The sequence below is a fragment of the Thiocapsa roseopersicina genome (assembly GCF_900106925.1).
Taxonomy (GTDB): Bacteria; Pseudomonadota; Gammaproteobacteria; order Chromatiales; family Chromatiaceae; genus Thiocapsa; species Thiocapsa roseopersicina.
This window is the reverse complement of record NZ_FNNZ01000001.1, coordinates 344834-400516: the sequence shown is the minus strand read 5'-3', so window position 1 is coordinate 400516 and position 55683 is coordinate 344834. Positions and strand designations below refer to the sequence as shown.

At 63.2% G+C, this 55683-nt stretch carries 60 protein-coding genes and 5 tRNA genes (2 of these 65 only partly in view); 6 read left to right on the top strand and 59 right to left on the bottom strand.

Features of this window, described 5'->3' with window-relative positions; genetic code table 11:
- The 4 genes from pheA to gyrA form a co-directional block, all read right to left on the bottom strand.
- Positions 1-410: the 5' portion of a prephenate dehydratase gene (gene pheA / locus BLV04_RS01910; protein ID WP_093027535.1), read on the bottom strand. It extends 697 nt beyond the left edge of the window; only the first 410 of its 1107 coding nucleotides appear in the window; its start codon is at positions 408-410; the stop codon falls past the left edge of the window.
- Positions 410-1594, bottom strand: coding sequence for a phosphoglycerate dehydrogenase (locus BLV04_RS01905; protein WP_093027533.1), 1185 nt, complete (start codon positions 1592-1594; stop codon positions 410-412). Before BLV04_RS01905 ends, pheA begins: the two co-directional genes overlap by 1 nt.
- Before the next feature lie 194 nt (positions 1595-1788).
- Complete coding sequence (serC, locus tag BLV04_RS01900; RefSeq protein WP_093027531.1) at positions 1789-2871, bottom strand: 3-phosphoserine/phosphohydroxythreonine transaminase; 1083 nt, start codon at positions 2869-2871, stop codon at positions 1789-1791.
- A 390-nt stretch (positions 2872-3261) separates the two neighbouring features.
- Positions 3262-5913, bottom strand: coding sequence for a DNA gyrase subunit A (gene gyrA / locus BLV04_RS01895; RefSeq protein ID WP_093027529.1), 2652 nt, complete (start codon positions 5911-5913; stop codon positions 3262-3264).
- 345 nt (positions 5914-6258) lie between these two features.
- Here gyrA and BLV04_RS01890 point away from each other — a divergent pair, with 345 nt between their 5' ends.
- Positions 6259-7614: a DEAD/DEAH box helicase gene (locus tag BLV04_RS01890; RefSeq protein ID WP_342721882.1), complete on the top strand. Its 1356-nt coding sequence runs from the start codon at positions 6259-6261 to the stop codon at positions 7612-7614.
- 138 nt (positions 7615-7752) lie between these two features.
- Here BLV04_RS01890 and BLV04_RS01885 read toward each other — a convergent pair whose 3' ends face one another.
- From BLV04_RS01885 to BLV04_RS01655, 47 genes are all read right to left on the bottom strand, one after another.
- The gene (locus BLV04_RS01885) at positions 7753-8550 is read right to left on the bottom strand and encodes a tellurite resistance TerB family protein (protein ID WP_093027863.1); all 798 of its coding nucleotides are present in this window, start codon (positions 8548-8550) and stop codon (positions 7753-7755) included.
- Positions 8551-8837: 287 nt separating this feature from the next.
- Entirely contained in the window at positions 8838-9590 is a 753-nt protein-coding gene (locus BLV04_RS01880; RefSeq protein WP_093027525.1) for an SAM hydrolase/SAM-dependent halogenase family protein, read from the bottom strand.
- Between the two features lie 57 nt (positions 9591-9647).
- On the bottom strand, positions 9648-10040 hold the full coding sequence (rplQ, locus tag BLV04_RS01875) for a 50S ribosomal protein L17 (protein ID WP_093027523.1): 393 nt from the start codon (positions 10038-10040) through the stop codon (positions 9648-9650).
- Positions 10041-10076: 36 nt separating this feature from the next.
- Complete coding sequence (locus tag BLV04_RS01870) at positions 10077-11087, bottom strand: DNA-directed RNA polymerase subunit alpha (protein WP_093027521.1); 1011 nt, start codon at positions 11085-11087, stop codon at positions 10077-10079.
- A 22-nt stretch (positions 11088-11109) separates the two neighbouring features.
- A complete protein-coding gene (gene rpsD / locus BLV04_RS01865; RefSeq protein ID WP_093027519.1) occupies positions 11110-11730 on the bottom strand; it encodes a 30S ribosomal protein S4 in 621 nt (206 codons plus the stop codon).
- A gap of 19 nt (positions 11731-11749) precedes the next feature.
- The gene (gene rpsK, locus BLV04_RS01860; RefSeq protein WP_007191136.1) at positions 11750-12139 is read right to left on the bottom strand and encodes a 30S ribosomal protein S11; all 390 of its coding nucleotides are present in this window, start codon (positions 12137-12139) and stop codon (positions 11750-11752) included.
- 38 nt (positions 12140-12177) lie between these two features.
- On the bottom strand, positions 12178-12534 hold the full coding sequence (gene rpsM, locus BLV04_RS01855; RefSeq protein WP_093027517.1) for a 30S ribosomal protein S13: 357 nt from the start codon (positions 12532-12534) through the stop codon (positions 12178-12180).
- 85 nt (positions 12535-12619) lie between these two features.
- Positions 12620-12733, bottom strand: a complete 114-nt coding sequence (rpmJ, locus tag BLV04_RS01850) for a 50S ribosomal protein L36 (protein WP_083829165.1) — start codon at positions 12731-12733, stop codon at positions 12620-12622.
- Between the two features lie 29 nt (positions 12734-12762).
- Positions 12763-14115, bottom strand: a complete 1353-nt coding sequence (secY, locus tag BLV04_RS01845) for a preprotein translocase subunit SecY (RefSeq protein WP_093027515.1) — start codon at positions 14113-14115, stop codon at positions 12763-12765.
- A gap of 18 nt (positions 14116-14133) precedes the next feature.
- Positions 14134-14568 carry a 50S ribosomal protein L15 gene (gene rplO, locus BLV04_RS01840; RefSeq protein WP_093027513.1) on the bottom strand — a complete coding sequence of 145 codons (435 nt, stop codon included), beginning with the start codon at positions 14566-14568 and terminating at the stop codon, positions 14134-14136.
- Positions 14555-14761: a 50S ribosomal protein L30 gene (gene rpmD / locus BLV04_RS01835; protein WP_093027511.1), complete on the bottom strand. Its 207-nt coding sequence runs from the start codon at positions 14759-14761 to the stop codon at positions 14555-14557. The genes rplO and rpmD overlap by 14 nt, the downstream gene beginning before the upstream one ends.
- Before the next feature lie 3 nt (positions 14762-14764).
- On the bottom strand, positions 14765-15271 hold the full coding sequence (rpsE, locus tag BLV04_RS01830) for a 30S ribosomal protein S5 (RefSeq protein WP_093027509.1): 507 nt from the start codon (positions 15269-15271) through the stop codon (positions 14765-14767).
- 10 nt (positions 15272-15281) lie between these two features.
- Positions 15282-15638: a 50S ribosomal protein L18 gene (gene rplR / locus BLV04_RS01825; RefSeq protein WP_093027506.1), complete on the bottom strand. Its 357-nt coding sequence runs from the start codon at positions 15636-15638 to the stop codon at positions 15282-15284.
- Positions 15639-15652: 14 nt separating this feature from the next.
- Positions 15653-16186 (bottom strand): 50S ribosomal protein L6, encoded by a 534-nt coding sequence (gene rplF, locus BLV04_RS01820; protein WP_093027504.1) that lies wholly within the window; start codon positions 16184-16186, stop codon positions 15653-15655.
- 12 nt (positions 16187-16198) lie between these two features.
- The gene (gene rpsH / locus BLV04_RS01815) at positions 16199-16594 is read right to left on the bottom strand and encodes a 30S ribosomal protein S8 (protein WP_093027502.1); all 396 of its coding nucleotides are present in this window, start codon (positions 16592-16594) and stop codon (positions 16199-16201) included.
- Between the two features lie 105 nt (positions 16595-16699).
- Positions 16700-17005 (bottom strand): 30S ribosomal protein S14, encoded by a 306-nt coding sequence (gene rpsN, locus BLV04_RS01810; RefSeq protein ID WP_093027500.1) that lies wholly within the window; start codon positions 17003-17005, stop codon positions 16700-16702.
- 10 nt (positions 17006-17015) lie between these two features.
- Entirely contained in the window at positions 17016-17555 is a 540-nt protein-coding gene (gene rplE, locus BLV04_RS01805) for a 50S ribosomal protein L5 (protein ID WP_093027498.1), read from the bottom strand.
- Between the two features lie 14 nt (positions 17556-17569).
- Positions 17570-17887 (bottom strand): 50S ribosomal protein L24, encoded by a 318-nt coding sequence (rplX, locus tag BLV04_RS01800; protein ID WP_093027496.1) that lies wholly within the window; start codon positions 17885-17887, stop codon positions 17570-17572.
- A gap of 13 nt (positions 17888-17900) precedes the next feature.
- Positions 17901-18269 (bottom strand): 50S ribosomal protein L14, encoded by a 369-nt coding sequence (gene rplN / locus BLV04_RS01795; RefSeq protein WP_007191148.1) that lies wholly within the window; start codon positions 18267-18269, stop codon positions 17901-17903.
- A 93-nt stretch (positions 18270-18362) separates the two neighbouring features.
- Positions 18363-18623, bottom strand: coding sequence for a 30S ribosomal protein S17 (gene rpsQ / locus BLV04_RS01790; protein WP_093027494.1), 261 nt, complete (start codon positions 18621-18623; stop codon positions 18363-18365).
- On the bottom strand, positions 18620-18820 hold the full coding sequence (gene rpmC, locus BLV04_RS01785) for a 50S ribosomal protein L29 (RefSeq protein ID WP_093027492.1): 201 nt from the start codon (positions 18818-18820) through the stop codon (positions 18620-18622). Before rpmC ends, rpsQ begins: the two co-directional genes overlap by 4 nt.
- The gene (gene rplP, locus BLV04_RS01780) at positions 18820-19233 is read right to left on the bottom strand and encodes a 50S ribosomal protein L16 (protein ID WP_093027490.1); all 414 of its coding nucleotides are present in this window, start codon (positions 19231-19233) and stop codon (positions 18820-18822) included. The genes rpmC and rplP overlap by 1 nt, the downstream gene beginning before the upstream one ends.
- Before the next feature lie 3 nt (positions 19234-19236).
- A complete protein-coding gene (rpsC, locus tag BLV04_RS01775) occupies positions 19237-19914 on the bottom strand; it encodes a 30S ribosomal protein S3 (RefSeq protein ID WP_093027488.1) in 678 nt (225 codons plus the stop codon).
- 10 nt (positions 19915-19924) lie between these two features.
- Positions 19925-20257: a 50S ribosomal protein L22 gene (rplV, locus tag BLV04_RS01770; RefSeq protein WP_093027486.1), complete on the bottom strand. Its 333-nt coding sequence runs from the start codon at positions 20255-20257 to the stop codon at positions 19925-19927.
- Positions 20258-20269: 12 nt separating this feature from the next.
- Positions 20270-20548, bottom strand: coding sequence for a 30S ribosomal protein S19 (gene rpsS / locus BLV04_RS01765; protein ID WP_007191154.1), 279 nt, complete (start codon positions 20546-20548; stop codon positions 20270-20272).
- A gap of 19 nt (positions 20549-20567) precedes the next feature.
- On the bottom strand, positions 20568-21395 hold the full coding sequence (gene rplB, locus BLV04_RS01760; protein ID WP_093027484.1) for a 50S ribosomal protein L2: 828 nt from the start codon (positions 21393-21395) through the stop codon (positions 20568-20570).
- A gap of 32 nt (positions 21396-21427) precedes the next feature.
- The gene (gene rplW, locus BLV04_RS01755; protein WP_093027482.1) at positions 21428-21724 is read right to left on the bottom strand and encodes a 50S ribosomal protein L23; all 297 of its coding nucleotides are present in this window, start codon (positions 21722-21724) and stop codon (positions 21428-21430) included.
- The gene (gene rplD, locus BLV04_RS01750; protein WP_093027480.1) at positions 21721-22332 is read right to left on the bottom strand and encodes a 50S ribosomal protein L4; all 612 of its coding nucleotides are present in this window, start codon (positions 22330-22332) and stop codon (positions 21721-21723) included. Before rplD ends, rplW begins: the two co-directional genes overlap by 4 nt.
- A gap of 6 nt (positions 22333-22338) precedes the next feature.
- Positions 22339-22989: a 50S ribosomal protein L3 gene (rplC, locus tag BLV04_RS01745; protein WP_093027478.1), complete on the bottom strand. Its 651-nt coding sequence runs from the start codon at positions 22987-22989 to the stop codon at positions 22339-22341.
- Between the two features lie 10 nt (positions 22990-22999).
- Positions 23000-23311, bottom strand: a complete 312-nt coding sequence (gene rpsJ / locus BLV04_RS01740; RefSeq protein ID WP_007191159.1) for a 30S ribosomal protein S10 — start codon at positions 23309-23311, stop codon at positions 23000-23002.
- Positions 23312-23315: 4 nt separating this feature from the next.
- Positions 23316-24506 carry an elongation factor Tu gene (gene tuf, locus BLV04_RS01735; RefSeq protein ID WP_093027476.1) on the bottom strand — a complete coding sequence of 397 codons (1191 nt, stop codon included), beginning with the start codon at positions 24504-24506 and terminating at the stop codon, positions 23316-23318.
- A gap of 22 nt (positions 24507-24528) precedes the next feature.
- The gene (gene fusA / locus BLV04_RS01730; protein ID WP_093027474.1) at positions 24529-26625 is read right to left on the bottom strand and encodes an elongation factor G; all 2097 of its coding nucleotides are present in this window, start codon (positions 26623-26625) and stop codon (positions 24529-24531) included.
- Between the two features lie 41 nt (positions 26626-26666).
- Entirely contained in the window at positions 26667-27137 is a 471-nt protein-coding gene (gene rpsG, locus BLV04_RS01725) for a 30S ribosomal protein S7 (RefSeq protein ID WP_007195683.1), read from the bottom strand.
- Between the two features lie 53 nt (positions 27138-27190).
- Positions 27191-27565: a 30S ribosomal protein S12 gene (gene rpsL, locus BLV04_RS01720; protein ID WP_007195682.1), complete on the bottom strand. Its 375-nt coding sequence runs from the start codon at positions 27563-27565 to the stop codon at positions 27191-27193.
- A gap of 345 nt (positions 27566-27910) precedes the next feature.
- Positions 27911-32128 (bottom strand): DNA-directed RNA polymerase subunit beta', encoded by a 4218-nt coding sequence (gene rpoC, locus BLV04_RS01715; protein WP_093027472.1) that lies wholly within the window; start codon positions 32126-32128, stop codon positions 27911-27913.
- 287 nt (positions 32129-32415) lie between these two features.
- Complete coding sequence (gene rpoB, locus BLV04_RS01710) at positions 32416-36588, bottom strand: DNA-directed RNA polymerase subunit beta (RefSeq protein WP_093027470.1); 4173 nt, start codon at positions 36586-36588, stop codon at positions 32416-32418.
- A 241-nt stretch (positions 36589-36829) separates the two neighbouring features.
- Positions 36830-37207, bottom strand: a complete 378-nt coding sequence (gene rplL / locus BLV04_RS01705) for a 50S ribosomal protein L7/L12 (protein ID WP_093027468.1) — start codon at positions 37205-37207, stop codon at positions 36830-36832.
- Positions 37208-37258: 51 nt separating this feature from the next.
- On the bottom strand, positions 37259-37786 hold the full coding sequence (gene rplJ / locus BLV04_RS01700; RefSeq protein WP_093027466.1) for a 50S ribosomal protein L10: 528 nt from the start codon (positions 37784-37786) through the stop codon (positions 37259-37261).
- Positions 37787-38052: 266 nt separating this feature from the next.
- Positions 38053-38748 (bottom strand): 50S ribosomal protein L1, encoded by a 696-nt coding sequence (gene rplA / locus BLV04_RS01695; protein WP_093027464.1) that lies wholly within the window; start codon positions 38746-38748, stop codon positions 38053-38055.
- On the bottom strand, positions 38748-39182 hold the full coding sequence (gene rplK / locus BLV04_RS01690) for a 50S ribosomal protein L11 (protein ID WP_007195676.1): 435 nt from the start codon (positions 39180-39182) through the stop codon (positions 38748-38750). The genes rplA and rplK overlap by 1 nt, the downstream gene beginning before the upstream one ends.
- A 155-nt stretch (positions 39183-39337) precedes the next feature.
- The gene (gene nusG / locus BLV04_RS01685; protein ID WP_093027462.1) at positions 39338-39871 is read right to left on the bottom strand and encodes a transcription termination/antitermination protein NusG; all 534 of its coding nucleotides are present in this window, start codon (positions 39869-39871) and stop codon (positions 39338-39340) included.
- 2 nt (positions 39872-39873) lie between these two features.
- A complete protein-coding gene (secE, locus tag BLV04_RS01680; protein ID WP_093027460.1) occupies positions 39874-40251 on the bottom strand; it encodes a preprotein translocase subunit SecE in 378 nt (125 codons plus the stop codon).
- A 49-nt stretch (positions 40252-40300) separates the two neighbouring features.
- Positions 40301-40376 (bottom strand) — tRNA-Trp (locus BLV04_RS01675).
- A gap of 75 nt (positions 40377-40451) precedes the next feature.
- Positions 40452-41642, bottom strand: a complete 1191-nt coding sequence (gene tuf / locus BLV04_RS01670) for an elongation factor Tu (protein ID WP_093027476.1) — start codon at positions 41640-41642, stop codon at positions 40452-40454.
- A 95-nt stretch (positions 41643-41737) separates the two neighbouring features.
- Positions 41738-41813 (bottom strand) — tRNA-Thr (locus tag BLV04_RS01665).
- A 22-nt stretch (positions 41814-41835) separates the two neighbouring features.
- A tRNA-Gly gene (locus BLV04_RS01660) sits at positions 41836-41909 on the bottom strand.
- A 145-nt stretch (positions 41910-42054) separates the two neighbouring features.
- Positions 42055-42139, bottom strand: a tRNA-Tyr gene (locus BLV04_RS01655).
- Between the two features lie 244 nt (positions 42140-42383).
- On the opposite strand from BLV04_RS01655, the gene BLV04_RS01650 reads away from it, so the two are divergent.
- Positions 42384-43721, top strand: a complete 1338-nt coding sequence (locus tag BLV04_RS01650) for a UDP-glucose dehydrogenase family protein (RefSeq protein WP_093027456.1) — start codon at positions 42384-42386, stop codon at positions 43719-43721.
- Positions 43722-43839: 118 nt separating this feature from the next.
- Here the strand turns inward: BLV04_RS01650 and BLV04_RS01645 are convergent, their stop codons facing one another.
- From BLV04_RS01645 to BLV04_RS01615, 7 genes are all read right to left on the bottom strand, one after another.
- Positions 43840-45333: an OmpP1/FadL family transporter gene (locus BLV04_RS01645; protein WP_093027454.1), complete on the bottom strand. Its 1494-nt coding sequence runs from the start codon at positions 45331-45333 to the stop codon at positions 43840-43842.
- 530 nt (positions 45334-45863) lie between these two features.
- Positions 45864-46460 carry an aminoacyl-tRNA hydrolase gene (gene pth / locus BLV04_RS01640; protein ID WP_093027861.1) on the bottom strand — a complete coding sequence of 199 codons (597 nt, stop codon included), beginning with the start codon at positions 46458-46460 and terminating at the stop codon, positions 45864-45866.
- 138 nt (positions 46461-46598) lie between these two features.
- Positions 46599-47210 (bottom strand): 50S ribosomal protein L25/general stress protein Ctc, encoded by a 612-nt coding sequence (locus tag BLV04_RS01635; protein WP_093027452.1) that lies wholly within the window; start codon positions 47208-47210, stop codon positions 46599-46601.
- Between the two features lie 79 nt (positions 47211-47289).
- Positions 47290-48243, bottom strand: a complete 954-nt coding sequence (locus BLV04_RS01630) for a ribose-phosphate diphosphokinase (RefSeq protein WP_093027450.1) — start codon at positions 48241-48243, stop codon at positions 47290-47292.
- A 219-nt stretch (positions 48244-48462) separates the two neighbouring features.
- Positions 48463-48537: transfer RNA gene (locus BLV04_RS01625), tRNA-Gln, on the bottom strand.
- Between the two features lie 46 nt (positions 48538-48583).
- Positions 48584-49456 carry a 4-(cytidine 5'-diphospho)-2-C-methyl-D-erythritol kinase gene (gene ispE / locus BLV04_RS01620; RefSeq protein WP_245731657.1) on the bottom strand — a complete coding sequence of 291 codons (873 nt, stop codon included), beginning with the start codon at positions 49454-49456 and terminating at the stop codon, positions 48584-48586.
- 11 nt (positions 49457-49467) lie between these two features.
- Positions 49468-51270 (bottom strand): tetratricopeptide repeat protein, encoded by a 1803-nt coding sequence (locus BLV04_RS01615; protein WP_093027446.1) that lies wholly within the window; start codon positions 51268-51270, stop codon positions 49468-49470.
- 174 nt (positions 51271-51444) lie between these two features.
- Here BLV04_RS01615 and hemA point away from each other — a divergent pair, with 174 nt between their 5' ends.
- From hemA to BLV04_RS01595, 4 genes are all read left to right on the top strand, one after another.
- Entirely contained in the window at positions 51445-52719 is a 1275-nt protein-coding gene (hemA, locus tag BLV04_RS01610; RefSeq protein WP_093027444.1) for a glutamyl-tRNA reductase, read from the top strand.
- Entirely contained in the window at positions 52716-53795 is a 1080-nt protein-coding gene (gene prfA, locus BLV04_RS01605) for a peptide chain release factor 1 (RefSeq protein ID WP_093027442.1), read from the top strand. The genes hemA and prfA overlap by 4 nt, the downstream gene beginning before the upstream one ends.
- The gene (prmC, locus tag BLV04_RS01600; protein ID WP_093027440.1) at positions 53788-54714 is read left to right on the top strand and encodes a peptide chain release factor N(5)-glutamine methyltransferase; all 927 of its coding nucleotides are present in this window, start codon (positions 53788-53790) and stop codon (positions 54712-54714) included. Before prfA ends, prmC begins: the two co-directional genes overlap by 8 nt.
- A gap of 92 nt (positions 54715-54806) precedes the next feature.
- Positions 54807-55196 carry a hypothetical protein gene (locus BLV04_RS01595; protein WP_093027438.1) on the top strand — a complete coding sequence of 130 codons (390 nt, stop codon included), beginning with the start codon at positions 54807-54809 and terminating at the stop codon, positions 55194-55196.
- Positions 55197-55278: 82 nt separating this feature from the next.
- On the opposite strand, the gene BLV04_RS01590 is transcribed toward BLV04_RS01595, so the two are convergent.
- Positions 55279-55683, bottom strand: the 3' portion of a protein-coding gene (locus BLV04_RS01590; RefSeq protein ID WP_245731654.1) for a lysophospholipid acyltransferase family protein. The gene runs 414 nt beyond the window's last position; the window shows 405 of its 819 coding nt (coding positions 415-819); its start codon lies off the right edge, out of view; it ends in the stop codon at positions 55279-55281.

The window sequence follows — 55683 nt, the reverse complement described above, 5'->3', positions numbered from 1 at the left end:
TCGACCTCGCGGAAGATCTCCCCGATGGTGGCCAAGGCCAAGGTCTTCACCGAATGGCCGAAGTGCTTGATGGCCGCGGCCTGAGTGAATGTCCCGGCCGGGCCGAGATAGGCAACGTTGAGCGGACGTTCCAGCGCCAGGCAGGCGGACATGATCTCGCGAAAGAGTCTGGCGACCTCTTCGCCGTCGAGCGGCCCGGGATTGGCGGCCTTGATGCGACGCAGAACCGCGACCTCGCGCTCGGGCCGGTAGAACTGCACCTGGCTGCCGTCGGCCGCCGTCTTGATATGGGCGACCTGTTGGGCGCAACGGGCGCGCTCGCTGATCAGACCGAGCAGCTCCGAATCGATCGCGTCGATCCGGTTCCGCACGTCCTCCAGGGCGTCGCCCTTTGCGCTGTCTTGTCCCATCAGTCGTTCCGTTCCCGCGTCCCGAGACACCGCACCGAGAGGACGCCGTCGATGGAGCGCAGCTGCTGCACCGTGTCTTCCGGACAGCGTTGGTCGATATCGATCAGGGTCACCGCGACGTTGCCGCGCGAGCGATTGAGCATATCCAGGATATTCAGACCGGCCGCCGCCAGGTCGGTCGAGATCTGGCCGACCATGTTGGGCACGTTGCTGTTGACGATCGCCATGCGATAACCGCCGTTGCGCGGGAGATTGATCTCGGGGAAGTTGACCGAGTTGGTCACGTTGCCGTTCTCCAGATAATCGCGGACCTCTTCGGCGACCATGACCGCACAGTTCTCCTCGGCCTCTTTGGTCGAGGCACCGAGATGCGGCAGGGTGATTACCCGCGGGTGGTCCTTCAACAGGTTGCTCGGAAAATCGCAACAATAGGCGTAGAGGTGGCCCTGGTCCAGCGCGGTGATGACGGCGTCGTCGTCGATGATTCCGTCGCGCGAGAAGTTCAGCAGCACGGCGCCCTTGCGCAGGGTGCGCAGACGCTCGGCGTTGATCATGCGCCGGGTGTCGTCGGTGAGCGGGACGTGGAAGGTGACGAAGTCCGAGCGCGAGAGCAGATCATCGATACTCAATGCCGGCTGCACGTCGCTCTCGAGCTGCCAGGCGCGCTGGACCGTGATGGTCGGGTCGTAGCCGACGACGCGCATCCCGAGCGAGCGTGCCGCATTGGCGACCTTCACCCCGATCGCGCCGAGACCGATGACGCCCAGGGTGCGGCCCGGCAGCTCGAAGCCCACGAACTGCTTCTTGCCCGCCTCGACCGCCTGGTGGATAGACGTATCGTCGCCTTCGAGCTCACGCGCAAAACGCCAAGCCTGACCAATATTGCGCGCCGCGATCAACATACCGGCGATCACCAGCTCCTTGACGGCATTGGCGTTGGCACCGGGCGCATTGAAGACCGCCACACCGCGCGCCGTCATGGCCTCGACCGGGACATTGTTGGTGCCGGCGCCGGCGCGCCCGATCGCCTGGACACTCGGCGGGATATCCCCCGCCTGCATCTTGGCCGAGCGCACCAGAATGGCATCCGGATGCGCAATCTCCGAGGCGACCTCGTAGCGATCCCGCGGCAACCGATCGAGCCCGGCAACCGCGATGTTATTAAGCGTCTGAATTTTGAACACTGAATCGCGTCCTGAGTGATAAGCGGATGTTGGAGTGGAGGATCGAACGTCGCGCGCGTCAACTAGCCTTTGAGCCGACGCGATTCAGAATAATGAATCTTAAAATCTGAACCGCGTCGGTGCCGAGGGCCGAAGTGACATGCGGGGCCTAGCCGATACGCCGACCGTGCATATCACATCGGGGACGCGGTTCATCAGCCGTGTTTGCGCTCGAACTCCTGCATGAAGCCGACCAGCGCCTCGACGCCCTCTATCGGCATTGCATTGTAGATGCTGGCGCGCATGCCGCCGACCGAGCGATGACCCTTGAGCGTGGTCAGGTTGGCGGCCTTGGCCTCCTTGATGAAGGTGTCGTCCAGCTCCGGGTTGGCCAGCGTGAAAGGCACATTCATCCAGGAGCGCGACGCCGGCTCGACCGGGTTCTTGAAGAAGCCCGAATCGTCGATCGTCTTGTAGAGGAGCTCCGCCTTGCGCGCGTTGATCTTGCCCATCGCCTGCAGCCCGCCGATGCCCTTGAGCCATTCGAACACCAGGCCGGCAAGATACCAGGCGTAGGTCGGCGGGGTGTTGTACATGGAGTCGTTGTCGGCCTGCACCTTGTAGTCGAGCATGGTCGGGGTCGCGGGCAGAGTCTGACCGAGCAGATCCTCGCGGACGATCACGATGACGAGGCCGGCCGGGCCGATGTTCTTCTGGGCACCGGCGTAGATAAGCCCGAAGCGCGAGACATCGATCGGACGCGACAGGATGGTCGAGGACATATCCGCGACCAGGGGCTTGTCGCCGACATCCGGGACATAGGGAAACTCGACGCCCTCGATGGTCTCGTTGGGGGTGTAGTGAACGTAGGCGGCATCGTCGCTCAGGGTCAGCTCGTCCTGACCCGGCGCGCGGGTGAAGCGTTCGGCCTCGGTACTGGCGGCGACGTGGACCTGACCATAGCGGCGCGCCTCGGAGATGGCCTTCTTCGACCAGGAGCCGGTGTTCAGATAGTCTGCGCTCGCCGCTCCGCGCAGCAGATTCATCGGGATGGCGGCAAACTGGGTAGATGCGCCGCCTTGCAGGAACAGGACCTTGTAGTTGCTCGGGACCGCCAGGAGCTCGCGCAGATCGGCCTCGGCTTGGGCCGCGATCGACATGAACTCCTTGCCGCGATGACTCATCTCGGCGACACACATGCCGCTGCCCCGCCACTCGAGCATCTCGTCGCGCGCCCTGCTCAGGACAGGCTCAGGAAGCATTGCAGGGCCGGCACTGAAGTTGTAAACCCGAGCCATTCGTTGATCTCCGTTAAACCGCGCCCGGCGCGGTATGCGATGTTATTGGATGGGATCAGCCCCGGCAGCCTTGACGACCGTTGGAGCCGGCGCGGTTTAAAATACTAAAAAATATATCACTCTAAACCGCGCCCCCGCTAAAGGCTGTGGATGCGCCAAACGGCGAACTCACTCGAAAATCAGCATCTCGCTCCGGACGCGGTTGAGTCTCGACAAAACGTTTGAGATTCAAACCGCGAAGGCGCAAAGGGCGCGACGCGATTCAGGTTCCGATCTGTTGCGTCATCATGCCGATGGATCGCACAGTTGTCGATTTGCCCGTGTCATGCATCAGTCTGCATCGCCGGAGGCGCGCAGCCGAAGAATTGCGCACATCGACAACCGGGGTTGCTATGCCTCCGGATCGCTGTCGGGATCAGCATCGGGAGACTGATCATCATCGATCGGCTCGTCGGTCGGCTCGTCCGGATCCTGATGCTCGGCGAGGTCCCCGTTGTCATCTTTATCGCCTTCGAGCGCTACGATCCGCTCGAGATACACAAGCCGCTCGCCCTCGCCAAGATTGATCAGCTTCACGCCTTGGGCACTGCGACCCACGACCGGGATCTGATCGATCGGGGTGCGGATCAGGGTGCCGCCCTCGGTGATCAGCATGATCTCGTCGCCGGGACGCACCAGCACGGCACCGACCTGGGCGCCGTTGCGCTCGGAGGTGCTGATGCCGATCACGCCCTTGGTGCCGCGGCCTTTTGTCGGGAAATCCTCGACGCGCGTACGCTTGCCGTAACCGTTCTCGGTCACGCTGAGCACGGTGCCGGGCTCGGCGACCAAGAGCGAGATGACCTTCTGGCCGGGCGCGAGCTGGACGCCGCGCACACCGTGCGCCGTGCGTCCCATCCCGCGTACCGCCCCCTCGCTGAAACGCACCGCCTTGCCGGCGGAGGTAAAGAGCATGAGGTCCTGCTTGCCGTCGGTGATGGCCACGCCGATCAGGACCTCGTCCTCGTGCAGGTCGATCGCGATGATGCCGCGCGAGAGAGGCCGCGAGAAGTCGTCGAGCGGGGTCTTCTTGACCGTGCCGGCGCTGGTCGCCATGAAAACGAAATAACCGGACTCGTAGTCGTGCACCGGCAATACGGCATTGATGCGCTCGCCCGCCTCCAGCGGCAGGAGGTTGACCATCGGCCGACCCCGCGCACCGCGTCCGGCCTGCGGCAGCTCGTAGACCTTGAGCCAGTAGACCCGGCCGCGGCTGGAGAAACAGAGCACGGTGTCGCGCGAGTTGGCGACGAAGATGCGGTCGATGAAGTCCTCTTCCTTGAAGGAGGTTGCGCTCTTGCCCTTGCCGCCGCGCCGCTGCGCCTGATAGTCGCTGATCGGCTGGGCCTTCACGTAGCCCTGGTGCGACATCGTCACCACGACCTCTTCCGGCGCAATCATGTCTTCGAGCGTGAGGTCGGTATGGTCGACCTGGATCTCGGTGCGCCGATCGTCCCCGAACTGATCGCGGATCGCCGTGAGCTCCTCGCGGATCACGTCCATGAGGCGATCCGATTCGGAGAGGATCATCAGGAGGGCGGCGATCTTGTCGAGGATCTCCTTGAACTCGTCGAGGATCTTGTCCTGCTCCAGACCGGTCAGGCGCTGGAGCTGCAGGTCCAGGATCGCCTTGGCCTGGCGCTCGCTCAGGCGATAGCCCCCGTCGACCAGGCCATAAGCGGCCTCGAGCTCCTCCGGGCGGGTGTGCTCCGCGCCCGCGCGCTCGAGCATGCCGGTGACCGAGCCGGGCGCCCAAGTGCGCTCCATCATGCGCTCGCGTGCCTCGGCCGGGTTGGCCGAGCCCTTGATCAGGGCGATGATCTCGTCGATGTTCGCCAACGCGATCGCATAGCCTTCCAAGACGTGGGCGCGGTCACGGGCCTTGCGCAGCTCGAAGAGTGTGCGACGCGTCACCACGTCGCGGCGATGGCGGATGAAGTATTCGAGGATCTGCTTGAGATTCAGCGTCCGCGGCTGGCCGTCGACCAAGGCGACCATATTGATGCCGAAAACCTGCTGCATCTGGGTGTGCTGGTAGAGGTTGGCCAGCAGCACCTCGGCATAGGCGTCGCGCTTGAGCTCGATGACGACACGCATGCCGTCCTTGTCGGACTCGTCGCGCAGCCCGTCCGGGGCGATTCCCTCGATCTTCTTTTCCTTGACCAACTCGGCGATGCGCTCGAGAAGCCGCGCCTTGTTGACCTGGTAAGGCAGCTCGGTGACAACGATCGCCTCGCGTCCGCTGCGCTTCTGAACCTCGACCATGGTGCGGGCGCGAATCACCGCGCGGCCGCGGCCGGTCCGATAGGCCTCGCGGATGCCGCGTACGCCGTTGATGAGCGCCGCGGTCGGGAAATCCGGGCCGGGCACCAGCGCCATTAGCTCTTCGATCGTGATCGCCGGGTTGTCGATGATCGCCAGACAGGCGTCGATGACCTCGCGCAGGTTGTGCGGCGGGATGTTGGTGGCCATGCCGACCGCGATGCCCGAGGAGCCGTTCACCAGCAGATTCGGGAAGCGCGCCGGCAGGACGACCGGCTCGTGCTCGCTGTTGTCGTAGTTGGGGATGAAGTCGACCGTGTCCTTGTCGAGGTCGTCGAGCAGCGCATCGGCGATGCGGGTCATCCGCACCTCGGTGTAGCGCATGGCCGCGGGCGGGTCGCCGTCGACCGAGCCGAAGTTGCCCTGCCCGTCCACCAGCAGATAGCGCATCGAGAAGCGCTGCGCCATGCGGACCATGGTGTCGTAGATCGCCGAGTCACCGTGAGGGTGGTACTTACCCATGACGTCGCCGACCACGCGGGCGGACTTGCGGTAGGCACGGTTCCAGACGTTGCCCTGCTCGCTCATCGAGAAGAGGACACGCCGGTGAACCGGCTTGAGTCCGTCGCGGACATCGGGAAGCGCGCGTCCCACGATCACGCTCATGGCGTAATCGAGGTAGGACTGACGCATCTCGTCCTCGAGATTGATGGGTATAACTTCTCTCGCGAAATCTGCCATGGGCGTGGTGAACCGACGTTGAGGCGTGCCGCGCGGAGCACCGGGACGGGCCGCGTTTGTACTGATGCTTTAGCCGGTGAAGTTTACCACGCGGGACACCCCTGCCCCATCCATAACAGCCACTTTGTCGCCGATGCGCCCTGTTTCAGGGGCGATCGGACACCGTAGCGGTCGGTTCGAGGGCGACCTGATTGCGTCCGACGCCCTTCGCCGAAGCCCGCAGGTCGTCCCGCCCTCGCAGGTCCGCATCGACGATGCAGCCCGCCTGCCGCGAAGGCCCGGATTTGGTGTATCGTGACGCCCATGAACAGGAACTTTGCTGAATTTTTACTTCCGGACGCGCTCATGCGCGGACTCGAGAAAGAGGGTTTCGAGACCCCGACCGAGGTCCAGGCGCAGGTGATACCCGCCGCGATGGAGGGTCTGGATCTCTTGGTCTCGGCCGCGACGGGCTCGGGCAAGACCGCCGCCTTTCTGCTGCCGATCATGGAGCGCCTGGTCGGCGCGCCGCGCTCCGACAGCGGGACGCGCGCCCTGGTCTTGGTCCCGACCCGAGAGCTGGCCCGCCAGATCCATGTCCATTTCACGCGCCTCGGGAGCTACACTCGCCTGAACAACGGCGTGATCACGGGCGGCGACTCCAAGGGGCATCAGATCGCGACCTTGCGTAAGAACCCGGAGATCCTGGTGGCGACGCCCGGTCGCTTGCTGGAGCTTCTGGAAACGGGCGAGGCCGACCTGAGCGACCTGGAGATCCTGGTCTTGGACGAGGCCGACCGCATGCTCGACATGGGCTTCGTCGACGATGTCCTGACGATCATCGGTCGCACCAATCCGGCCCGCCAGTCCATGTTGTTCTCGGCGACCCTGCACCATCGGGGCCTGAGCCGCATCACCGAGCGTCTGTTGCGCGAGCCGCGCGTGCTGACCGTCAATCCGGTGCGCGAGCAGCATCCCGACATCACGAATCAGGTCCTCTTGAGCGACGGGCCGGAGCACAAGCAGCAGCAGGTCCTTTGGCTGCTTCGCAACGAGATCTACGAGAAGGCGCTGGTCTTCACCAACACCCGTGACGGTGCAACAGCGCTCGGCAACTATTTGATGGGCGAAGGACAACGCGCCGCCGTGCTGCACGGCGAGCTGGAACAGCGCGAGCGCAATCGGGTCGTCGGGCTGCTGCACAGCGGCCGGATCAACGTCCTGATCGCAACCGACGTGGCCGCGCGCGGCCTCGACATCCCGGGTGTGGAGCGGGTGATCAACTTCGACCTGCCGCGCAGCGGGGACGATTATCTACACCGCACCGGGCGCACCGGCCGGGCCGGCGAGCAGGGCGTGGCCATCTCGCTGGTCGGGGCCTCCGAATGGAATCGGCTGGAGAGCATCGAGCGCTATCTGAATCTCGGCCTCGAGCGTCGCAGCATCGAAGGGCTCAAGGCGTCGTACAAAGGGGGGCCGACCAAACGCTCGGGCGCAAAGAAGGGCGCGAAAAAGACCGGCGCGAAGGCGGTCGCCGCGAAGGTCGCCGCGCCCAAACCGAAAGACCGTCTGCGCGACCGCAAGAACATCGGCAAACGACGCCGACCCAAGTCACCTGCCGGAAACGAGATCGGGATCGAGGCCGGTCATGCACCGCTCGGGAAGAGACCGACCGCTCAAGCGCAGCCCAAACCCGCACAAGGCGAGGGGGCGAAGGACTGACCTGTGCGCGCCCGAGTCGCTCTCGGGCGCGGGTAGCAAGCACTCTTAGTCACGAAGGCAGGGAACGACTCGGCAGGAGATCCGAGGTTTCGCGCCGTGTCCCGTACTGCCTCCGCGGCAAGATCCGATTCGGCGCCCTCAGACCGCAACACCCATCGACTGGTGGATGTGTTGCACGACGAGCGGATGCAGTCCGGCCTTCTCGGCAAAGTCCCGGAGATAGTCCTGCTCTTGCGGGGTGTCCACCTCGACCGCGAGCAGGGATGCCGCGTAGACCTCGGCAGCCACCTCGGGGCTCGGGATCTCGGCCACGAAGGCGTCGAGATTCAGCGGCTGACGCAGCTCCGTCATCAACCACTCCTGTGCGTCCGCGCCCATGCCGGCGGCCTCGACCTTTCCGACGATTCGCTGAATCTCGTCCACGCTCACCTGACCATCCGACTTGGCGACGTTGATCATGCCCTTGATAATCAACTGCGCGGTGTTCTCCATGGCATGCTCCTCAGCCGCGCTCTGCGGGGCTCTGAGGCCCAACGGCAACTCCGCCGCTCCGCTCGCGGCGGATATCCCCGACGCCTGAGCCGCTTGACCCGATTCGGTGAATGCCTTGTAGGCGATCCCGGCCAGCATCGCCAGCGCACCCCCGGTCATGGCGCCCTTCACTGACTTTCCGCCGCCGCCCAAGACCGAGCCGAGCACGGCGCCGAGTCCGCCGGCCTGCATGGGATTCTGCGAGGCATTCCCCAGGGTACCCTTCGCCATCTCGAGGAGACCGCCGAGCATATTGCCGCCCGCGCCGCCCCCCCCGCCCTGACCGCCGACCATCCGGCCGAGATTTGCCTGAAGATCCTGGAGCGCGTTCCCCATCCGGCCGGAGCCGGACTTCGCCATATTGTTCTGAATGAAGCTACCGAGTAGATCGCCGAAGTTGGCCATGTCGTTCTCCGATAGGGATGGATGGATGGATCGCTCGTCGCGCACTCCCGGCCCTCCATCGCGAATCGAAGCGGGCCGGGACCAGAGTGCCGCGAAGGGTGCAGGGATCTCTTCGAAGCTCGAAGCAAAAAACATAAAGGCAACATCGGGTGTCCGACGGACACTCCGCCTCTACGCCGCCACCATACTATAGGCCATCGCGCCCGCCGGAAAAGCGACAAAATGTCGGGGCAATCGTGGCCGAAGCAGCAGGCCAGAGGGGCGCATCGGCGTCTGCGAGGATTGCTTCACCCGAGGGGCAGGAACGGACCGATGGGAGCGCCCGGAGACAGGCCCAGCTCGCGATCCGCTCGACCGAGGTTGACCGCGATCTCGACGAGTCCAAAGGCGTTCTCGTACCAAAACGCTTCGCCGGATGCGACCTCGCAGAAGGTCCGAGCATGGCAGAGACGTCGTTCCCCGACCTGCAGCGCGTGCGTCCTCGGTCGACCCGTCGCCTGAAGCCCGGTCATCAGATTCCCGAAACGATCGACGTAAACGACCGCAGCGCGTTCCTTCGGCCAGTCCGACCCGACCATGTCGGCCGGATCGATCGGGCACAGTTGAAGGTCCGTACCGACCGCCAAGCGTGCCGCAGCGGGGGCGAACCAGTCGCGTCCGTGAAAACTCGCCGAGAGCAGGGACGGACACCAGCCGATCCGATTCACGACGGTACCCTCGGCCCAATACACGAGCGGAACCAGCAAACCGTTGTCGGGACCGATGAACCAGGAGTCACGCGTCTGGACCAGAAGCCCACCGCGCGCACCCCCGACACCCGGATCCACGACACAGACGTAGATCGAGCCGGCAGGCATGTCGCGCACGAGTGCAGGCAAGAGATAGGCGGCTAAATCGATGCGGAATGGCGGGAGGTCGTGAACGAGATCCACGACGGGAACGCCGGGGATGAGATCATCGAGCCGAGCACGCATCTGCCCGACATAGATGCCGTCGCCGAAATCGGTGACGAGAACAAGACGCCGGATCGGCGACATCATTCAACAAAAAAGCCGGGCAAGAGCCCGGCTTTCGATACAAACACATCAAGACGCAACTCAATCCTCGTCGTCTTCGACGGCGACCGCATCCGCGGGACGGTCAACCAGCTCGACATACGCCATCGGCGCGGCATCGCCGGCACGATAGCCGCACTTGAGGATGCGCAGATAACCACCCGGACGCGCCTGATAGCGCGGTCCCAGCTCGACGAAGAGCTTGCCGACCGCTTCCTTGTCGCGCAGTCGCGCAAAGGCAAGGCGTCGGGTGTGAACGGAGTCGCTCTTTGCCAGCGTGATCAAAGGCTCTGCAACGCGCCGCAGCTCCTTGGCCTTCGGCAGCGTGGTCTTGATCAGCTCATGGCGAAACAACGACGCCGCCATGTTGCGAAACATGGCCTCGCGGTGCGAGCCGGTGCGATTGAGGTGCCTTCCGGCATTGCGATGACGCATGGTCCTAATCCCGAATAGTTCTTGAGTCGAAAAGCGTTAGCGAATGCCGAGCTCGGCGATATTGTCCGGCGGCCAGTTTTCGAGACGCATCCCGAGCGAGAGTCCGCGTGTCGCGAGCACGTCCTTGATCTCGGTCAGCGACTTCTTGCCGAGATTCGGCGTCTTGAGAAGCTCGACCTCGGTCCGCTGGATCAAATCGCCGATCAAATAGATGTTCTCGGCCTTCAAACAGTTCGCTGAGCGAACGGTCAGCTCGAGATCGTCGACCGGACGCAGCAGAATCGGATCGTAGGGCGACTCGTCCCGCGCCTCCATGACATGCGTGTCCGACGGCCCGGAACCTTCCAAGGCGACGAAGCTCGACAACTGATCCCGAAGGATCGTCGCGGCCCGCTGTATCGCCTCGCGCGGGTCGATGGTCCCGTTGGTCTCCAAGTCGATGACAAGCCGATCCAGATCGGTACGCTGCTCGACGCGCGCGGACTGGACCTCGATCGAGACCCGCCGAACCGGACTGTAGGACGCATCGAGCGGCAGCTTGCCGATCGGGCGATCCTCGCCCTCGTCGAGCTCGCGCTGTGTCGCCGGCTCGTAACCGCGCCCGCGCCGAATCGTCATCGACATGCTCAACTCGCCCTCGGTCATGTTCGCGATGACCAAATGGGGGTTGGCGATCTCGGCGGTATGATCGATCGCGATGTCCGCGGCGGTCACGACACCCGGGCCGGTCTTGCTCACCGTAAAGGTCGCCTCGTCCTTGCCCTTGAGCGAGATGGCGAGCTGCTTCAGATTCAGCAGGATCTCGAGAACATCCTCTTGAACGCCCGGGATCGTGGTGTACTCGTGCAAGACGCCCTGGATCTCGACCTCCGTCACCGCCCAGCCGTCCATCGAGGATAAGAGAATACGGCGCAACGCGTTGCCGAGGGTATGCCCGAAGCCGCGTTCGAGCGGCTCCAGCGAAACCCGGGCATGCGTCGAGCTGCCGTCGACCGCCTCGACCCGTACGATGCGCGGTTTGAGAAATTCGCCAATAGCGTCAGTCATTCAGTGCCCCTCACGAAGCTCCTTACTTGGAGTACAACTCGACGATCAGCGATTCGTTGATGTCGGCCGGCAGGTCCGAGCGATCGGGAATACGCTTGAAGACGCCCTTGAAACCTTTGGTATCGACCTCGACCCAATCGGGGAAGCCGTACTGCTCGGCGAGCGCCAACGCGTTCTGGACGCGCACCTGCTTCTTCGCAACCTCCCGGACCTCGACATGGTCATCGGCGCCGACCTGGTAGGAGGCGATGTTCACCACGCGACCGTTGACCAAAATGGCCTTGTGACTGACCAACTGACGCGCTTCGGAACGCGTGGCACCGAATCCCATCCGGTACACGACGTTGTCGAGGCGACGCTCGAGGAGCTGCAACAGGTTTTCGCCCGTCGCACCTTTGGCTTGAGCCGCCTTCTTATAATAGTTGCGGAACTGACGCTCCATCAGTCCGTAGATACGGCGAACCTTCTGCTTCTCGCGAAGCTGAACACCGTAATCGGAGAGCCGGCGCCGACGGTCAGTGGTCTGTCCGGGCTGCTTCTCGAGGTTGCACTTGGTGTCCAGCGAGCGAGCGCGACTCTTCAGGGCGAGATCGGTTCCCTCGCGCCGTGCGAGTTTGCAGGTTGGGCCTGTATAACGTGCCATGTCTCTACCTGTTCCTGTGTCAGACGCGCCGCTTTTTGGGCGGGCGGCAGCCGTTGTGCGGGATCGGCGTCACGTCGGTAATGCTCGTGATCTTGAATCCGGCGTTGTTGAGTGCACGCACCGCGGATTCACGACCCGGACCGGGCCCCTTCACGTTGACGTCGAGGTTACGCAAACCGTAGTCCTTCACCGCTTGGCCGGCCTTGTCGGCCGCGACCTGCGCAGCGAAAGGCGTGCTCTTGCGCGATCCCCGGAACCCGGAGCCGCCTGCGGTCGCCCAGGACAATACATTGCCTTGGCGGTCCGTGATGGTGATGATGGTGTTGTTGAACGAAGCGTGGACGTGAGCAATCCCATCCGCCACCTGCTTCTTGATCTTCTTCTTGATCGTACGAGTCGGTTTAGCCATTCGAGGTTATCCAGCCCTTTCGCTGCGCCCAAGCGCCCTTATCGTTTGATGGGACGACGCGGACCCTTGCGGGTACGTGCGTTCGTGCGGGTCCGCTGGCCACGCAACGGCAAGCCGCGACGGTGACGAATGCCGCGGTTACAGCCGAGGTCCATCAAACGCTTGATGTTCATCGACACTTCGCGCCGCAGATCGCCTTCCACGGAGAACTTGCCGACCTCGTTGCGGAGCTTGTCGACCTCTTCTTCCGTGAGGCTCTGAACCTTGGCATCGCGCGGTACACCGGCGGCGTCGCAGATCACAGCGGCACGCACGCGGCCGATGCCATAAATCGAAGTCAACGCGATGACGGCGTGCTTCTTGTCCGGGATGTTGACGCCGGCGATACGGGCCATAGCTTAGAAACCCCTGAAATCCAAATTGCCAAGCGGGTAAACCGCGTAGTATATCAAACTGCTGCCTTCAATCAAGCCCGAGATCCTATCCCTGGCGTTGTTTGTGGCGCGGATCCTTGCAGATGACCCGAACGGTGCCGTTGCGACGGATGATCTTGCAGTTCCGACACAACTTCTTAACAGATGCTCGCACTTTCATTTGTTCTCTCCTTCAGACTCGAGCGCCACTCAGCGCAGCATGCCGGCGCCCGGCGACTTTAGGTTTGCCTTCCGCATCAAGCCCTCGTATTGATGTGACATCAAGTGAGCTTGAACCTGGGCCATGAAATCCATCACCACCACGACGACAATCAACAAGGACGTTCCGCCGAAGTAGAAAGGCACGTTGTAACCGACGATGAGAAACTCGGGCAGCAAGCACACGGCGGTAATGTAGATCGCGCCTGCCGCGGTCAACCGCGTCATCACGGTGTCGATGTACCGCGCCGTCTGCTCGCCCGGTCGAATCCCCGGAATGAAGGCTCCGGAGCGCTTCAGATTGTCGGCCGTATCCTTGGCGTTGAAGACCAAGGCGGTATAGAAAAAGCAAAAGAAGATGATCGCCGCCGCATAAAGCAAGACGTAGACGGGCTCTCCGGGCGACAGCTTCGCTGTGATATCGGCCAGCCAACGCATGTCCTCACTGCTTCCGAACCATTGGCCCAAGGTGCCGGGAAACAGGATGATGCTCGAGGCGAAGATCGGCGGAATCACGCCGGCCATGTTCAGCTTCAGCGGCAGATGCGTGCTCTGGGCCTGCATCATCTTGCGCCCCTGCTGACGCCGCGCGTAGTTCACCGTAATCCGCCGCTGGCCCCGCTCCACAAAGACCACGAAGGCCGTCACTGCAAGCGCCATGGCGAAAAGGGCCAACACAGCCAGAGAGTTCATCTCTCCGGTGCGCGCCAGCTCCAAGGTCCCGCCCAACGCAGAGGGCAGTCCGGCGACGATGCCCGCGAAGATGATCAACGAGATGCCGTTGCCAATGCCCCGTTCGGTGATCTGCTCGCCGAGCCACATTAGGAACATGGTCCCGGTGACCAGCGACACCGTTGCCGTAAAGACGAAGCCCATCCCCGCATGGCTGACCAGAGCCGAGCCGCCGGCTGTCTGCCCCTGCAGCGCCATCGAGATCCCGACGGCCTGGAAGGTTGCCAGAACGACCGTGCCGTAGCGCGTGTACTGGGTGATCTTCCGACGCCCGGATTCACCTTCCTTTTTCAGCTGCTCGAGCTTCGGCACCACGGAGGTCATCAGCTGCATGATGATCGACGCAGAGATGTAGGGCATGATCCCGAGCGCAAACAGACTCGCACGCTCCAGGGCGCCGCCCGAGAACATGTTGAACATGTCCAGGATGGAGCCTTGGTTCTGGTCGAATAGGATGGCCAGCGCCTCGGGATTCACGCCCGGAACGGGGATGAAGGTCCCGATTCGATAGACCAGGAGGGCACCGACCACGAACAGCAATCGCGCCCGCAGCTCGGTCAGACGCCCCATACCGCCGAGCGTCTGTCCCATCGATCCGACTTTCTTAGCCATCCGATTCGCGCCTTTAAGCTAGTCTTCGATCGTGCCGCCGGCTGCTTCGATCGCGGCACGGGCACCCTTGGTGACACCCACGCCGCGAACCGTGAAGGCCCGTCCGACCTCACCCGAAGCAATGATCTTCGCACTCTTGATCGACTGGCTCAGAACACGGGCCTGGACCAGAGCGAGCAGGTCGATCGTGTCGCCATCGACACGGGCGAGCTCGCTCAGGCGGACCTCGGCGCGTGTCGCCGCCGTGCGCGAGCGGAAGCCGACCTTCGGCAGGCGACGTTGCAACGGCATCTGGCCGCCTTCGAACCCGACCTTATGGAAACCGCCCTTACGGGACTTCTGCCCCTTGTGGCCGCGACCGCAAGTCTTGCCCAGGCCGCTGCCGATGCCGCGACCGACGCGTTTGGCAGCGGGCCGACTGCCCGCATCGGGCTTGAGATCATTGAGCCGCATCGCGAGAATCCTCCACGATCGAAACCATGTAAGACACGGTGTTCACCATGCCGCGCGTGCAGGGCGTGTCCTCGACCTCGACCACATGGTTCATACGACGCAGCCCGAGACCGCGCACGCATGCCTTGTGGTTGGCGAGGCGTCCGTGGACGCTGCGCACCAGCTTGACCTTCATCATCTTTTTGTCGGCCATCGTCTACCCCAGGATCTCGGCGACCGTCTTGCCGCGCTTCGCGGCAATGGTCTCGGGATCGTTCATGGTCCGTAGCCCCTGAACCGTCGCGCGAACCACGTTGATCGGGTTGTTCGTCCCGATGCACTTGGCCAGCACGTTTTGGACGCCCAGGACCTCGAAGACCGCGCGCATGGCGCCGCCGGCGATGATCCCGGTACCTTCGGATGCCGGCTGCATGAAGACCTTCGCCGCACCATGCCGCCCGTTCAGCGGGTATTGCAAGGTGCTGCCGTTGAGCTTCACCTCGATCATGTTCTTGCGTGCGTTTTCCATCGCCTTCTGGATCGCCACCGGCACCTCGCGGGCCTTGCCGCGACCGAACCCGACGCGACCCTTGCCGTCGCCCACCACCGTCAAGGCGGCGAAACCGAATTGGCGCCCGCCCTTGACGACCTTGGCGACACGGTTGACCGCGACCAGCTTCTCGAGGAGATCATCCCCCTCGTTCTTCGGATTGAAGTTCGCCATGCTCTTACCCCTAGAATTTCAGCCCGTTCTCACGCGCGGCATCCGCCAGCGCCTTGAGACGGCCGTGATAGCGAAACCCGGAGCGGTCGAAGGCTACGGACTCGACGCCGGCGGAAAGAGCACGCTCGGCAATCGCCTTGCCGATGGTCGCCGCCGCACCGATGTTGCCCTTGTGACCCGGAATGGCTTCGCGCAGCGTCGGCTCCACCGTCGAGGCGCTGGCCACGACGCGGTTGCCTTCCGGCGCGATGACTTGGGCGTAGATGTGGCGCGGGGTGCGATGAATGCACAGGCGGAACACACCCAACTCGCGAATCTTCGCCCGTGCCCGCGTCGCGCGACGCAGGCGAGCTTGTTTCTTGTCCATTGTTTCTGAGACCCCTATTTCTTCTTGGCTTCCTTACGCAGGACGTCTTCGTCCGCGTAACGCACGCCTTTACCCTTGTAGGGCTCCGGCGGCCGGAATCCTCGGATCTCCGAGGCAACCTGACCGACGCGCTGTTTGTCGGCACCCGTGACGACGATCTCCGTCTGGCTCGGGGTCTCGATCGTGATACCCGCGGGAACCGGATAATCGATCGGATGGGAGAAACCCAGGCTCAGGTTGAGCACATCGCCCTTCGCCTGCGCGCGGTAGCCGACGCCGACCAGGGAGAGCTTGCGCACGAAACCCGTGCTGCAGCCCACCACCATGTTGTTCAGCAGCGCGCGTGTCGTGCCGGCCATAGCCCAGGCGTTCTCGTGCCCTTCGGCCGGAGCGAAGCGAAGCTCACCGTCGACTTGCGAAATATTCACCGCGGGGTGGACGGACCACTCCAGGGTTCCCTTCGAGCCCTTGACCTTGACGTCTTGGCCCGAGATCTCGACCGTCACACCTTTCGGCAGGACGATCGGCGCCTTTGCGACTCGTGACATGATCGGATCCTCTTAAGCGACGTAGGCGATGATCTCGCCACCGTGCCCCGCTTGGCGGGCGGCACGGTCGGTCATCAAGCCTTTGGACGTGGAGACGATCGCGATCCCGAGTCCCGCCCACACCTTGGGCAGGTCGTCCTTGCCGCGGTAGATCCGCAGGCCCGGACGCGAGACACGGGTGAGCTGCTCGATCACGGGTTTACCCCGGAAATATTTGAGCTTGACCACCAACTCGGGTTTGCTGCCATTCGCCTCGACGGTCGCGTCGGCGATGTAACCCTCAGCCTTCAGAAGGTTCGCGATCGCGACCTTTTGCTTGGACGAAGGCATCGCGATCGTGATCTTGCCGCGCTGCTGGCCGTTGCGGATACGCGTCAGCATATCCGCAATCGGATCCGACATACTCATGGGCTTCTCCGGGGGTCAGGCCACCTCTTCGGTGCGATACCCGTCAGGTTTCAATGAACCGACACGGCCTGGTTGACCGCATCGGTAGGGGTCGAAATTCTTATCCTACCAACTTGCCTTGACGACGCCGGGGGCATCCCCGCGCATCACCGCCTCGCGGATCTTGTTGCGCGAGAGTCCGAACTTGCGGTAAACCGCGTGCGGACGCCCGCTGACCCGGCAGCGCCGTTGCTGGCGCGTCGGACCCGCATCGCGCGGAAGCTGCTGCAGCTTTGCCAGCGCCTCCTCGACCTGCTCGCCGCTTGCGCCGCGGTCGTTGATCACGGCCTTCAAGGCCGCACGCTTCCCGGCAAAGCGGGCTGCAATCAGGGTGCGCTTGTGATCGCGCGCGATCATACTCTTTTTCGCCATCGTCTCGACCTCAGGTGCGGAATGGGAAGTGGAACGCCTCGAGCAGCGCACGCCCTTCTTCGTCCGTCCGCGCCGTCGTCGTGATGGTGATATCCAGACCCCGCAGCGTATCGATCTTGTCGTAGTCGATCTCGGGGAAGATGATCTGCTCGCGCACGCCCATCGAATAGTTGCCGCGTCCGTCGAACGCCTTCGCGCTCAGGCCGCGGAAGTCGCGGATACGCGGGATGGCGACGCTGACCAGACGGTCCAGGAACTCGTACATCCGCTCGCGACGCAGCGTCACCTTGCAGCCGATCGGCCAACCCTCGCGGATCTTGAAGCCCGCGACGGATTTGCGTGCGAAGGTCACGATCGGTTGCTGGCCGGCGATGAGTCGCAGATCGGCCACGGCATTATCCATGACCTTCTTGTCCGCGATCGCCTCGCCGACACCCATATTGAGGGTGATCTTTTCGATCCGAGGAACCTGCATCACGCTCTTGAAGCCGAACCGCTCGCGCAACTCGCCGACGATACGATCCTGGTAATCTTTCTGTAGTCTGGTCATCTCGTTTCCTTCGGTCAGGCGTCGACGACTTCGCCGTCCGACTTGAATACGCGCACCTTTCGGCCGTCTTCGAGAATCTTGAAACCGACTCGATCCGGGCCGCCTTTCTGCGGGTTATAGAGCGCGACGTTCGACACCTGGATCGGCATCATCTTGTCGACGATCCCGCCCGGCTCGCCGGCCTGCGGATTCGCTTTTTGATGCTTCCGGGCAATGTTGATGTTTTCGACGAGAACATGATCCTTGTCGAGCACCTTCAACACCGTGCCTCGCTTGCCTTTGTCTTTGCCGGTGATGACCATGACGTCGTCACCCTTCTTGATCTTCTGCATCTCTCCCGACCCCCTACAAGACTTCAGGCGCGAGCGAGATGATCTTCATGAACCGCTCGCCGCGGAGCTCGCGCGTCACCGGCCCGAAGATGCGGGTCCCGATCGGCTGAAGCTGGTTGTTCAAGAGTACGGCTGCATTGCCGTCGAAACGCACGGTCGAGCCGTCCGGACGACGCACGCCTTTGCGCGTACGCACCACGACCGCGTTGTAGACATCGCCTTTTTTGACCTTGCCGCGCGGAATGGCATCCTTGACGGTGACCTTGATGACATCGCCGATGCCTGCGTAGCGCCGATGCGATCCGCCGAGCACCTTGATGCACTGCACCCGCCGTGCGCCGCTGTTGTCGGCGACGCTGAGATCGGTCTGCATCTGAATCATTGTTGTTTACCTAAAACCTGTTGTGCTGCCCGGATGACCTGTTCTCTCGGCGTCCACCGCGACCTGTCGGAAGCGGGGCGTCCACGACCGGTCTCAACGGGCTTTTTCGATGATCTCGATCAAGCGCCACGTCTTGGTCTTCGACAGCGGACGACACTGCTCGACCCGGACCAGATCGCCCTCGGAGCAGGCGTTCTCTTCGTCGTGGGCATGGATCTTGGTCGAGCGACGCATGAACTTGCCGTACAAGGGATGTTTGACCTTACGCTCGATGAGCACCGTGACGGTCTTGTCCATCGCGCTGCTGGTCACTCGTCCGTCGAGTGTCCGGTTGCTGTTCGTCTCTTCGCTCATGATGTCGCACCCGCCTTCTGCTCGCCTATAATCGTCTTCACGCGAGCGATTTCCCGACGCACGGCCTTCATTTGCGAGGGCTTGGACAACTGACCGGTGCCCCTCTGCATCCGCAGGTTGAATTGCTCGCGCAACAGGTTCATCAGCTCCTTCTGGAGGTCCTCGGGGCTGCGCGTTCTTAGCTCGTTCGCCTTCATCACAGGATCATCCGTCTCTCAAAGGTGGTCTGCACGGGGAGCTTGGCCGCGGCCAGCTCGAACGCCTCGCGGGCCAGCTCTTCGGTCACGCCCTCGATCTCGTAGAGAACGAGACCGGGTTGCACCAAGGCGACCCAATACTCGACGTTGCCTTTTCCCTTACCCATACGGACTTCGAGAGGTTTCTTCGAAACCGGCTTGTCCGGGAAGACCCGAATCCAAAGCTTACCGCCGCGCTTCACCTTTCTGGTGATGGCACGTCGTGCGGCTTCGATCTGTCGCGCCGTGAGACGACCGCGTCCGACCGCCTTCAACCCGAAATCGCCGAAGCTGACCTTGTTGCCGCTCTGCGCAAGGCCACGGTTGCGGCCCTTGTGCTGCTTGCGAAATTTTGTGCGTTTTGGTTGCAGCATGATTTATCCCCTTCTCGCGGACGCCTTCGGCGCCGGTTCCTCGGGGAGCTGATCACCGAACACCTCGCCTTTGAAGATCCAGACCTTCACGCCGATCACACCGTAGGTGGTACGGGCCTCGGCGAAGCCGTAATCGATGTCGGCACGCAGCGTATGCAGCGGGACCCGGCCCTCGCGCGCCCATTCGGTCCGTGCGATCTCCGCACCGTTCAACCGACCGGCAACATTGACCCGCACGCCTTCGGCGCCGAGTCGCATGGTGTTCTGGATCGCACGCTTCATGGCGCGTCGGAACATGATGCGTCGCTCAAGCTGCTGCGCGATACCCTCGGCAACCAGCTGTGCGTCGAGCTCGGGCTTGCGGATCTCCTCGATGCTGATGTGCACCGGGATCCCCATCATCTTGGAGACCTTCGCACGCAGCTTATCGATATCCTCGCCTTTTTTGCCGATCACCACACCCGGGCGTGCCGTATGAATGGTGATGTGGGCATTCTTCGCCGGGCGATCGATCTGAATTCGACTCACCGATGCCTTGGCCAATTCCTTGCGCAGGAATGACCGCACCTCGAGGTCGGTATTCAGGAAATTCGCATAGTCCTTCGACGTTGCGTACCACTTCGAGGTCCAGTCCTTGACGATGCCAAGGCGGATGCCGGTTGGATGAACTTTCTGTCCCATACTGGTCCCCTTAACCTTCCGCCACGGTCAGCCGGATGTGGCTGGTGCGTTTCATGATCCGATTCGCACGACCCTTGGCACGCGGACGGATCCGCTTCATGGTCGGGCCCTCGTCGACCTGGATCGACGCGACCTTCAGCTCGTCGATGTCGGCGCCTTCGTTGTGCTCGGCATTGGCGACCGCAGACTCCAGAACCTTCTTGATGATCAGCGCGCTCTTTTGAGTGCTGAAGGTCAAGGTGTTCAGGGCCTCTTCGACGTCGCGCCCGCGGATCATGTCCGCGATCAGCCGGGCCTTTTGGGCCGAGACCCGTGCATATTTCAGTGTTGCTTCGGCTCGCATACCCATCTCCGGCTAGCGCTTCTTCGCCTTGCGGTCGGCGGCATGTCCCCGGTAGGTCCGGGTCAATGCAAACTCGCCGAGCTTGTGGCCGATCATGTTTTCGTTGACGAGCACCGGCACGTGCAGACGCCCGTTGTGGACCGCAATGGTCAACCCAACCATCTCGGGCAGCACCATGGAACGGCGTGACCAAGTCTTGATGGGGCGCTTGCTGTTTTGCGCGACCGCCTCTTCGACCTTCTTGATCAGATGGTGGTCGACAAAGGGTCCTTTTCGAATCGAACGTGGCACTTGCTCAACCTCGCCTTGTTTACTTGCGTCCGCGACGTCGGACGATCATCGCGTCGGTCCGCTTGTTCTTGCGTGTCTTGTGACCCTTGGTCGGCACGCCCCAAGGTGTCACCGGATGACGCCCGCCGGAGGTCCGGCCCTCGCCGCCGCCATGCGGATGATCAACCGGGTTCATGACCACACCGCGAACGGTCGGCCGCACACCCCGCCAGCGCGATGCACCGGCTTTACCGAGCTTGCGCAGACTGTTTTCGCTGTTGCCGACCTCGCCGATCACGGCACGGCAGTCGACGTGGACCTTGCGCATCTCCCCGGAACGCAACCGCAGAGTCGCGCTCTTGCCGTCGCGTGCAACCAGCTGCGCCGAGCTTCCCGCGGCTCGCGCCATCTGCGCACCTTTACCGGGACGCATCTCGATGCAATGCACCTGGGTGCCCACGGGAACGTTCCGCAAGGGCATGCAGTTGCCGGCACTGATGGGCGCGGCCTCGCCGGCCTCGACACGGCCACCGACGGCAAGACCCTTCGGCGCGATAATGTACGCCCGCTCGCCATCTGCATATTTCAAAAGGGCCAAATGTGCAGTGCGATTCGGATCGTATTCGAGCCGTTCGACAACTGCCGGGACGCCTTCCTTGTTGCGCTTGAAGTCGACCAGGCGATAGTGTTGCTTGTGCCCGCCGCCTTGGTGACGCACGGTGATGCGTCCGAGGTTGTTGCGCCCGCCATTCTTCGTCTTCTTCTCGACGAGCGGAGCGTAGGGCGCGCCCTTATGCAGCTCGGGCGACGTCACCTTGACGACGAAACGCCGCCCGGCCGAAGTCGGTTTGGTCTTTACGATTGCCATCTTGGTCTATCCGCTGCTGTGGGCCGGCCCGTTCAGGCGCCGCCGCCGAAGTCGATGTCGTGGCCGGCTTCGAGACGCACATAAGCCTTGCGCCAGTCGTTGCGCTTGCCGAGGCGTTGGCCGTGCCGCTTGTTTTTCCCCTTGACGTTCAGGACCTGCACCCCATCGACCTTGACGTTGAACATCAGCTCGACGGCGCGCGCGATCTCTCGCTTGGTCGCATCGGTCGCAACACGGAAACCGTATTGACCGGCGAGATCGCCGGCCCGGGTCGTCTTCTCGGAGACGAGCGGCGCCAACAGGACGTTCATGAGACGCTCGTTGTTCATGCCAGTCGCTCCTCCAAGTACTTCACTGCCGCCTCGGTGGCCAGCACGGTGTCGAACGCAACCATACTGACCGGGTCGACGTCCTGAACCGCCATCACGTCGACCTTAGGAATATTGCGCGACGCCAAGTAAAGGTTGTCGTCGAGACCGTCGGTCAGCATGAGCACGTCCGAGAGCTCGTGACGCTTCAGAAGTGCCAGTAGCTCCTTGGTCTTCGGGCCCTCCACACGCAGATCGTCGACGACGACCAAACGCCCTTGGCGAACCAGCTCGGAGAGAATCGAGCGCACCGCACCGCGATACATCTTGCGGTTGACCTTCTGGCTGTAATCCTGCGGCTTCGCGGCAAAGGTAACGCCGCCCGAGCGCCAGATCGGACTGCGCGAGCTACCCGCACGTGCCCGGCCGGTGCCTTTCTGCCGCCACGGCTTCGCACCGCCGCCCGAAACCTCGGCACGCGTCTTTTGCGCCCGGGTTCCGGCGCGCGCGCCGGCCATATAAGCGTTGACGACCTGGTGAATCAGACCCGGCTTGTAGTCGACACCGAAGACGGCGTCCGCAACTTGCAGACTGGACCCGCCGGCATCGTTTCGTATCGTGAGCTCCATGAGTGCTTAACCCTTGTTCTTGTGCTTCACGGACGGCAACACGACCAGCCGGCCGCCCGTCGGACCGGGAACGCCGCCGCGCACCAACAGAAGCTGACGATCGGCGTCGACACGCACGACCTCCAGGTTCTGCGTGCAGCGATTGGCCGCGCCGAGGTGACCCGCCATCTTCTTGCCCTTGAAGACCCGACCCGGCGACTGGTTCTGGCCGATCGAGCCCGGGGCACGATGCGACAGCGAGTTGCCGTGCGTCGCATCCTGTCCGGCAAAGTGATGCCGTTTGATCGCGCCGGCGAAGCCGCGACCCTTGGTCACGCCTCGCACGTCGACCTTCTGGCCGGGCGCGAAGATGTCGACCGAGATCTCGGAGCCGACCGCCAGATCGGCACCTTCGCCGCTCTCCAGACGAAATTCGCGCAGGCACTCGCCCGCCTCGACTCCCGCCTTGGCATAGTGGCCGGCCATCGGCTTGGTGACGCGCGAGGCCCTCCGATTCCCGAAGGCGACCTGAATCGCGCTGTAGCCGTCAGTCTCGGCAGACTTGACCTGGCTGACCCGGTTCGGCTGTACCTCGATGACGGTGACAGGAATACTGTCTCCGTCTTCGCTGAACAGCCGGGTCATGCCGGCCTTACGCCCAATCAATCCGATCGCCATGGGTTCGTCCTCAGCTCAGCTTAATCTGGACGTCGACGCCCGCGGCCAGATCCAATTTCATCAATGCGTCGACTGTCTTGTCGGTCGGGTCGACGATATCCATCAAGCGCTTGTGCGTACGCAGCTCGTACTGGTCGCGCGCGTCCTTGTTGACGTGCGGCGAAACCAGAATGGTGAAACGCTCCTTCTTCGACGGAAGCGGCACCGGACCACGCACCTGCGCGCCTGTGCGCTTTGCGGTATCGACGATCTCGCGAGCCGACTGATCGATCAAGCGATGGTCGAACGCCTTCAGGCGAATACGAATTCTCTGGTTGTTCATGCCTTTACTCGATGATCTTCGCGACGACGCCGGCACCGACGGTGCGGCCGCCTTCGCGCACTGCAAAGCGCAACCCCTCTTCCATGGCGATCGGCGCAATCAGCTTGATCGTCATCTTCACGTTGTCGCCCGGCATCACCATCTCGATGCCCTCGGGCAGCTCGCAGGCGCCGGTCACATCGGTGGTGCGGAAGTAGAACTGCGGACGATAGCCGTTGAAGAACGGCGTGTGTCGACCGCCCTCGTCCTTGCTCAGCACGTACACCTCGGCTTCGAAGTGGGTGTGCGGGTTGATCGACTTGGGCTTGGCCAGCACCTGACCGCGCTCCACGTCTTCACGCTTGGTGCCGCGCAGCAGCACGCCGACGTTGTCCCCGGCCTGGCCCTGGTCGAGCAGCTTGCGGAACATCTCCACACCCGTGCAGGTGGTCTTCACGGTGTCCTTGATGCCGACGATCTCGACCTCTTCGCCGACCTTCACCACGCCGCGCTCGATGCGTCCGGTCACCACGGTGCCGCGACCGGAGATCGAGAAGACGTCTTCGATCGGCATCAGGAAGGCGCCGTCCACCGCACGCTCGGGCTGCGGGATGTAGCTGTCGAGCGCGTCCATCAGCTTGTCGATCGACTGGGTGCCGATCTCCGAATCCACGCCTTCGAGCGCCAGCTTCGCCGAGCCGGTGACGATCGGGGTGTCGTCGCCGGGGAAGTCGTACTTGGAGAGCAGCTCGCGCACCTCCATCTCGACCAGCTCGAGCAGCTCGGGATCGTCGAGCATGTCGGCCTTGTTCAGGTACACCACGATGTAGGGCACGCCGACCTGACGCGACAGCAGGATGTGCTCGCGCGTCTGCGGCATCGGACCGTCCGCCGCGCTCACCACCAGGATGGCACCGTCCATCTGCGCCGCGCCCGTGATCATGTTCTTCACGTAGTCGGCGTGGCCGGGGCAGTCCACATGGGCGTAGTGCCGGTTGGTCGTTTCGTACTCGACGTGCGCCGTGGCGATCGTGATGCCGCGCTCGCGCTCTTCCGGGGCATTGTCGATCTGATCGTAGGCGCGCGCCTCACCGCCGAATTTCTTCGCCTGGTGCGTCGTGATCGCCGCCGTCAAGGTCGTCTTGCCGTGGTCGACGTGGCCGATCGTGCCGACGTTCACGTGTGGCTTGCTGCGCTCGAATTTTGCTTTGGACATCCCACTCTACCCCTGTCGCTCGTTACTGTTTCTTGGAGACCGCTTCGGCAATGCTGGCGGGCACTTCGTTGTACTTACAGAACTCCATGCTGTAGGTCGCCCGCCCTTGGGTGGCCGACCGGAGGTCCGTCGCATAGCCGAACATCTCGGACAAGGGGACCTCTGCACGGATGATCTTTCCGGATGGCGCATCGTCCATCCCCTGGATCATGCCGCGACGACTATTCAGATCGCCCATGACATCGCCCATGTTCTCCTCGGGCGTCACGACCTCGACCTTCATGATGGGCTCGAGCAAGACAGGCTTGGCCTTGGCCGCCCCTTCCTTGATGCCCATCGAGCCGGCGATCTTGAAGGCCATTTCGCTTGAGTCGACTTCATGGTAGGAGCCGTCGTAGAGCGTGACCTTGATGTCCACCATCGGAAAGCCGGCCAGAATGCCGTTCTTCATGGCCTCCTGAATGCCTTTGTCGACCGCCGGGATGTATTCCTTCGGAACCGTACCGCCGACGATGGCGTTGACGAACTCGTAGCCGACACCCGCCTCTTGCGGCTCGATTCGGAGGTAGACATGACCGTACTGACCGCGACCGCCGGACTGGCGTGCAAACTTGGTCTCCTGCTCGACGGTCTTGCGGATCGTCTCGCGGTAGCTGACCTGCGGCGCACCGACGTTGGCCTCGACCTTGAACTCGCGACGCATCCGATCGACGATGATCTCCAGATGCAGCTCGCCCATCCCGGAGATAATGGTCTGACCGGACTCCTCGTCGGTGTGCACACGGAAGGACGGATCCTCCTGAGCCAGCTTCGAGAGCGCGACGCCCATCTTCTCCTGGTCACTCTTCGTCTTGGGCTCCACCGCAACCGAGATGACCGGCTCCGGGAACTCCATACGCTCAAGCGTAATGACCTTATTGATATCGCACAGGGTGTCGCCCGTGGTGACATCCTTCAGCCCGACCGCTGCGGCGATATCGCCGGCGTGGACTTCCTTGATCTCCTGGCGCTCGTTGGCGTGCATCTGCAGGATACGGCCGATGCGCTCCTTCCTATGCTTGACCGGGTTGTAGATCGTATCCCCGGACTTGAGCACGCCCGAGTAGGCACGGAAAAAGGTCAGCGTACCGACAAAGGGATCCGTTGCGATCTTGAACGCGAGCGCGGCAAAGGGCGCGTCGTCCGATGCCGGACGCTCGCCTTCGGTCTCGTCCTTGTCGTCGAGAATGCCCTTGATGGCCGGCACGTCGACCGGCGACGGCATGTAGTCGATGACCGCATCGAGCATCGCCTGCACGCCTTTGTTCTTGAAGGCCGAACCGCACATCATCGGGACGACTTCGCTCTTCAGCGTGCGGGCACGCAGACCGGCCATGATCTCGGCCTCGGTCAGCGGCTGGCCTTCGAGATACTTCTCCATCAGCTCTTCGTTGGCCTCGGCTGCCGCCTCGACCATATGCTCGCGCCACTCCTCGCAAAGATCCTGAAGATCCTCGGGAATATCGCGCAGCTCGTATTCCATGCCGCGGGACGCTTCGTCCCAGTAGACGGCCTTCATCTGGACCAGATCGACAACGCCCTTGAAGTCCTCTTCGGCACCAATCGGCACCTGAATCGGCACGGCATTGCCGCCGAGCCGGTCCTTGACCTGCTGCACGACGCGAAAGAAATTCGCCCCCATGCGGTCCATCTTGTTCACGAACGCGATGCGCGGCACACCGTACTTATCGGCTTGACGCCAGACGGTCTCAGACTGCGGCTCGACACCGCCGACGGCACAAAAGACCGCACAGGCACCGTCGAGGACACGCAGCGAGCGCTCGACCTCGATCGTGAAGTCGACGTGTCCGGGCGTATCGATGATGTTGATTCGATGCTCGGGACGCTCCCGACTCATTCCCTTCCAGAAACAGGTCGTCGCGGCGGAGGTAATGGTGATCCCGCGCTCCTGCTCCTGCTCCATCCAGTCCATGGTGGCGGCGCCGTCGTGCACTTCGCCCAACTTGTGCGAAACACCCGTATAGAAGAGAACGCGCTCGGTGGTCGTTGTCTTCCCGGCATCGATGTGCGCCATGATGCCGAGATTGCGATACCGCTCGATTGGGGTGCTACGTGCCACGACTGTATCCGCCCTGATTGAATGAAACTCGGTCCCCGCTGTTACCAGCGGTAATGCGAGAAGGCCTTGTTTGCTTCGGCCATCCGATGCGTATCTTCTTTCTTCTTCACGGCGGAACCGCGAGAATCGGCTGCGTCCATCAACTCGCCAGCCAGACGCAACGCCATCGACTTCTCGGAACGCTTGCGCGCCGCGTCGATGATCCAGCGCATCGCCAGCGAGTTGCGCCGCGTCGAGCGCACTTCGACCGGGACCTGATAGGTCGCGCCGCCGACACGCCGAGACTTGACCTCGACCGCCGGACGCACGTTGTCCATCGCCTGCTCAAGCAGCTCGACCGGGCGCCCGCCTTTCTTCTCGGTCACCTGATCAAGCGCCGTATAAATGATGCGCTCGGCGACGGACTTCTTGCCGTCTTCCATCATCATGTTGATGAACTTGGTCAGGAGCTCGCTTCCGTGCTTCGGATCGGGAAGGATCTGGCGACGGGCGGCAACGCGTCTTCTCGGCATGTTGTTTTAAACTCCGAATTCACTCAATTGGGCTGACCGATCTTACGATCGGGTCACTTCTTGGGACGCTTGGCGCCGTACTTGGAACGGCCTTGACGCCGCTTCTCGACACCCGAGGTGTCCAGCGTGCCGCGCACCGTGTGATAGCGCACACCGGGAAGGTCCTTGACACGTCCGCCGCGAATCAGCACGACCGAGTGCTCTTGGAGGTTGTGGCCTTCGCCGCCAATATATGAGGCGACCTCGTAGCCGTTGGTCAACCGAACGCGAGCAACCTTACGCAGAGCGGAGTTCGGCTTCTTCGGGGTCGTGGTATAAACCCGTGTACAAACGCCGCGCCGCTGAGGACAGGCTTCGAGCGCAGGTACGGTGCTCTTTGCCACGACACGCTTGCGGGGCTTGCGCACGAGTTGGTTGATCGTTGCCATGCAATCAGTCTCCAAAGGCGCAACGGCGCCGAAAACACAAGCGTAAAATCACTCTTGCGCGACCGCGGGCCGACTGGATAAGACGGCACAGCCGCACGTATGCGATCGATCGACTCGGGGACCGGGCGGATGCGTGCCCAGACCAAGGAACCAGACCTAGAAAAAAAGAGGCTAGACGGCGCAGGAGCCGTCTAGCTGAGACCGAGCAGTATAGGGAGGAGAGCCGGTGGTGTCAACCGGTTAGCCTTCCCCTACGCTCCGAAGCGGTGTGCAGCACCAATAGAAGGCGACGCGAAAGACGCGGGTATGCCGAATCGGCGTCCCGCATCGAGGCGTGCTCCGCAGTCACCCCGCTTCGGAGGTATTGAGCGCCTTCTTCAATGCCTCTTCGAGCTCCTCGGTCGCCATCTCGACCTTCCCCGAAGCCGGCATCTCCATCTGCCGCTGCCGGCGCCGCTCCTGATGATGCGCAAGACCGGATCCCGCCGGGATCAGACGACCGACGATGACGTTCTCCTTCAGACCGGCCAGGCGGTCGGTGGAGCCGCGTACCGCGGCCTCCGTCAATACGCGGGTCGTCTCCTGGAAGGACGCGGCCGAGATGAACGACTCGGTCGCAAGCGACGCCTTGGTGATACCGAGCAGCAGGGGCTCGTAGAGCGCCGGCTGCTTACCTTCGGCCATGACCCGCTTATTCTCGTCCATCAGGTGCGCATGCTCGACCTGCTCGCCGCGCAGCAAACGGGTATCGCCCGCGGAGGTGACCTCGACCTTGCGCAGCATCTGGCGAACGATGACCTCGATGTGCTTGTCGTTGATCTTCACGCCCTGCAGCCGATAGACGTCCTGGATTTCCTTGACGAGGTATTCAGCCAAGGCGGTGACGCCCTTCAAACGCAGGATGTCGTGGGAGGCCAGCTCGCCGTCGGCGATGATCTCGCCCCGCTCCACGCGCTCCCCTTCGAAGACGTTGACGTTGCGCCACTTCGGGATCAGCTCTTCGACCGTCTCGCCGTCGTCCATGGTAATGACGAGGCGCTGCTTGCCCTTGGTGTCCTTGCCGAAGCCAATCGTCCCGCTCGCCTCCGCGAGCAAGGCCGCCTCTTTCGGCTTGCGGGCCTCGAACAGGTCCGCAACACGCGGCAGACCACCGGTAATGTCGCGCGTTTTGCTCGACTCCTGCGGAATACGCGCCAGGATGTCGCCGACGCCCACGTTCGCCGCATCCTCCACGCCGACGATGGCGCCCGCGGGGAGGAAGTAGCGGGCCGGGAGATCCGTACCCGCAATCTTGAGCTCGATGCCGTCCTCGCCGATCAGCTTCACCATGGGGCGTAAGTCTTTGCCCGAAGACGGGCGCTGCTTCGGGTCGATGACGACACGCGAGGTCAGACCCGTCACGTCGTCGACCTGGCCCTGTACCGTCACGCCCTCGATGAAGTCCTCGAAGGCGAGCTTGCCGGCCACCTCGGTGACGACCGGATGGGTATGTGGATCCCAGTTGGCCACGACGTCGCCCGGCTTCACGGGGTCGCCGTCGGCGGCGCGCAGGCTGGCGCCATAGGGCACCTTGTAGCGCTCCTTCTCAAGCCCGCGATCGTCGACCACGGTCAGCTCGCCGGAGCGCGAGACCGCGACCAGGTTCTTGCCCGAGTGATGCTCGACCACCTTGATGTTGTGCAGGCGCACCGAGCCGGCATTCTTGATGTCGATGCTGTTGACCGCCGCGGCCCGCGATGCCGCACCACCGATGTGGAAGGTGCGCATGGTCAGCTGCGTGCCGGGCTCGCCGATCGACTGGGCGGCGATCACGCCCACCGCCTCGCCAAGATTCACCCGATGGCCGCGGGCCAGATCGCGCCCGTAGCACTGGGCGCAGACGCCGAGACGCGACTCGCAGGTAATCGGCGAGCGCACGCGCACCTGATCGATGCCGAAGGTCTCGAAGCGCTCTACCCAAGACTCGTCGAGCAGGGTCCCGGCCTCGCAAACCAGCTCATCGGTGCCGGGCTGATAGACATCGACGGCCGCCACGCGTCCGAGGATGCGCTCGCGCAAGGCCTCGACCACGTCGCCGCCCTCGATGATGGGGGTCATGATCAACCCGCCCTCGGTGCCGCAATCGACCTCGAGCACCACCATGTCCTGCGCCACGTCGACCAGACGACGGGTCAGATAACCCGAGTTGGCGGTCTTGAGCGCCGTGTCGGCCAGACCCTTGCGCGCACCGTGGGTGGAGATGAAGTACTGGATAACGTTCAGACCCTCGCGGAAGTTCGCGGTGATCGGCGTTTCGATGATGGAGCCGTCCGGCTTGGCCATGAGACCGCGCATACCGGCGAGCTGCCGGATCTGCGCTGCCGAGCCACGCGCGCCGGAGTCGGCCATCATGTAGATGGAATTGAACGAGTCCTGGGTCACCTCGTTGCCGTCGCGATCGATGACGCTGTCCTTGCCGAGCTTGCTCATCATCGACTTGGCGACGCGATCGTTGGTATGCGACCAGATGTCGACGACCTTGTTGTAGCGCTCGCCGTTGGTCACGAGACCGGACGCGTATTGGTCCTGGATCTCCTTGACCTCCTTCTCGGCGGCCGCAAGGATGCCCGCCTTCTCTTCCGGGACGGCCATGTCTTCGAGCCCGATCGAGACGCCGGAACGCGTCGCCATGCGGAAGCCCATGTACATGACCTGGTCGGCGAAGACCACGGTCTCCTTCAGACCGAGCTGGCGATAGCAGATATTGATCAAGCGCGAGATCTGCTTTTTGCCGAGCGCGCGGTCGACCAGATCGAACGGCAGTCCGTCGGGAACGATGGCGAACACCAGGGCGCGACCCAGGGTCGTCTCCCGGATCGCCGTGTTCTCGTGCATCGAGCCGTCCTTGTGCTTGATCACCTCGCGAATGCGCACCTTGCAGCGCGCATGCAGATCCGCATGACCGGTCTCGTAGGCGCGGCGCGCCTCGTCGATATCGGTGAACACGCTGCCCTCGCCCTTTGCATTCACGCGCTCGCGGGTCATGTAGTAAAGCCCGAGCACCACGTCCTGCGAGGGCACGATGATCGGTTCGCCGTTGGCCGGCGAAAGGATATTGTTGGAGGCCATCATCAGCGCGCGCGCTTCGAGCTGCGCCTCCAGCGACAGCGGCACGTGCACCGCCATCTGGTCGCCGTCGAAGTCCGCGTTGAAGGCGGTACAGACCAGCGGATGGAGCTGGATCGCCTTGCCCTCGATCAGCACCGGCTCGAACGCCTGGATGCCCAGTCGATGCAGGGTCGGGGCGCGGTTGAGCATCACCGGATGCTCGCGGATAACCTCGTCGAGGATGTCCCACACCTCGGGCGTGCCGCGCTCGACCATCTTCTTGGCGGCCTTGATGGTCGCCGCCAGGCCGCGCAGCTGCAGCTTGCTGAAGATGAAGGGCTTGAAGAGCTCCAGCGCCATGCGCTTGGGCAGACCGCACTGATGCAGCATCAGGGTCGGGCCCACCACGATGACCGAGCGGCCGGAGTAGTCGACGCGCTTGCCGAGCAGGTTCTGGCGGAACCGGCCCTGCTTGCCCTTGATCATGTCGGCGAGTGACTTGAGCGGGCGCTTGTTGGTGCCCGTGATCGCACGCCCGCGCCGCCCGTTGTCGAGCAGCGCATCGACCGATTCCTGCAGCATGCGTTTTTCGTTGCGCACGATGATGTCTGGCGCAACGAGATCGAGCAGACGCTTGAGACGGTTGTTGCGGTTGATGACTCGACGATAGAGGTCGTTCAGGTCCGAGGTGGCAAAACGCCCGCCGTCCAGCGGCACCAAGGGACGCAGCTCGGGCGGCAAGACGGGCAGGACCGTCAGGATCATCCACTCCGGACGATTCCCCGAGGCCATCAGCGACTCCATAAGCTTCAGGCGCTTGGAGAGCTTCTTGATCTTGGTCTCGGAATTGGTGGTCTCGATCTCCTCGCGCATGCGCCGGATCTCGTCGTCCATCTTGATGGTGCGCAGCAGCTCGTAGACGGCCTCCGCACCCATGCGCGCGTCGAACTCGTCGCCGTTTGCTTCCAAGGCTTCGAGATACTGCTCGTCGTTGAGCAGCTGGCCGCGCTCCAGATCGACCACGAGACCGGGATCCACCACCACGAAGGATTCGAAGTAGAGGATCCGCTCGATGTCGCGCAGCGTCATGTCGAGCAACAGACCGATGCGTGACGGCAGCGACTTCAAGAACCAGATGTGCGCGACCGGACTCGCCAGATCGATATGGCCCATGCGCTCGCGCCGGACCTTGGCCAGCGTGACCTCGACGCCGCACTTCTCGCACACCACACCGCGGTGCTTCAGCCGCTTGTACTTGCCGCAGATGCACTCGTAGTCCGTGATCGGACCGAAGATCTTGGCGCAAAAGAGCCCGTCGCGCTCCGGCTTGAAGGTCCGGTAGTTGATCGTCTCCGGCTTCTTGACCTCGCCGTAGGACCAGGAACGGATCATCTCGGGGGAGGCGAGTCCGATCTTGATCGCGTCGAATTCCAGTGCCTGACCCTGCTGCTTGATGATTTTAAGTAGATCTTTCAAGATCTTATCTCCTGCCTACAATGACGATGATCAGCAATCGGCCGACCGCCGAGGGTCCGTTCGAGAACGAAACTCAGCGCTCAAGGCCAAGGGCCAAAAACTGAACCGCGCCCGCTACGACATGCAAGATCGTCGTCGTGGCTCGGCATCGAGAGTCTCCACAAACGACGCAGTCGACGCGGTTCAGAACAATAAAACGCAGCTCCTGAACCGCGTCGCGCCGACGCGCGTTGATTGCGATTCGGCCACGCAAGGGCTCAATCCTCGCAAACCCCTCCGGACGCGGTTCAGTCCTGCTGGAGCTCGATGTTGATCGCCAACGACCGAATCTCCTTCACGAGCACGTTGAACGACTCGGGCATGCCGGCTTCCATCCGATGGTCGCCGTCCACGATGTTCTTGTACATCTTGGTGCGGCCGTTCACGTCGTCGGACTTCACGGTCAGCATCTCCTGCAGGGTGTAGGCGGCGCCGTACGCCTCCAGCGCCCAGACCTCCATCTCCCCGAAACGCTGCCCGCCGAACTGTGCCTTGCCGCCCAACGGCTGTTGGGTGACCAGGCTGTAAGGCCCGGTGGAGCGCGCATGCATCTTGTCGTCGACCAAGTGGTTCAACTTGATGATGTACATATAGCCGACCGTGACCGGGCGCTCGAACGGATCGCCGGTGCGCCCGTCGTAGAGCTGGGTCTGGCCGCTCGGGATGCCGATATCCGAGTTGTCCCGATCGGCGAGCTTGAGCATCGCCCGGATCTCTTCCTCGGTCGCGCCGTCGAACACCGGCGTGGCCAGGGGCACGCCCCGCGTCAGGTGACGCGCCAGCTCCAGGATCTCCTCGTCGGTGAAGCTGGCGAGGTCCTCGCGCTTGCCGCTCGTGTTGTAGATCTTCTCGAGGAAGGCACGCAGCTCCACGACCGCGGTGTGCGCACGCAGCATCTTCTCGATCTTCACGCCGAGCCCGTTGGCCGCCCAACCCAGATGGGTCTCGAGCACCTGTCCGACGTTCATGCGCGAGGGCACGCCGAGGGGGTTCAGGACGATATCCACAGGCTCGCCGTCCGCCGAGAAGGGCATGTCCTCGATCGGCACCACCTTGGAGATAACACCCTTGTTGCCGTGGCGCCCGGCCATCTTGTCGCCGGGCTGGACGCGGCGTTTGACGGCCACGTACACCTTCACCATCTTGAGCACGCCCGGGGCCAGATCGTCGCCGCTCGAGATCTTGCGTTTCTTGACCTCGTAACGATCGCGGAATTCCTCCCGCTGCTGCTTGATCTGAGCCGCAACGGCCTCAAGCTGGGTCGCGACGTCTTCGGCACGCATCCGGATCTCGAGCCACTGATCGCGCGAGCCATTGGAGGCAAGCTCCTGCAGATAGGCCTTTGTGATCTTCGCCCCCGGGGCCAGATTGCGCGGACCGCCGTCGGCGACCTTGCCGACCAGCAGTCGCTCCACGCGCTGGAAGGTGTCGTTCTCCATGATGCGTTGCTGATCGGCGAAGTCCTTGCGCACGCGGTCGAGCTCCATCTCCTCGATCTGGAGTGCACGCTTGTCCTTGTCCACACCGTCGCGGGTGAAGACCTGCACGTCGACAACCGTCCCGCTCATCCCGGAGGGCAGGCGCAGCGAGGTGTCCTTCACGTCGGACGCCTTCTCGCCGAAAATCGCCCGCAGCAGCTTCTCTTCGGGCGTCAACTGGGTCTCGCCCTTGGGCGTGACCTTGCCGACAAGGATGTCGCCGTCGCGCACCTCCGCGCCGACATAGACGACGCCCGACTCGTCGAGCTTGGCCAAGGCCGACTCGCCGACGTTGGGGATATCACTCGTGATCTCTTCGGGCCCCAGCTTGGTGTCGCGCGCCAGACAGGCGAGCTCCTCGATGTGGATGCTGGTGAAGCGATCTTCCTGCACCAGGCGCTCGGAGAGCAGGATCGAGTCTTCGAAGTTGTAGCCGTTCCAGGGCATGAAGGCGACCCGCAGGTTCTGCCCCAGGGCCAACTCGCCCATGTCCGTGGAAGGCCCGTCGGCCATGACGTCGTCCACTGCAACGATGTCACCCGGCTTGACCAGCGGACGCTGATTGATACAGGTGTTCTGGTTGGACCGGGTGTACTTGGTGAGGTTGTAGATATCCACGCCGGGGATGCCGGGAACGGCCTCCTCGTCGTTGACCCGCACCACGATACGCGCAGCATCGACCGATTCGATGACGCCGCCGCGGCGCGCGACCACGCACACCCCCGAGTCCTTGGCCACAACACGCTCCATGCCGGTGCCGATCAGCGGCTTCTCGGCCCGCAGGGTCGGGACCGCCTGGCGCTGCATGTTAGAGCCCATGAGTGCGCGGTTGGCGTCGTCGTGCTCCAGAAAGGGAATCAGGGACGCAGCCACCGAGACGATCTGACGCGGCGAGACGTCCATGAACTGGACCTCCTCGGGCGCACGCATCGTGAACTCGTTGGCATGCCGGCAGGACACCAGCGCGTCGGTCAGGTGACCCTCGTCGTCGAGCGTGGCGTTGGCCTGCGCGATCACGAAGTTGCCTTCCTCGATCGCCGACAGATATTGGATGTCCATGGTCACCAGGCCACCTTCCACCTTGCGGTAGGGGGTTTCCAGGAAGCCGTAGGAGTTGGTCCGTGCATAGACGGCCAAGGAGTTGATCAGACCGATATTCGGACCCTCGGGGGTCTCGATCGGACAGACGCGACCGTAATGCGTCGGGTGCACGTCGCGCACCTCGAACCCGGCGCGCTCGCGCGCCAGACCGCCCGGGCCGAGTGCCGACACGCGACGTTTGTGGGTGACCTCGGACAGCGGGTTGTTCTGGTCCATGAACTGGGAGAGCTGGCTCGAGCCGAAGAACTCCTTGATCGCGGCCGAGACCGGCTTGGCGTTGATCAGCTCCTGCGGCATCAGCCCCTCGGACTCGGCGAGCGAGAGGCGCTCCTTGACCGCGCGCTCCACCCGTACCAGACCCACGCGGAACTGGTTCTCGGCCATCTCGCCGACGCAACGGATGCGCCGATTGCCCAGGTGGTCGATGTCGTCGACACTGCCGCGGCCGTTGCGCAGCTCCACCAAGACCTTGAGCGCCTCGATGATGTCGGAGGTCTCGCCCTGCTCCTGATAGAGCCGCTTGGAGAGCTCGTCATTACGATTGCTGAAGTAGCGCCCGTCGTAGATGACGCCCGGCCCTTCCTCGGAGGTACGCCCGAGACGCCGATTGAACTTCATCCGACCCACGGCGGACAGATCGTAGCGATCCGGCGTGAAAAAGAGGTTGTGAAACAGGTTTTGGGCCGCCTCTTTGGTCGGCGGCTCGCCCGGACGCATCATGCGGTAGATCTCGACCTGCGCCTCGAGGTCGCTGGTGGTGGGATCGATCCGCAGGGTCTCGGAGATGTAGGGGCCGTGATCCAGGTCGTTGACGAACAGCGTCTCGAGCGTCTCGATGCCCTTCTCGAAGATGGTCTCGAGGAGCTCCGGAGTAATCTCCGCGTTCGCCTCGGCGATCACCTCGCCGGTCTCGGTATCGATCTGAGGATGGGCCAGGACGCGGCCGATCAGGAAGTCGGACGGGACATCGAGGCGCTCGATGCCGGCCTTTTGAAGCTCGCGGATATGCCGCGCCGTGACGCGACGCCCGGATTCCACGAGCAGCTCGTCACCGAGCATGACGTCGAATCCGACCGTCTCGCCGCGCAGACGCTCCGGAACCAGGTCGAGTGTGACCGAGCGATCGCGGATCCGGAAGGTATCGGTCACGAAGAAGCGCTCGAGGATGTCCTCGACGCCGTAGCCCAGCGCGCGCAGCAGGATGGTCGCCGGCAGCTTGCGGCGACGGTCGATGCGCACGAAGACATTGTCCTTGGGATCGAACTCGAAATCGAGCCAAGATCCGCGATAGGGGATGACCCGCGCCGAGAAGAGCAGCTTGCCCGAAGAGTGGGTCTTGCCCTTGTCGTGATCGAAGAAGACACCGGGAGAGCGATGCAGCTGCGAGACGATGACGCGCTCGGTCCCGTTGATGATGAAGGTGCCGGTGCCGGTCATGAGCGGCAATTCGCCCATGTAGACCTCTTGCTCGCGCACGTCCTTGATGACCTTCGATCCAGCCGGAGCGTCGCGATCGTAGATCACCAGACGCAGCAGCACGCGCAAGGGTGCGGCGAAGGTCGCGCCGCGCAGATGACACTCGCGCTCGTCGAACACCGGATCGCCGAGCCGATATTTCACGTATTCGAGAACGGCGTTGCCCGAGTAGCTCTCGATCGGAAAGACGGTCTTGAAGGCCGCATGAAGACCCACGTCGCGGCGGTCCCCGATCGGCCGGTCGGCCTGCAGGAACTCGTGATAGGAATCGATCTGCGTCGCCAACAGGAAAGGCACGTCCAGGATGCTCGGACGCTTGCCGAAGTCTTTACGAATGCGCTTTTTTTCGGTGAACGAATAGGCCATGATGCCTTTCCCTCGAAATACGTGCTTGTGTCCAGGACGGGGGTCGACGCCGCGGCGGATCGCAGGCGTCGGGGTCGGACCTCTGCGGTCAGGTCCTTATCGACGACGTCGCCCCGTTTACGAAGCGTCCGGCGTGCCGGTGTCGTCTAAACGGGTCGTCAAGACCCAACGGCGAAAGGCCGGCGGCTACTCGCCGCCAGCCCGAAGGTCCCACCGAAAGAAGGTTCGACGCAATGCGCCGTTACTTCACTTCGACCGTGGCACCAGCCTCTTCGAGGAGCTTCTTGGCCTCTTCGGCCTCGCCCTTGGAAACGGCTTCCTTCAGGGTCGTCGGTGCGCCTTCGACGGCGTCCTTCGCTTCCTTCAAGCCGAGGCCGGTCAAGGAACGAACGGCCTTGATGACCGCAACCTTGTTGGCACCGAACGACGCCAGGATGACGTCGAACTCGGTCTGCTCCTCGACCGGTGCGGCTTCAACGCCGGCGCCGGCAGCCGGGGCAGCCACGGCGGCAGCCGCGGTCACGCCGAACTTCTCTTCCATCGCGCTGATGAGGTCGACGACCTCCAACACGGTCATGTTACCGATTGCTTCAAGGATCTCGTCTTTGGAGACGGCCATGGTGAGCTCCTGAGGTTTCTCTAAAATGGAATTGCTGGTGAACGGAGCCGCCTAAGCGGCCTCTTTCGCATCGCGAATCGCGGCGATGGTGCGGACCAACTTGCCCGGCACCTCGTTGATCGTCGCTGCAAGCTTTTGCACGGGCGCCTTCATCACGGCCATGAGCAAGCTGATCGCCTGATCGCGGGTCGGCATCTTGGCGAGATTGCCGAGCTCCGAGGGATCAAGCAGCTTGCCTCCGAGGGCGACCAAGCGCACCTCGACCTTGTTGTGGTCCTTTGCAAAGGCTTCCATGACGCGCGCGGCTGAACCGGGATCTTGCTGCGAGAAAGCGAGAACCAACGGGCCTTTCAGCCCCTCGCTCATGCACGCGAAATCCGTATCCTGCAACGCACGTCTGGCCAAGGTGTTCTTGACGACGCGGACATAGACCCCGGCCTTGCGCGCTTCCACGCGAAGCCGTGTCATCTGTTCCACGGTCAAGCCCCGATACTCGGCCCCGACGGCCGAATGGGCACCTTTGGCGACTTCCGCGACCTCGGCGACGATGATTTCTTTTTGCGCAAAACTGAGCGCCATGTTCGTCACCTCTTGTCGGTAAACCCGGCCTGAGCCGGGGCCGTCGAGGACACGCATCCAACGCGCACTCTAGGGCGATCATGTGCACCGTCACCAGCAAAACGACTGATTCGGGAGCACCGTCTGCGCAGGCAGGCGAGCCATTAAGCCCACTGCACCGAGTCCTTATCGGGCCGGGGACACCTGCGGTCTTTGACGGTCCCCGGCTTTCGCCGGGTCCCCAAAGAAGACCGAACGTCGCAGGGCGCAAGCCCCGCGAGATCAAACTAGAAACTGAGCCCCGCGTGATCCACAGTCAGCCCCGGACCCATGGTCGTGGAGACGGTGACCTTGCGCATGTAAACGCCCTTGGAGCTGCTCGGCTTGGATCGCATCAGGTTCGCCAGCAGGGCTTCGAGATTCTCCCGCAACTTCACGGGCTCGAAATCCGCCTTGCCGAGCGGACAATGGATAATACCGGCCTTATCGGTGCGGTAGCGCACCTGCCCGGCCTTAGCGTTGCGAACCGCCTCGGCGACGTCGGGTGTCACGGTGCCGACCTTGGGGTTCGGCATCAGACCGCGCGGGCCGAGGATCTTGCCGAGCTGTCCGACCAGACGCATGGCATCCGGGGAGGCAATCACGACATCGAAATCGAGCTTGCCGGCCTTGATGTCCTCTGCGAGATCATCGAAACCCACGCGATCCGCGCCGGCCTCGGTCGCAGCGTCCGCGGACGCGCCCTGGGCGAACACCGCCACCCGGACGGTCTTGCCGATGCCGTGCGGCAGAACGGTCGAGCCGCGCACGACCTGATCGGACTTACGCGGGTCGACGCCGAGATTCACGGCGACATCCACACTTTCCGAAAATTTGATCTGCGACAGCTCTTTCAGAAGCGAGAACGCCTCTTCCGCCGGATAGAGTCTGCCGCGCTCCACGCGCTCTTGAATCGCGCGCATGCGCTTGGATAGACGAGCCATCAGTTCACCCCCTCGACATCGAGCCCCATCGCACGGGCACTGCCCGCGATGGTGCGAACGGCCGCATCCATATCCGCAGCGGTCAGATCGGGCATCTTCGCGGTGGCGACCTGCTCGAGCTGCTCGCGCGTCACCACGCCGATCTTGTTGGTGTTCGGATTCGGGCTGCCCTTCTGGATTCCCATCACCTTTTTAAGGAGGATGGAGGCCGGCGGGGTCTTGGTGATGAACGTGAAGCTGCGATCCGAGTAGACCGTGATCACGACCGGGATCGGCATCCCCTTTTCGAGCTCCTGCGTACGTGCATTGAACGTTTTGCAGAACTCCATGATATTGACGCCGTGCTGACCAAGCGCAGGACCGACCGGCGGGCTTGGAGTCGCCTCGCCTGCCTTGACCTGCAGCTTGATGTAGGCGTTGATCTTTTTCGCCATGGTTTTTCTCCAGTGGGGTGTTGACGCCGGAGATCGAGTCTCGGCTCCCCCGACAAAGGTCCCTCACGGGGACTCGGTATCGACGCCGCACGAACGGCGACGGCAGTGAACGGGGCTTGGCGTCAAGACACCCGCGAAAATCCGCTAACTGCGTATCAGGCCTTCTCGACCTGCGCAAACTCAAGATCGACGGGGGTTGAGCGCCCGAAGATCAGAACCGAAACCTTCACGCGGCTCTTGTCGTAATCGACATCTTCGACGACCCCGTTGAAGTCGGTGAAGGGGCCGTCGACAACACGAACGACCTCGCCCGGCTCGTAGAGCACCTTCGGCCGCGGCTTTTCGCCGCCTTCCTGCAGGCGCATGAGAATTGCGTCGGCCTGGGAGTCGGGAATAGGCGCCGGGCGATCCCCTGTGCCGCCGATGAAACCCATCACCTTGGGAACGCTCTTGACGAGGTGCCAAGTCTCGTCGGTCATCTCCATCTGCACCAGGACATAACCGGGGAAAAATTTTCGCTCGCTCTTGCGCTGCTGGCCCGCGCGCATCTCGACCACTTCTTCGGTCGGCACCAGAATCTGCCCGAACAACTCCTCGAGCTCGGCGCGCTTGACACGGTCTTCAAGCGAGCGCTTGACCTGCCCCTCGAAGCCCGAGTAGGCATGGATGACGTACCATCGCTTGGACATACTCAGCCCCCCTGGCCGGTGAGGAATCTGAGAATCGCCATCAGCATCATGTCGAAGAGCCACAGAATGATGCCCACGACGAGCACCATCACGATGACGATCAGCGTGGTCTGAAGCGTTTCCTGACGCGACGGCCAGACGACCTTGCGGACCTCCATGCGAGCGTCGGATGCGAACTGCCACAGGGCCCGCCCACGCTCGGTCTGCAACGCGACAGCTGCTGCAGCCCCGCTAATCACCAGCAGCCCGATCACACGAAGCAGGACCGAGAAGCCCTCGAAAAAATAGAAGGCAAAGATGCCGCCGACCAACAACAACGCGGCGATTGCCAGCTTGGCGGTATCCAAGCCGGCCCCTCGGGCCTCTGCACGTGAATTCATGAGATCGGGTGTCGCCTGGGCGATAAATTAAACGGAGCGATGGGTTGTATGGCAGGCCAGGAGGGACTCGAACCCCCAACCTGCGGTTTTGGAGACCGCTGCTCTGCCAATTGAGCTACTGGCCTAAAACGATCAGGACCGATCGCGAAATCTGTCGGGCAGGCCCATCAGCACTGCCCTCCGAGCCGCGATGACCCGTACTACTCGATGATCTTCGCGACGACGCCGGCACCGACGGTGCGGCCGCCTTCGCGCACTGCAAAGCGCAACCCTTCTTCCATGGCGATCGGCGCAATCAGCTTGATCGTCATCTTCACGTTATCCCCCGGCATCACCATCTCGATGCCCTCGGGCAGCTCGCAGGCGCCGGTCACATCGGTGGTGCGGAAGTAGAACTGCGGACGATAGCCGTTGAAGAACGGGGTGTGACGACCGCCCTCGTCCTTGCTCAGCACGTACACTTCGGCTTCGAAGTGGGTGTGCGGGTTGATCGACTTGGGCTTGGCCAGCACCTGACCGCGCTCCACGTCTTCACGCTTGGTGCCGCGCAGCAGCACACCGACGTTGTCCCCGGCCTGGCCCTGGTCGAGCAGCTTGCGGAACATCTCCACACCCGTGCAGGTGGTCTTCACGGTGTCCTTGATGCCGACGATCTCGACCTCTTCGCCGACCTTCACCACGCCGCGCTCGATGCGTCCGGTCACCACGGTGCCGCGACCGGAGATCGAGAAGACGTCTTCGATCGGCATCAGGAAGGCGCCGTCCACCGCACGCTCGGGCTGCGGGATGTAGCTGTCGAGCGCGTCCATCAGCTTGTCGATCGACTGGGTGCCGATCTCCGAATCCACGCCTTCGAGCGCCAGCTTCGCCGAGCCGGTGACGATCGGGGTGTCGTCGCCGGGGAAGTCGTACTTGGAGAGCAGCTCGCGCACCTCCATCTCGACCAGCTCAAGCAGCTCGGGATCGTCGAGCATGTCGGCCTTGTTCAGGTACACCACGATGTAGGGCACGCCGACCTGACGCGACAGCAGGATGTGCTCGCGAGTCTGCGGCATCGGACCGTCCGCCGCGCTCACCACCAGGATCGCTCCGTCCATCTGCGCCGCGCCCGTGATCATGTTCTTCACGTAGTCGGCGTGGCCGGGGCAGTCCACATGGGCGTAGTGCCGGTTGGTCGTTTCGTACTCGACGTGCGCCGTGGCGATCGTGATGCCGCGCTCGCGCTCTTCCGGGGCATTGTCGATCTGATCGTAGGCGCGCGCCTCACCGCCGAATTTCTTCGCCTGGTGCGTCGTGATCGCCGCCGTCAAGGTCGTCTTGCCGTGGTCGACGTGGCCGATCGTGCCGACGTTCACGTGTGGCTTGCTGCGCTCGAATTTTGCTTTGGACATGAACGGCTCCCCGCATGGTTCAAATCGACAAGTCGCGCTGGACGCTACCGACAACGACAATCCAAGATCGACGACTGAATCTCGAAAAACGAAAATGGAGCCCATGACCGGAGTCGAACCGGTGACCTCACCCTTACCAAGGGTGTGCTCTACCAACTGAGCTACATGGGCGATCGCAAAGCACACATCTCAATGGAGCGGGTGATGGGAATCGAACCCACACCATCAGCTTGGAAGGCTGAGGTTCTACCATTGAACTACACCCGCAGCGCTTTCGCGCCGAACCACGGGGCTAGGGGCCGACCGCAGCCGAGCCGGCAGGCTACGCTGCTTCGCGCCCCGAGGACCTGCTCTCGATCCGCGCGCCCAGCCCGCAAAGGCCACCGCGCAGAGATCTTCGCGGCCTGCAATCTGGTGGAGGGGGGAGGATTCGAACCTCCGAAGGCTGAGCCGTCAGATTTACAGTCTGATCCCTTTGACCGCTCGGGAACCCCTCCTTAAAGAGCGACGCAGTATACGAGGCCGAACCACCAGCGTCAAGCCGACGTGGACGATCGCTTGCAAGACTAACCGGGCGCGCCCGATATCCAAGTCAATCGGGTCGATACACTCCGGCCCGGCGGATATACAATCGTGGGGACGAGCCGGGAGCGGCGCGCCTCGTTCGACGGCGCGGCGCACGACCGGACGGCCATCCCGATCCCTGTAGATCCGACTGAAAACGCCCGGAGACGATAAAGAATGGACGTTACGATTTTTGGCAGCGGTTACGTTGGACTGGTCACTGGCGTCTGCTTGGCGGAGGTCGGCAATCGCGTCCTCTGTATCGACGTGGATCCCGCCAAGATCGCCCTCCTCAACAGCGGGGGCGTGCCCATCTACGAGCCCGGGCTCGACGAGCTGATCAAGCAGAACCGTGAGGCCGGCCGGCTGACCTTCTCGACCGACGCCGAGGAAGGGGTACGGCACGGACTGTTTCAGTTCATCGCGGTCGGCACGCCACCGGACGAAGACGGCTCGGCCGATCTACAGTACGTCCTCGCGGTCGCACGCAGCATCGGCGAGCACATGGACGGGTACCGGATCCTGGTGAACAAGTCGACCGTGCCCGTAGGGACCGCCGACAAGGTGGCCGCCGCCGTTCGCGATGCTCAGTCCGCCCGCGGCATGGCGGTGGAATTCGACGTCGTCTCCAATCCCGAGTTCCTGAAGGAGGGTGCGGCAATCGACGACTTCATGCGGCCGGATCGCATCATCGTCGGCACGGACAACCCGCGCACCGGCGAGCTGCTGCGCGCGCTCTATGCCCCCTTCAATCGCAACCACGACCGCGTCATGCTGATGGACGTGCGCTCCGCCGAGCTGACGAAATATGCAGCCAATGCCATGCTGGCGACAAAGATCAGCTTCATGAACGAGCTGTCGAACATCGCCGAAGCCGTCGGTGCCGACATCGAAAAGGTCCGCGTCGGCATCGGCTCGGATCCGCGAATCGGCTACCAGTTCATCTACCCCGGCTGCGGCTACGGTGGATCCTGTTTCCCGAAGGACGTGCGCGCGCTCGAGCGCACCGCGCGCAGCTTGGGCTACGACCCGCAGCTGCTGCATGCCGTCGAGGCCGTGAACTTCCGCCAGAAGGATCTTCTGTTCAAGAAGATCCACGCGCATTTCAACGGCGATCTCCAGGGCCGCACCATCGCCGTTTGGGGTCTCTCGTTCAAACCCAACACCGACGACATGCGCGAGGCATCGAGTCGCGTCTTGATGGAATCGCTCTGGGAGGCAGGCGCGAAGGTTCAGGCATTCGACCCGGTTTCCATGCCGGAGACACAGCGAATCTACGGGGAGCGTGCCGATCTGGCACTTGTCGACGATGCCTTAGCGGCATTGGAGGGGGCCGACGCCCTTGCCGTCCTGACCGAGTGGGCGCAGTTTCGCAGCCCGGATTTCCGGATGATCAAGGACAAGCTCAAGGCGGGAGTGATCTTCGACGGTCGCAACATCCTCGACGGGCATCTCGCGACCGCAACCGGACTGACCTATATCTCGATCGGCCGCTTGCCGATGACGGCTCAATAAGGCCCGATTCGGATTGCCCGCGTGCTCGGCGAGCCCGCGGGCGCAGACCCAGAGTCCGACCCAATCACGTCGGGACCACGCTCGCAAGGCACGCCGGGCGAGCGTGGTCGACGGCCCGTCAGAAGCGGTGATTCCAACCGATCTGGATATCCATCTGCTCCATGTAGATGGATCCGGTTTGGGCTTGGGTGATGCTGGGGCTCGTGCCGCTCAACTCCTCCTCCGGCATATAAGAGAACGCCAACGCGAACTCATCCTTTTCCGTAAAGCGGTAGGACGCGCCCAAGGTGAGGTGCCAACGAATGGTTGCGGGCGCCATGATGTTCAGAAGGGCCTGCCGACCGGACGCGAACTCGGTGTTGTAGCTCACGCCGCCCATCAGACTCAGCTTCTCGTCGTGGTCGTAACGCACACCTACCTTGAAGATATCCATGCTGTCCCACCCAAATCCAAGTCCGTCATCCCCGCCTAGACAGAACGCGGGTTTGGGTCCTGAGGTGAAACAGGGCGAGATGTCGTTGTCGTTCGAGTTGGAAATCGAAGAGACCTCGCCGTAGAAGATGCGCTGGTAGTCGAACGCAAAGGTCAGGTCAGGCCGTGCCTTGAAGGAGACGCCGAAGTTCAACATCGCAGGGATATCGAACTCGCCCCCATCGGCGAACAGCCCCTTATAGTCGTCGAATTCCGACATCCACATCTTGGTGCGATACGACATCCCGAACGCCAGTTGATCGGTGACCTCGCCGTACCATCCCAGGTGCAGGCCGGCGCCGTACGACCAGTCGGTTCCGTTGTTCGAGACCTTGTCCGGGTACAAGGAGGCCGCGCGGAACGGCTGAAGCCCTTTGACCTCGATACTCTGCATCGCAAAAACCGGCGCGATGCCGACCGATTGCTTGCCGTCGGCGAACTTGAAGGTGTAGGGGATCTCGATAAACAGTTGCTCGAGGTTGACGCCGGTCGAGCCGGTCGCGCTCAGAAAACCACCGGGATTGGCGTTGTTGCCGTTCGGCGGCGGGGGCATGCTCGGGTCCGTGACCGGCATCGGCGGATTGGTCTGCGTAAACAGAAGGCCGCCGGGGCTCGCGATGGTGCCGGGGGGCGGCATCATGCCGGGCCCGATCGCCAGCTGATTGGGGGCCGCGGCGAAGTTCTCCCAGACTGGACGGTCCCGATAATCGCTGTTCATCCCGCCGTTGCCGAACACGCTAAAGCCGATCGTGCTTTTTTCATCGAGCTCGTAATTAAACCCGAAGCTCGGAATCAAAAACCAATCCCCTTCGCTGTCGTATCGGCCCGGAGTAATGAAAGGCCCGGTCGGAAAGCCCGAGGCGGGGTCTACCGCGAAGTCGTCGTTGGCGTCGTAGCCTCGCGGCGAAGGACTGAAGAAGGCCAATCCCACATCGAGCGATGTCCCGACGAATGCCATTCCGGCGGGGTTCGTTGCCGTGACGAGCGTATCCTGCGGCAAGGCCGCGGCGACGCCCGCCATCGCCTTGGATTTGGTACCCCAGCCGTGCGAGAAATATCCGTTGGTTGCCAATGCCAGTGTCGGCACGGATGCGCATGCAATCACTGCAGCCGTCAACGGCCACTTCAATGTTCCGTTCATGTGCGAAAAGTCCTCCAGTCGTCATGCCGATTGAACGGCTAACTTTGTCGTTGGGATGGTCGAGCCCCGCTCGACGGGCTCGCCAAAACCGGCTTCGACGGGAGGTCGAATTCGGAGATGAGCCGTCACTGACAGCCGCGGAGACGACCTTGCCCGCCGACCGGTCGGAGGACTTCGGATTCAGTGCGAGCGATTGCCCGATCCCGAATACGGCGTCATTCGACGGGATGCTTACGGAAGGCGCGGTGAGGCACTTTTACGGAAAGGGCCGAGACGCACGGCGATCACGGAGATCAGGCGGAATACTCGGCTCGGGATTGCGATTTGTCAAACGCCGCTAAACCGTGTCCGGAGTCAACGATCGACGCTTGATGCCGATTCGACCTCGACCGACATCATCGACGCTGTCGCCGACGCGATCTAGGAAATAAAAATCAGGATCTTAAAAGATTTCCAGCGTGACTCGCACGGGCTCGGCCCATGCGGGGTCGAGTGTGCGCGCAAACCGCGCTTGAGAACCCAAACGCAGCTCAATCGCGTCGTTGCGAATGGAGACGATTCATGGCGATCTGGAAGCGACCGGCGACGAGATCATCGAGGATTCTCTCGGCATCGGCAAGCGCTGCGTCGATCTGCTCGGCGTCGGCCTTGGACGGACGTCCGAGGACATAGCCTGTCACCAGGGTACGGTCGCCCGGGTGGGCGATCCCGATCCGCAGGCGCCAAAAATCACGACTGCCCCCGAGTGCATCGATGGTGTCGCGCAGCCCGTTATGTCCGGCATGACCGCCGCCCTGCTTGAGGCGAACCTGGCCGACGGGGTGGTCGAGCTCGTCGTGAGCAACGAGGATCTGCTCGGGGGGGATGGAATAGAAGCGGGCGACCGCGGCGATCGATTGACCGCTGCGATTCATGTAGGTCGAGGGCTTGAGTAGACGCAGATCCGCCCCGCAGACGCGGATTCGGGCGAGATGGCCGAAAAATTTGGACTCGGCGCGGAACGTCTCGTGGAAGTCCTCGGCGATCCGATCGACGAGCCAAAAGCCGACATTGTGACGCGTGGCCTCGTACTGCTCGCCCGGATTACCGAGCCCGACGATCAGCCGAATGCCCGCGAGCTCGCTCACCGGGCACCGCCGACCGGCGCAGGACACGGGCACCCGAGGCCGGAAAAGCAACCATCGAGCACCCGGTCGACGCCGAGAAACCTTCTTTCAGGTGGGCGAATCGGCACTGTCGTCGGCCGCGTAAGGCGTCCGGTGATGTCAGGCGCCTTCCTCTTCCCCCTCCGCCTCGTCGTCTCCGCCACCGCGCGGACCGTAAACCATGGCGACGGCCTCGTCCGAATCCGGGGTATGAGCCAGACTCACACCCTCGGGCATCTGGATCTCCGACAAGTGGATGATCTGGCCGATATCCGTATCGCCCATGTCGACGACGATGAACTCCGGGAGATCCTTCGGCAGACAGAGGATCTCGAGCTCGGTGATGTTGTGGGACACCTGCCCACCCATCTTGATGCCCTTGGAGCGGTCCTCGTTGATGAAATGCAAGGGCACGCTCATGCGCAGCTTCTCGTCCTGCGTGATCCGCAGAAAGTCCACATGCTGCACGAATGGCTTTGCGGGATGGCGCTGCAGGTCTTTCAAGACGACCTTCACCGAGCGCTCCCCGATCTTCAGATCGAGGACGTGCGAGTAGAACGCCTCGTTCTCGAGGTGCTTGAGCATCTCGTTATGACCGACCGAGACCATCTCGGGCTCCTGATGGCCACCGTAAACAATGGCGGGCACTTGTCCCGTGCGACGCAGGCGGCGGCTCGCACCCGTTCCTGCAGTTGCGCGGGGCTGCGCGTTGATCTCGAAACTGACGCTCATCGGCGTTCTCCGGTTGATGATGACTACAAAAGCGCGCCGGATCCCGCGACCAGGATCGCAACGCCGGAATGGTTTAAATTCAGTCGACGAAAAGTGAGCTGACCGACTCTTCGTTCGAGACTCGGCGCATCGTCTCGGCAAGCAGCTCGCCGATACTCAACTGCCTGATCTTGGGACAAGCCTTCGCCGCCGGACGCAACGGGATGGTATTGGTGACCACCAACTCGTCGAGCCGGGATGCCGAGATGTTGTCGACGGCCGGCCCCGAAAGCACCGCGTGGGTGCAGTAAGCCACGACTCGACAGGCACCGGCGTCTTTCAGCGCCGCAGCGGCACTGCATAGGGTCCCCGCCGTATCGACCAGGTCATCGACGATGACACACGAGCGATCCCGAACATCGCCGATGATGTTCATGACCTTCGCCTCGTTCGCGCGCGGACGGCGCTTGTCGATGATCGCGAGATCCGCATCGTCGAGCCGTTTGGCAAGTGCGCGCGCGCGCACCACGCCGCCGACGTCCGGCGAAACGACCATGAGATCGTCGTAGCGCTTTCGCCAAACATCGCCCAACAGAATCGGCGAGGCATAGACGTTGTCGACCGGGATATCGAAGAACCCCTGGATCTGATCCGCGTGCAGATCGACGGTCAGAACGCGATCGGCGCCGGACTGACCGATCATTTTGGCGACGAGGCGCGCCGTGATCGGAACGCGCGCGGACCGGGGCCGGCGGTCTTGCCGGGCATAGCCAAAATAAGGGATGACCGCGGTGATGCGCTTGGCCGACGCCCAGCGCAGGGCGTCGATCATAACCAGCAGCTCCATCAGATTGTCGTTCGTCGGAGCCCCCGTCGGCTGCACGACAAAGACATCGCGCCCGCGCACGTTTTCCTGAATCTCGGCCATCACCTCGCCGTCGCTGAACTGACCGACGACGGCTTTACCGAGCGGGACACTCAAATAACCGGCGATCTCGACCGAGAGCTCCGGATTGGCATTCCCGGAAAAAACCATCAAATGGCTGGCAGGCACTGGCGATTTCCTGACGTCTTGCTGGAGGATGACAACATCGGGGCACGAATGACAAGCGTCGACTCATCGGCAAGCGGGCGCGGCGCAGGGAAACCTCGACCCACGAAGAGCCGTTCCGGATACAAGCAGCTCGGCGCTCGGCTCATCTCCGCGACGACGGCGAATAGCCCGTCTCGCGCGAATCACCGCCTTTCACGCGGGGCTCGGCTCGACAGGGTTTGGCTGGGGCGCCAGGATTCGAACCTGGGGGTGCCGGGATCAAAACCCGGTGCCTTACCGCTTGGCTACGCCCCAAAAACTGGTCTGGACTTCGAAATCACGCGCTCGGCACGACACCGGATCAGGGCAGCATCTCCATGTGCGCGAGCAGCGGCGATCGATTCAGCCCGCGGGCGACGAACGCACGCATCTCGGGCGGACATTGCTCAAGCGCGCAGAGCGCTTGCGAGCGATCGTCGAAGACCGCAAACACACAAGCCCCGGTTCCGGTCAAACGTCCACCGCCCCAGCCCGAAAGCCAGTCGAGGGCCTGCGCGACCGGAGCGTACTCGCGTCGCACGACGCTCAAGCAATCGTTCGAAACGTCGCCGGCAACGAAGTCCGCTAGTTTGGCGGGCACCGAATCCCGTGTCAACTCAGGATGCATAAACACATCCCTCGTCGAGACCGAGCAGGGCGGAGACAGCACCAAATACCAGGGCTCGGGCAACGCGACCGGCGTCAGGCGCTCGCCGACACCCTCTCCCCAAGCCGCAAATCCGCGCACGAAGACAGGTACGTCGGCGCCCAGAGGGAGGGCCAGCTTCGCGAGGGCGTCCTCGTCGAGACCGGTGGCCCAGAGTCGATTCAGCGCAACCAGCGTGGTCGCCGCGTCGGAGCTACCGCCGCCGAGCCCCCCGCCCATCGGAAGCAGCTTCTCGCAGCGGATATCCGCCCCGAGGCGGCAACCTGTCGCGTCGCGGAGGGTCAGCGCCGCACGGACCGTCAGATCGTCCTCCGGCGCGACACCCGGCACGTCGACGAGACGGCGGATCAGCCCGTCTTCGCGCACCTCGAACCGAAGCCGATCGCAACGGTCGATGAACTGGAACACCGTCTGCAGCTCGTGATAACCGTCCGGCCGACGCCCGACGATGCGCAGCATGAGATTGAGTTTGGCAGGCGCGGGCCAAAACGACGCGGGGACCGGCTCGATCATGAGTGGCTCTCTCATCGGGCGCTGGCTCATCGGGACGGCTCGCCGCCGGATGCGCGATGCCGCCCCATGACCTCTTTGAGATACCCGTGGTCCGGATGCTCCTTGGCCGCAGCCTCCCAGACCTCGAGGGCCTCTTCGCGACGATTCATGGCCCATAGTACCTCGCCGAGGTGCGCCGCGATTTCCCCGTCGCTCAGGTGCTCGAGCGCGCGCCTGAGATAATCGAGGGCGGTCTCGTAATCGCCGAGGCGGTAATGCACCCAACCCATACTGTCGAGGATCGCCGGCTCATCCGGCTTGAGCGCATAGGCCTTCTCGATGTAGCCCTTCGCCTCGGCGTAGCGATCGGTTCGATCCGCCAGCGTGTAGCCGAGTGCATTCAGGGCATCGGCATGCTCGGGGTCGATCTCGATGATCCGCCTCAGATCCTGCTCGGCGAGGACGATCCGATCGAGCTTGACCGCCGAAAGCGCCCGCGCGTAAAGCAGATTTTCGTCGTCCGGAAATGCCTGCAAGGCACTGTCGAAGATCGCCATCGCCTCGTCCGGCCGACCGACCGACTCGAGAATCTCGGTCTCGACCAAGTAGAGAAGAACGGCGTTATCCGGTCCTCGGTCGCGCAGCTGCTGGAGGATCTCGCGCGCACGCCGAATGTCGCCGCCCTTTGCGCTCAACAATGCCGTGCGGATCTGCGCATCGACCGAATTCGTGCCCTTGACCTTGCCGTACCACGCAAGAGCGGCCTCGGGATTTTCGGCACGCTCCTCGACCTGCCCCAGGTAGAAGGCCGCCTCGTCTCGACGCTCGCCGGTCTCGTACAAACGCGTGAAATAGATGCGCGCCCCTTCCGTATCCTCGAGCTGCAGCGACAGAACCCCGACCGCGAACAGCACATCCGGCTCCTTCGGACGATTGTCGAGTAGGCGCTGAAAGACATCGCGCGCACTGGAGAACTCCTCCTCCTCGACGAGGAGCTGTCCGTACAGCATCCGCAACACCTGATCGTCGGGACTGAGCGCGAGATACTCCTCCAGCAACGACCGCGCTTCGCCGCGCTTGTCCGAGGAGATCAACAGCTTCACCAAAAACAGTCTCGGCTTGTTCCATTCCGGGCTCAGCTCGAGCGCCCGGCGTGCGGCGGCATCGGCGATCTCGAGCTGCGACGCGCTGGCCGCCACCATCGCGAGCGACTGCTGCGCATGCGCGCTCTGCGGAAACTGGTCGGCCAGCGCCTGCATCAGTCCGACACGGGCCGCAGGCGTCGGCGCCCGCGAAATGATGGCGGCGGCCTGTCCGAATGCCGCGTCCGGGTCATCGGGCGAGAGCTGCACGAGACGCATCAGGTGCATGAGCGCCCCCTCGTGGTCGTTCGCCTTGATGCGGGAGAAGGCGCCCATCTGATGCGCGCCGGTCGACGTGGGGTCGAGGTCCAGCCAGCGCCGCAAGCCCTGCTCGGTCGCCGCATCGTTGCCCGCAGTGATGGCTGAACGCACGGCCAGCTCGGTCAGGCGGGGATCCTTCGTGAGGTCGGCGGCCTCGAGATAATAGGTGAATGCGGTGTCCATATCGCCGCGCCGTGCGGCGATCTCGGCAACCAGGACCGCATAGATCTGATCGGCGTCCAGCCCCCCGGAGAGACCCGCCGCATCGGCCTCCGGGCGATCGGCCTGCGTGTCGGCGGATCGCTCGGGTTGCGGAGGGCCAGCAGGCGCCGGGGTCGATTCCGGGCTCGATGCAGGATCCGGGATCTGCGCGAATGCGCCCGCGGACAGAAACGCCAAGACGGCAAAGAACCCGCCGACAGTGGAAAGCAGAAACGAGCGTGGCATGTGCATGATCCGGCAAGAGCCAATCCAACAACGATTGTGATCGTGAGAGCCCAGTATAGCGAAGCAGTTCCTTCCTCCCACACCCGAAAAACCACAAGATCGACGTCGGTGGGTTTTCATCGACCCTCGAAAGTCGGACAATCGCGAGGATCACCACCTGACATCCTCAGAACTATGAAGCTGCTTGTTCTCGGACTCAATCACAAGACGGCGCCGGTCGATGTCCGCGAGCGGCTCGCCTTCGGCCCCGACATCATCGTCGGCGCCCTGCGCGACCTCACCAATTGCGACGGCATCGCCGAGGGTGTCGTGCTCTCCACCTGCAACCGTACCGAGATCTACTGTGCGGTGCAGGATTGCTCCGAAGAGGCGGCCCGGCACTGGTTGAGCAGATTCCACGGGGTCGAGCAGGAACGGGTGGGGCCTTTTCTGTACGCCCATCTCGGTCGCGATGCGGTTACCCACCTGCTGCGCGTCTGTAGCGGGCTCGATTCGATGGTCTTGGGCGAGCCGCAGATTCTGGGTCAGGTGAAGACCGCCTATCAGACCGCGACCGACTGTACCGCGACCGGGAAGCTGCTCGGACGTCTCTTCCAGCATGCCTTCTCGGTCGCCAAGACCGTCCGCACCGAGACCGCGATCGGCAGCAGCCCCGTCTCGGTCGCCTTCGCCGCAGTGAACCTCGCACGCCAAATCTTCAGCGACCTGACCCAGCAGACCGCACTCTTGATCGGCGCCGGCGAGACTATCGAGCTGGCCGCCCGCCATCTGCACCGCGCCGGGATCGGACGCATCATCGTCGCGAACCGTACCGTCGAGCGCGCCCATGAGCTGGCCGCCCAGTTCGACGGATATGCCATTGCCCTTGCCGAGATCGGCAACCACCTGGCCGAGGCCGACATCGTCATCGCCTCCACTGCCAGCCCCTTGCCGGTGCTCGGCAAAGGCACGGTGGAGCGGGCATTGAAGAAACGCAAGCATCGTCCGATGTTCATGGTCGACATCGCGGTGCCGCGTGACATCGAGCCCGAGGTCCGGGAGCTCAGCGACGTCTATCTCTACACCATCGACGATTTGCAGGGCGTCATCGACGAGGGTCTGCGCTCGCGTCAGGCCGCCGCCGCTCAGGCCGAAGACATCATCGCCTTCCACGCCGACGAGTTCATGGCGTGGCTGCGCTCGTTGGATGCCGCCGGGCTCATCCAGGACTACCGTCAACGCGCCGAAGAGCTGCGCGACGATGTCCTTGCACGCGCCCAGCGCCAGCTCGACGCCGGCAAGCCGCCGACCGAGGTCCTCAACTATCTCGCCCACACCCTGACCAACAAACTGCTGCATGCGCCCAGCTCGCGTCTGCGCCAAGCCGCCCGCGAAGGCGAGGCGGAGATCCTGGTGGCGGCCAACGAGCTCTTCCAGCTCGACCCGAACCGCGCCATTTCGACTCAATGAACCCATCCATCCGAGGCAAGCTGGAGCGCATCTCGGAGCGCTTCGGCGAGGTCGTCGCGTTGCTGGCGGAATCCGAGACCCAGTCCGATCAGAATCGTTTCCGCGACTTAAGCCGCGAGTATGCCCAGCTCGAACCCCTCATCGCGGCCTACAACCGGTATCGCGCAGCGGAGCTCGACTTGGCCGCCGCCGAGGAGATGCTTGCCGATCCCGAGATGGCCGCACTCGCGCGCGAGGAGATGGCCGAGGCAAACGACCGGCGCGAGCAGCTCGAGCCCGAGGTCTATCGCCTCCTCGTCCCGCCGGATCCCGACGATCAGCGCAACGTCTTTCTCGAGGTCCGTGCCGGCACCGGCGGCGCCGAGGCCGCGCTCTTTGCCGGCGATTTGCTGCGGATGTATCTGCGCTATGCCGAGCTGATGCGCTGGCAGATCGAGCCCATCGCCGAGAGTCCCGGCGAGCTTGGCGGTTACAAGGAGGTAATCGTGCGCATCATCGGCAACGGTGTCTTCTCGCGCCTCAAATTCGAGCCCGGTGCGCACCGGGTTCAGCGCGTTCCCGAGACCGAATCCCAAGGCCGCGTCCACACCTCCGCCTGTACCGTCGCCGTCATGCCCGAGGCGGACGCCATCGATTCCATCGCGATCAATCCGAGCGAGCTGCGCATCGACACGTACCGCTCCTCGGGCGCAGGCGGTCAGCATGTCAACAAGACCGACTCGGCGATCCGCATCACCCACCTGCCCTCCGGTATCGTCGTCGAGTGCCAGGAGGAACGCTCCCAGCACAAGAACCGGGCCAAGGCCATGTCGCTGCTCCAGGCCAAGCTGCTGTCCGGCGCGCGCGCGACTCAGGCGTCGGAGCAGGCGCAATCGCGCAAGCTTCAGGTGGGCAGCGGCGACCGCTCCGAGCGGATCCGCACCTACAACTTCCCCCAGAACCGACTGACCGACCACCGCATCAACCTGACCCTCTACAAGCTCGACGAGATCATGACGGGCCAGCTCGATCAGGTCATCGACCCGCTATTGCAGGAATATCAGGCCGAAGAGCTGACCGCGATGATGCATGGCTGAGAACGGTTCGGACGGGGCCGCATCAGACGCGGCCTGCTCGGCGCCGACAGTAGAACCCGGCGGAATATCGCGCGCGGTCGAGCTGCGCGTCGAGGCCGTCCTACAGGGGGCGACAGCGGCGCTCGCAATCCTCCCCGAAGGTACGCCTCGATTGGAGGCCGAGCTGCTCCTGACCGAAGCGGCAGGCTGGTCTCGGACCCGTCTCTTCGCCTGGCCCGACCACCCTGTCCCACCCGATGCCTACGCACGCTTCGACGCACTGCTCGCCCGCCGCCTGGCCGGCGAGCCCATCGCCTATATCAGAAGTCGACAGGACTTCTGGAGCCTGGAGCTCCTCGTCACACCCGCGACCTTGATCCCGCGCCCCGAGACCGAGCTGCTGGTCGAGACGGCGCTTGAGTCTCTCCGCGCCGACGCACCCCTGCGGGTCGCCGACCTCGGCACCGGCAGCGGCGCCATCGCCGCCGCCTTGGCCACCGAGCGACCCGCGTGGCACCTCGTTGCGACGGATCGCTCTCCCGCCGCGCTCGAGGTCGCTCGCGAGAACATCGTCCGGCTCGGCCTGCGAAACGTGACCCTGCTCCGGGCACACTGGTCGGACGCCTTCGCGCCCGCCAGCCTGGACGCCTTGGCGAGCAACCCGCCCTACGTCGCCGACGGCGACCCGCATCTCGCCCGCGGCGATCTTCGATACGAGCCACGCGAGGCCCTGACCCCCGGCGGCGACGGCCTGGATGCCTACCGCGCGATCGCGGCCGATGCACGCCGCTGCCTGCGCCCCGGAGGCTGGCTCTTCCTCGAGCATGGTTACGACCAAGGCAGCGATATTCGCCGAATCCTCGCCGACGGCGGCCTTAAGGCGCCGAGCACCCGAACCGACCTCGCCGGCCACGATCGACTGACGCTTGCCCGCGCGTAATCGCGCCTGGCGCCCCATTTCCCGACGCCTTGACTCAGACTCTATTTGTCAGTATATTAGCATTAACTTATTTTATGGCAGAGCAAAGGCTCATGAAAACATCCTCGATCCTCCTGATCGCAGCACTGGTCGGCTCGTCCGCCGTGGCCGCCGACACCCGGCCTCTCGCGATCGGCCTCGACGGCAGCTTCGAGAACGAGCGCAGCTTCGCAACACAGGCCGGTCACGACTGGTACCGACAGCAGCGCCGGATCGCCGCCGAGCTTATGGCCGAGCACATGCTGGCACGGCTGCACGAGTTGTCCGACGAGGTCGTGCCGGATACCTGTGTCCGCGGTGATGCCTCGCCGAGCGGTCGATTCGCAAGCGCCGAGCTGGAGCAGATCGCCCACGCCTTGGCGGATTCGCGTGTGCTCGAGCTCTTGGAGACCAGCCCCTACTACGCTGCGGTCGTCGAGGGGCGCGAACCGATCACGAACTGACCGCATCGCGTCGTCGATAAAAAAGGCCGGGCCGCTTTTCAGCGGCCCGGCCTTTTTCGTAGATGCAACGACCGCCGGTTCCTCAGAGGCGTTCGAGCGTCGCGCGAATCCACTCCTCGGCCTTCTCGTTCACCGCTTTCGCGGTCTCGCCCGCGCAATCGATCGGCTCTCCGATCACGACCCGGATGGTGCCCGGGAAGCGCCACAGCGAGCGGGCCGGCCAGCAGTCGCCGGCATTATGGGCGATCGGAACGACCCGTCGTCCCGCACGACAGGCCAACATGGCGCCTCCGGCGTTGAATTGCCCCAGATGCCGCGGCGGTTGCCGCGTGCCTTCCGGGTAGATCACCACGCTGACACCCTGCGCGAGCCGTTCCTGACCGACCCGCAAGAGCGTCTTCAATGCCTGACTCGGCTGGCCTCGGTCGATCGCAATCGGTCGCAGCAGGAGGAGTGCCCAACCGAAGAAAGGCACCCAGAGGAGCTC

Excerpts from the sequence above, each read along its gene's own strand:
- rpsH (WP_093027502.1), bottom strand. The coding sequence starts at position 16,594 with ATGAGTATGTCGGATCCGATTGCGGATATGCTGACGCGTATCCGCAAC.
- rpmJ (WP_083829165.1), bottom strand. The coding sequence starts at position 12,733 with ATGAAAGTGCGAGCATCTGTTAAGAAGTTGTGTCGGAACTGCAAGATC.
- rpsD (WP_093027519.1), bottom strand. The coding sequence starts at position 11,730 with ATGGCACGTTATACAGGCCCAACCTGCAAACTCGCACGGCGCGAGGGA.
- rplC (WP_093027478.1), bottom strand. The coding sequence starts at position 22,989 with ATGGCGATCGGATTGATTGGGCGTAAGGCCGGCATGACCCGGCTGTTC.
- secE (WP_093027460.1), bottom strand. The coding sequence starts at position 40,251 with ATGAATTCACGTGCAGAGGCCCGAGGGGCCGGCTTGGATACCGCCAAG.
- rplX (WP_093027496.1), bottom strand. The coding sequence starts at position 17,887 with ATGCAGAAGATCAAGAAGGGTGACGACGTCATGGTCATCACCGGCAAA.
- rplA (WP_093027464.1), bottom strand. The coding sequence starts at position 38,748 with ATGGCTCGTCTATCCAAGCGCATGCGCGCGATTCAAGAGCGCGTGGAG.
- rplJ (WP_093027466.1), bottom strand. The coding sequence starts at position 37,786 with ATGGCGCTCAGTTTTGCGCAAAAAGAAATCATCGTCGCCGAGGTCGCG.
- rpsG (WP_007195683.1), bottom strand. The coding sequence starts at position 27,137 with ATGCCGAGAAGACGCGTTGCCGCCCGTCGCCAGATCCTTCCCGATCCG.
- prmC (WP_093027440.1), top strand. The coding sequence starts at position 53,788 with ATGGCTGAGAACGGTTCGGACGGGGCCGCATCAGACGCGGCCTGCTCG.
- rpmD (WP_093027511.1), bottom strand. The coding sequence starts at position 14,761 with ATGGCCGACAAAAAGATGATGAAGGTCAAGCTGGTGCGCAGCGTCCAC.
- rplN (WP_007191148.1), bottom strand. The coding sequence starts at position 18,269 with ATGATTCAGATGCAGACCGATCTCAGCGTCGCCGACAACAGCGGCGCA.
- rplK (WP_007195676.1), bottom strand. The coding sequence starts at position 39,182 with ATGGCGAAAAAGATCAACGCCTACATCAAGCTGCAGGTCAAGGCAGGC.
- rplB (WP_093027484.1), bottom strand. The coding sequence starts at position 21,395 with ATGGCAATCGTAAAGACCAAACCGACTTCGGCCGGGCGGCGTTTCGTC.
- tuf (WP_093027476.1), bottom strand. The coding sequence starts at position 41,642 with ATGTCCAAAGCAAAATTCGAGCGCAGCAAGCCACACGTGAACGTCGGC.
- BLV04_RS01880 (WP_093027525.1), bottom strand. The coding sequence starts at position 9,590 with ATGATGTCGCCGATCCGGCGTCTTGTTCTCGTCACCGATTTCGGCGAC.
- rpsM (WP_093027517.1), bottom strand. The coding sequence starts at position 12,534 with ATGGCCCGTATCGCCGGCGTCAACATCCCGGACAAGAAGCACGCCGTC.
- hemA (WP_093027444.1), top strand. The coding sequence starts at position 51,445 with ATGAAGCTGCTTGTTCTCGGACTCAATCACAAGACGGCGCCGGTCGAT.
- BLV04_RS01890 (WP_342721882.1), top strand. The coding sequence starts at position 6,259 with ATGCGCGGACTCGAGAAAGAGGGTTTCGAGACCCCGACCGAGGTCCAG.
- rpsJ (WP_007191159.1), bottom strand. The coding sequence starts at position 23,311 with ATGAACAACCAGAGAATTCGTATTCGCCTGAAGGCGTTCGACCATCGC.
- BLV04_RS01615 (WP_093027446.1), bottom strand. The coding sequence starts at position 51,270 with ATGCCACGCTCGTTTCTGCTTTCCACTGTCGGCGGGTTCTTTGCCGTC.
- BLV04_RS01635 (WP_093027452.1), bottom strand. The coding sequence starts at position 47,210 with ATGAGCGTCAGTTTCGAGATCAACGCGCAGCCCCGCGCAACTGCAGGA.
- prfA (WP_093027442.1), top strand. The coding sequence starts at position 52,716 with ATGAACCCATCCATCCGAGGCAAGCTGGAGCGCATCTCGGAGCGCTTC.
- rpsE (WP_093027509.1), bottom strand. The coding sequence starts at position 15,271 with ATGGCGAACTTCAATCCGAAGAACGAGGGGGATGATCTCCTCGAGAAG.
- rplW (WP_093027482.1), bottom strand. The coding sequence starts at position 21,724 with ATGAACAACGAGCGTCTCATGAACGTCCTGTTGGCGCCGCTCGTCTCC.
- secY (WP_093027515.1), bottom strand. The coding sequence starts at position 14,115 with ATGGCTAAGAAAGTCGGATCGATGGGACAGACGCTCGGCGGTATGGGG.
- rplE (WP_093027498.1), bottom strand. The coding sequence starts at position 17,555 with ATGACCAGACTACAGAAAGATTACCAGGATCGTATCGTCGGCGAGTTG.
- rpoB (WP_093027470.1), bottom strand. The coding sequence starts at position 36,588 with ATGGCCTATTCGTTCACCGAAAAAAAGCGCATTCGTAAAGACTTCGGC.
- rplP (WP_093027490.1), bottom strand. The coding sequence starts at position 19,233 with ATGCTGCAACCAAAACGCACAAAATTTCGCAAGCAGCACAAGGGCCGC.
- BLV04_RS01885 (WP_093027863.1), bottom strand. The coding sequence starts at position 8,550 with ATGGCCAACTTCGGCGATCTACTCGGTAGCTTCATTCAGAACAATATG.
- rplL (WP_093027468.1), bottom strand. The coding sequence starts at position 37,207 with ATGGCCGTCTCCAAAGACGAGATCCTTGAAGCAATCGGTAACATGACC.
- rpsC (WP_093027488.1), bottom strand. The coding sequence starts at position 19,914 with ATGGGACAGAAAGTTCATCCAACCGGCATCCGCCTTGGCATCGTCAAG.
- ispE (WP_245731657.1), bottom strand. The coding sequence starts at position 49,456 with ATGAGAGAGCCACTCATGATCGAGCCGGTCCCCGCGTCGTTTTGGCCC.
- rpmC (WP_093027492.1), bottom strand. The coding sequence starts at position 18,820 with ATGAAGGCGAACGAGCTAAGAACGCGCAGCCCCGAGGACCTCCAGAAG.
- rplO (WP_093027513.1), bottom strand. The coding sequence starts at position 14,568 with ATGCGGCTCAATGATCTCAAGCCCGATGCGGGCAGTCGGCCCGCTGCC.
- rplQ (WP_093027523.1), bottom strand. The coding sequence starts at position 10,040 with ATGCGTCATCGCAATGCCGGAAGGCACCTCAATCGCACCGGCTCGCAC.
- rpsQ (WP_093027494.1), bottom strand. The coding sequence starts at position 18,623 with ATGAGCGAAGAGACGAACAGCAACCGGACACTCGACGGACGAGTGACC.
- nusG (WP_093027462.1), bottom strand. The coding sequence starts at position 39,871 with ATGTCCAAGCGATGGTACGTCATCCATGCCTACTCGGGCTTCGAGGGG.
- BLV04_RS01645 (WP_093027454.1), bottom strand. The coding sequence starts at position 45,333 with ATGAACGGAACATTGAAGTGGCCGTTGACGGCTGCAGTGATTGCATGC.
- rplF (WP_093027504.1), bottom strand. The coding sequence starts at position 16,186 with ATGTCACGAGTCGCAAAGGCGCCGATCGTCCTGCCGAAAGGTGTGACG.
- rpsL (WP_007195682.1), bottom strand. The coding sequence starts at position 27,565 with ATGGCAACGATCAACCAACTCGTGCGCAAGCCCCGCAAGCGTGTCGTG.
- serC (WP_093027531.1), bottom strand. The coding sequence starts at position 2,871 with ATGGCTCGGGTTTACAACTTCAGTGCCGGCCCTGCAATGCTTCCTGAG.
- tuf (WP_093027476.1), bottom strand. The coding sequence starts at position 24,506 with ATGTCCAAAGCAAAATTCGAGCGCAGCAAGCCACACGTGAACGTCGGC.
- rpsN (WP_093027500.1), bottom strand. The coding sequence starts at position 17,005 with ATGGCGAAAAAGAGTATGATCGCGCGCGATCACAAGCGCACCCTGATT.
- BLV04_RS01870 (WP_093027521.1), bottom strand. The coding sequence starts at position 11,087 with ATGACTGACGCTATTGGCGAATTTCTCAAACCGCGCATCGTACGGGTC.
- BLV04_RS01650 (WP_093027456.1), top strand. The coding sequence starts at position 42,384 with ATGGACGTTACGATTTTTGGCAGCGGTTACGTTGGACTGGTCACTGGC.
- BLV04_RS01595 (WP_093027438.1), top strand. The coding sequence starts at position 54,807 with ATGAAAACATCCTCGATCCTCCTGATCGCAGCACTGGTCGGCTCGTCC.
- rplR (WP_093027506.1), bottom strand. The coding sequence starts at position 15,638 with ATGGACAAGAAACAAGCTCGCCTGCGTCGCGCGACGCGGGCACGGGCG.
- rplD (WP_093027480.1), bottom strand. The coding sequence starts at position 22,332 with ATGGAGCTCACGATACGAAACGATGCCGGCGGGTCCAGTCTGCAAGTT.
- gyrA (WP_093027529.1), bottom strand. The coding sequence starts at position 5,913 with ATGGCAGATTTCGCGAGAGAAGTTATACCCATCAATCTCGAGGACGAG.
- rplV (WP_093027486.1), bottom strand. The coding sequence starts at position 20,257 with ATGCGAGCCGAAGCAACACTGAAATATGCACGGGTCTCGGCCCAAAAG.
- rpsK (WP_007191136.1), bottom strand. The coding sequence starts at position 12,139 with ATGGCTAAACCGACTCGTACGATCAAGAAGAAGATCAAGAAGCAGGTG.